Raw genomic sequence first — 56,837 nt, 5'->3', positions numbered from 1 at the left:
TGTAGAGCTGGCCCGAGGTCGGCCCGGTGGAGCCGATCATGGTGAAGGCCGAGCCGGCCACGCCGGCGATGCCGCAGCCGAGGCCGAACGTGTAACGGTCGACCTTCTCGGTATCGATGCCGACCGCGCCGGCCATGGGGCGGTTCTGCATCACCGCGCGGACCTGCTGGCCGAAGCGCGAGCGGTACATCAGCAGGCCGACGCCGACGGTAATGAGGGTGGTGATCGCCATCACGAACAGGCCGTTGATCGGCACCTCGATCGTGTCGGTGACCTGGACCGAGCCGATGAGCCAGGACGGCAGTTCGACGCCGACTTCGCGGGCCCCGAAGATGGTGCGGTAGGATTGCTGCAGGATCAGCGACAGCCCCCAGGTGGCGAGCAGCGTATCGAGCGGGCGCTTGTAGAGATGGCGGATGAGCGTCCATTCGACGATCATCCCGAGTGCTCCCGAAGCCAGGAAGGCCAGGACCATCGCCACGAAGAAGTAGATGCTGAACAGGCCGGGAAGATGGGCCTGGAAGAAGGTCGAGCACAGGTAGGTGACGTAGGCGCCGAGGATCATGAATTCCCCGTGCGCCATGTTGATCACGCCCATCTGGCCGAAGATGACCGCGAGGCCGAGCGCCATCAGCACGTAGACCGAGAACAGGATCAGGCCGGCGAAGCCCTGCATGGCGAAGATCGCGCCGAGATCGCCGAGGGAATAGTCTCCGAACATCCTGGACCTCCGGGCCGTCGCGCCAGTCAGCGAGCCATCGTTCTTGGGCGGCGTAGTCTGCCGCCCCAAGATTTCGGCGGCCCGGCAATCGGCCCGCCGCAGTGTTCAAAGCAAGGCGCGCGCCGCGCCCCGCCAATAGACACGGAGGATTACTGGTAACCCTTGGGGAAGGGGTTGGGCTCGATCAGCGCGGGGCTCTCGTAGACGATCTCGAACTGGCCGCTCGGCAGAGCCTTGGCGACGCGGGTCTTCGACCAGAGATGGTGGTTCGGGTGGATCTTGACGTAGCCCTCGGGCGCTTCCTTGAACTCGATGTCGGGGGAGGCCGCGACGACCTTGTCCACATCGAAGGAGCCCGCCTTCTCCACCGCCATCTTCCACAGGAACGGTCCGAGATAGGCCGCCTGGGTGACGTCGCCGATCACGGTCTTCTCGCCCCACATCTTGTGGAAGGCGCCGACGAACTTCTCGTTGTTCGCGTTCTTGAGCGACTGGAAGTATTTCATGCAGGAATAGGCGCCCGCGATGTTGTCGCCGCCGATGCCGTCGATCTCGTCTTCCGTCACCGAGATGGTCAGCAGGGTCTGCTTCGAGAGGTCGATGCCGGCCGCCTTGAGCTGCTTGTAGAACGCCACGTTCGAGCCGCCGACGACGTCGGTGAAGATCACGTCCGGCTTGGTGAGCTTGATCTTGTTGATCACCGAATTGAACTGCGTGTGGCCGAGCGGGAAATATTCCTCGCCGACGACCTTGGTCTTGAGCACGTTCTCGATGTGCTTGCGGGCGATCTTGTTCGACGTGCGCGGCCAGATGTAATCCGAGCCGATGAAGAAGAACGTCTTGGCGCTCTTCTCCTTGGTCACCCAATTCAGCGATTCGAGGATCTGCTGGGTGGCCTCCTGGCCGGTGTAGATGACGTTCTTGGACTGCTCCAGGCCCTCGTAGAAGGTCGGATAGTACAGCAGGCCGTTATACTGTTCGAACACGGGCAGCGCGGCCTTGCGCGAGGCCGAGGTCCAGCATCCCATCACGGCCGCGCAATGGTCGTTGACGAGAAGCTTCTTGGCCTTCTCGGCGAAGGTCGGCCAGTCGGAGGCACCGTCTTCCTGGATCACCTTGATCTTGCGGCCGAGGACGCCGCCCATCTCGTTGATCTGCGCGATGGCGAGTTTCTCCGCCTGGATCGAACCGGTCTCGGAGATCGCCATCGTGCCGGTGGCCGAGTGGAGGATGCCGACGGTGACCTCGGTATCGGTCACGGCGAGCCCGGTGGTGTTCACCGCCGAGGTCGGAGGAGCCGCGGCGAAAGCGCTGCGCGGCAGCATCGCCATCGCGGGGATGCTCGCCAGACCCATTAAAAGCTTGCGACGCAGGGCCGAGTGCTGTCCGTGCTCGTTGTCGGCTGCCATCGTGCGTGAACCCCTTCCACGAGATACCCCGCCGGCACCTGCATAAGGCGGGCCGTTGCGGACGGCGGAAGCTAGGCGTGATGACGCGGCGCAGCATATACGCTGTTTTGCGTAGGGCGGAGGCCGGGCCCGCCGCGTCCCGGACGTGTCGGCGATTCTTCTTCCCTGTGCGGGGCGCACCTCCCGAACCGCGCCGGGCCTCGACGCGGCCGCCCGCGTGGCTCAATGTCGGGCGGCCTCGCGGCATGGGGATTGCTGACGCAGGCTCGCCTCTCCGGGGAGGGCATGCAGGCTGGAGGCCGGTTCCGGGCCGGCTTTTTTCGCGACGCTGACCGGGCAGACCCACGATTCCATGAGCGGCCGCCAGCAGATTCCCCCGATCAGGCGGGCCTATAACCGCTTCGTCGCGGATGAGACGCTCGAGGATTACGCCCTGCGCTTCACCGCCAAGAAAGCGCGGCGCTGGTCGAGCCTGCGGGTGGCGCAGACGGCGCTGGGCTCGCTCTCGTTCCTGGCGCTCGAGGCGATCGGCGGCACCCTGGTTCTCGCCACGGGGTTCACCAACACGGTGACGGCGGTTCTGTTCGTGGGTGCGGTGATCTTCGCCACCGCCGTGCCGATCAGCCTCTATGCCGCGCGCTACGGCGTCGACATCGATCTCCTCACCCGCGGGGCCGGCTTCGGCTATCTCGGCTCGACCATCACCTCGCTGATCTATGCGAGCTTCACCTTCCTGTTCTTCGCCATCGAGGCGTCGATCATGGCGCTGGCGCTGCAGCTCTGTCTCGGTCTGCCGCTGTGGATCGGCTACGTCGTCAGCGCGATCGTGGTGATCCCCCTCGTCGTCTACGGGATCAGCCTGATCAGCCGGTTCCAGATCTGGACCCAGCCGCTCTGGATCGGGCTCAACCTCCTGCCCCTCGGTTTCATCGCCTGGAAGTCGAGCGCGGGCCTGACCGATCTCCTCGCCTATCCGGGCGCGTCCGAGGCCGTCGGCTCGACCTTCACGGTGGCGGGCTACGTGCTCTCGGGCTTCGATCTCGCCCAGTTCGGGCTCGCCTCCGGCATCCTCCTCGCGCTGCTGGCCCAGATCGGCGAACAGGTGGATTTTCTCCGCTTCGTGCCGCCGGCCAAGGGCTCCGAATCGGGCAGGTCGGGGGGCGATCCGCGCTGGTGGCTCGCCGTGCTCGGCGCCGGTGCGGGCTGGATCCTGCCCGGCATGTTCAAGATCCTGCTCGGCGCCTTCCTGGCGGTGGTGGCTCTGGGGCAGGGCGTGCCTCACGATCAGGCGGCCGAGCCGACGCAGATGTACGTGATCGCCTTCGGCTACGTCATGCCGTCGCGGGAGGGGGCGATCCTCCTCACCGGGCTGTTCGTGGTGATCTCCCAGCTCAAGATCAACGTCACCAACGCCTATGCCGGCTCCATCGCCTGGTCGAACTTCTTCTCGCGGCTGACCCACAGCCATCCCGGCCGCGTGGTCTGGCTCGTCTTCAACGTCGCCATCGCGCTGCTGCTGATGGAACTCGGCATCGACAAGACCCTCGCCAGCACGCTCTCGCTCTATGCCGTGGTGGTGGCGGCCTGGGTCGGCGCGCTCTCGGCGGATCTCGCCATCAACAAGCCGCTCGGATTGTCGCCACCGGGTATCGAGTTCAAGCGGGCGCACCTCTACGCGGTGAACCCGGTCGGCACCGGTGCCTCCGGTCTTGCGCTGATGGCGGGTTTCCTCGCCCATGCCGGCTTGCTCGGGGCCGGGCTCCAGAATTTCGCTCCGCTGCTGGCCCTGGTCACCGCCTTCGCCGCCGCCCCGGCGATCGCCTTCGCCACCGGCGGCCGCTACTACTTGGCGAGGCCCGCCATCGCCGAGTGGGGCGGGCGCGCGGAGATCCAGTGCACCGTCTGCGATCATCCGTTCGAGGGCGAGGACATGGCCCATTGCCCGGCCTATGCCGGGCCGATCTGCTCGCTCTGCTGCTCCCTCGACGCCCGCTGCGGCGACCTGTGCAAGCCGCACGGACGCCTGGAGGCGCAGGCGCAGAGCGCTCTGACCCGGATCATGCCGGCCAAGACCGCGAGCTGGATCGGGGCGCCGCTCGGCCGCTACCTCGCGCTCATGCTCACCCTGGTCTCAGTGATCGGGCTGATCCTCGGCATCGTTCATGCCGGGGTCTCGACGACCCAGCCGGAGCATCGCGAGACCCTGCGCGCCGCGCTCACCAGCGTGTTCTTCATCCTCGTGGTCATCCTCGGCATCGTCGCCTGGCTGTTCGTGCTCGCCCAGGAAAGCCGCCGGGTGGCGCAGGAGGAGACCACCCGCCAGACCGCCCTCTACGAGGCCGAGATCGAAGCCCACAAGATCACCGATGCCAAGCTGCAGCAGGCCAAGGAGACGGCGGAGGCCGCCAACCTCGCCAAGAGTCGCTACGTGGTGGGCATGAGCCACGAATTGCGCACGCCGCTCAACGCCGTGCTCGGCTACGCGCAGCTGCTGGAGGGCGACGACGACATTCCCGCGTCGCGCCGCAACGGCATCCGCGTCATCCGGCGCAGCGCCCAGCACCTGTCGGGACTGATCGACGGCCTCCTCGACATTTCCCGCATGGAGGCGGGGCGCCTCCAGATCCATCGCAACGAGTTCCGCCTCGCCGATTTCCTCGACCAGATCGTCGACATGGTCCGGCTTCAGGCCAATGCGGCCGGCCTCGAATTCAGGTTCTCGCGTCCGCCGGTTCTGCCCGTCATCGTGGCGGCGGATGAGAAGCGGCTTCGCCAGATTCTGCTCAACCTGCTCTCCAACGCCATCAAGTTCACGGAAACGGGCTGGATCTCCCTGGAGATGACCTACCGCAGCCAGGTGGCGATGTTCTCGATCCGCGACAGCGGCCTCGGCATCCCCGAGGGCGACCTGCAGCGGATCTTCGGGCCATTCGAGCGCGGCTCGCTGCCGGCCGCCCGCAACACGCCGGGTACGGGGCTCGGGCTCACCATCGCTCATCTCCTCGCCCAGGTGATGGGCGGCGAGATCACCGTGGAGAGCGAGGTCGGCCGCGGCACCTGTTTCAGCCTCAGGCTCATGCTGGCCTCGGTGCACCGGCCGGCCGGCCCCAAGCCCGTGGAGGCGCCCGAGCGCGCCGCCGGCCCTCGGCGGGAGAGGGCGGCGTATGACGGGTCGGCGCGCGTGGTGCTGGTGGCGGACGACGATTCCTCGCATCGTGCGCTGATGCGCGAGGTGCTCGAACCACTCGGCCTCGTCGTGCTGGAATCCCCCGACGGCCCGCATTGCCTGGCGCTGGGGATGGAGCGCCGGCCCGATCTCATCCTTCTCGACATCGCCATGCCGGGGATGAGCGGATGGGCCGTGGCCAAGGCCCTGCGCGATGACGGGCTCACCTCCAAGATCGCCATCATGTCCGCCAACGTCCATGAGATCAGCCCGATCCGGGGCGACGACGCCCCGCATGACGAGATCATCCCCAAACCCTTCGACCTGCGCGATTTCCTGGAGCGGATCGAGCGGCTGCTGGCGCTCGGCCAACCCGCTCCGCCTCAGCCTCCCGTGCCGGAGGCCTTGCCGAGGAGCGGGAACGGTCGGGAATCCCTGCGCCAGGACCACATCGCCGAGCTGATCCGGCTCGGCCGCATCGGCCATGTCCGCGGCATCGAAGCCAAGCTGTCGGAGCTCGAAGGCCAGTCGGCCATGCCGGCCGAGATCGCCGCGCAGATGCGCGGGCTCGTCGCCTCCTACGACCTCCGGCGCTACGTGCGCATCCTCGAAGGGATGCGCGATGGCTGAGATGCAGCGCGACATCGTTCTCGTCGTCGACGATTCCCCCGAGACGCTGAGCTTCCTCACCGAGGCGATCGAGCGCTCCGGCGCCACCGTGCTCGTGGCCGTGGCCGGCGATCTCGCCCTGGCACTGGTGGAGGAGATCACACCCGACATCATCCTGCTCGATGCGGTGATGCCGGGCATGGACGGGTTCGAGACCTGCCGTCGCCTGAAGGCGCGCAGCGACCTCGCCCTCGTGCCGGTGATCTTCATGACCGGCCTGTCCGAGACCGAGCACATCGTGAAGGGCCTGGAAGCAGGCGGCAGCGACTACGTGACGAAGCCGATCGCCCCCGACGAGATCCTCGCCCGCATCCGCGTGCATCTGGCGAGCGCCCGTGCCGCGCAGAGCGCGCGGGCCGCCCTCGACACCACCGGCCGCACGCTCTTCGCCGTGGATCGCCAGGGTACCGTCCTGTGGAGCACGCCGCAGGCCGCGCGCGTGCTGGCCAAGCTCGGCGATGGGCGCTCGCGCCTGCCCGAGGCCGGCCGTTCCTGGCTCGCCGAGCAGCTCAAGGGCGCCCATGCCGCCGCCGTCGTCCTGCTGGATACGGAGGGTGCCGCCCACAGTCTCAGCCTCATCGGCACCACCGGCGACGAGGTGCTGCTTCGCCTCTCGCGCGATGCTTCCGCCACCGGCATCGAGCGCCTGCGCCGCAACCTGCCGATCACCGCCCGCGAGGCCGACGTGCTGTTCTGGCTGTCGCGGGGCAAGGCGAGCCGCGATATCGGTGACATCCTCGGCCTGTCGCCACGCACGGTGACGAAACACCTGGAGAGCATCTACGCCAAGCTCGGTGTCGAGAACCGCACCGCCGCCTCGATGATCGCCACCCGCTACATCGACGATCAGGTCTGATTCAGCCCGCCGTCGCCGCCCGGGCCGCATGCGGCCGCCTCTCCGCGACGAGGTGGAACGCCGCCGGGCGACGGAACAGGAAGACGAGGGGCGTGTGGCGCACCACCCGCTCGATGACGAGGGGGACGACCACCGCGACGATCGTCACGACGAGGCTGGCGAGGCCGATATCGGTGATCGCTCCGGTCTTCACGATGAGCGTCCGCGTGGCGGCCATGGGCAGGAAGAAGGCGAGGTAGATGACGATCGAGCGCTCGCCGCAGGCTCTGAGCGCCACCGTCACCGGCCCTCCGGCGATGGTGAGCAGGGCACCGGTGGCGACGATGGCGAGCGCCCCGGCGCCCCCGAGGACGAGGCTGACGACGGGCAAGCTCGCCAGTGTCGGGAAGGTCTCGCTGCCGGTGGCCGTGAAGGCGAAGAGGCCGTTCGCCAGGGCCCAGGCCGCGAGGCCGCCGATTGCCGCGCGGGGATGGCCTTGCACCAGATCGGCGAACCGGAAGATCCGGGCCGCGAACAGGTATCCGGCGACGAACCAGACGTAGCGGCCGCAGAATTCGGTGACGAGTTCGGACTGCCCCTCCAGCGGGATGCTCTGGAGCAGGGCGGCCCCGCCGAGGAGGAGCGCCGGATGCAACCCGCGCAGGAGCTTCGTCAGGACCGAGAAGACGGCCAGCAGGTAGATGAACCACAGGGTGGAATAGGGCTCCACCAGGGCATGGGCGAGATGGGCGAGAAAGGCCCCCGGTCCGGCCCCGTCGACGATCTGGCCGTATTTCACCGCCGACTGGATGAGGACCCAGAGCCCGTAGAAGTAAGCGAAATGGATCACGCGCCGGTCGGCGAAGAGACGCCAGTCCCGGTCGATCACGCGGCCGACGAACAGGCCCGACAGCAGGAAGAAATCGGGGATGCGGAACGGCTTGGCGAAGGTGACGACGGTGTGGAGGAAGCCCTCGCCGCCCATCTCGTGGCCGGTACCGAGGGTCGAATGCATCATCACCACGAGGACGATGCAGAGGCCCTTGGCGACGTCGACCCAGGCCAGTCTCAGCGCCTCTTCGGGGCCGGGGCTTCGGTTATGTGCCGCTGACGCCACCTGGGAACTCCGTCGAAATCCGGGCTCCAGCATCGCAGGCCGAGGGTTAAGGAGGCGGCTGCCGACGCCGCCTTCCGTGACCGATGCCGAATGCGCGGTAAACGGAGACGCTCGGATTGGCGCGTCCGGCTACGAGACCTTGCGGCGCGAGAGCTTGCGGGCCCGTGTCATCCGCGTCGCGGCATGGAAATCGTCCGGCTTGGTCCGGACCCAGGCGAGGAAGCCGCCGATCTCCGGGTCGCTCCGCAGGATGTCGATCTCGGCGAGGCGCCGGGCGATCTCGGCCTCGCTGTAGCGGGCATGGATCGCGGAATGGCAGATCTGGTGCAGGCGGACGGTGCCGGCCTTGGCGCCACCCTTCAGCTTGGGCGTGAGGTGATGCAGGCTCGATCTGGCGCGCGGCGGGATCGGCCGCTCGCAGAGCGGGCAGATCACGGGACCGGCCGACCTCTCCTCGCTCTCCTCGTCCTGCCGCCATCGCCGGGCGCGTCGTCCCAAATCCCCGCCTCCCATGGTTCCGGTATCAACGCGGTACCGCCAGGATGGGCTCAGCGCTCCGGACGGGACGGAACGTCGCTTCCGCCTCCTCGTCGCGCTGGCCGAGGATCGAGACGTGATCGCCGGGAAGCGCGACGAGTTTCGCCCTGTCCCCGGCGATGGCGCCGAGTTCGCGGGCATGCGCCACGGGGATGACGGGATCGTCGGTGCCGTGGACGATGAGGATCCGGCCCGAGGCCTCGCCGATGCGCCGGTCCGAGCGCCAGCGATCCAAGAGGATTGCACCCGGAAGGAGAGGGAAGCGTTCGCCGACGAGCTGGGCCATGGAGGCGAACGGCGCTTCGAGATAGAGGCCGAGATGAGGCTCGCGCGCAGCCAGCGCCACCGCGACGGCCGCCCCCATGGAATGGCCGTGGAGCAGGATCGGCGCCTCGGGCGCGAGTTTGGTCGCGAGGCGGTAAGCCGCCAGCCCGTCCTCGATCAGGCCCGCCTCGCTCGGCGACCCGGTCGAGCCCGGATAGCCGCGATAGGCGATGGCGAGAACACCCCAGCCAGCGGCGCGCCAGACCCCCGTGGAGAACCGGGCCGCATGCGGCTCGGGCAGCGAGCCGTTGCCGTGAAAGGTGAGAACCACGCCGCGTCCCGGCTCCGGCGCCCGCCACAGGCCGTAGAGCCTGTGGCCGTCGGCCGTCGTCACCGAGACGGCGTCCGTCCCGGCCGGCACGATGCGGTCGGTTTGCCGTAGTCCCGCGCCGAAGGCGCCGGGATAGAGGAGATGGCGCTGGAACAGGAACAGGGCGCCGAGGATCGAGGCGTAGAGGCCGACGGCGACGGGCAGGATCACGCGGATCAGGATCATTCTCGGGCGGGATCGTTCTCGGGCAGATTGTTCGCGGGAGTCGGGGGCATGGACCGTCCGATGTGGACGTGCTGTTGAGGGCACCACCATATCGTGGCATGCGCATGAAACACCCGCGATGCGACCGTGGGGCGCGTCGGGTTCCCGCGTCCCCTCCATGCCGCAGATGTCCGCTCATTCGGACCGAACTCCACCGAGGGTCGAGATGTCGTCAGAGCTTCCGCCGAGCCAGCGCCCAGCGCCGGCCGGCCCTAGCGCGAACTTCCTGCTGATCACCCTGATCTTCCTCGGGACCGGCGCCGCCATCGGCAGCGGCGCGGTCGATGGCTCGGGCGCGGCGTTCGTCTTCGTGATGGCGGGGTGGCTGCTCAGCCTGTGCCTGCACGAATTCGCGCATGCCCTCGTCGCCTGGAAGGGGGGCGATGCGGAGATTCCACAGAGCGGCTATCTCACCCTGGATCCGCGCCTCTATGCCGACGCGCTCTCGTCCATCGTCCTGCCCCTGTTGTTCACGATTCTCGGCGGGATCGGATTTCCCGGCGGGCGCGTGTTGGTGAACACCCATCTGCTGCGCGGCAAGGCCTGGATCTCCGCCGTGGCGGCGGCAGGCCCTGCGATGAACGGCATCGTCCTCCTGGTTCTCGCCCTGCTCTACGCCCTCGCGGGCGAGGAATCCGACACGCTCCGAGCGGTCCTCGCCGTCTCCGCCCTGTTCCAGGGTACGGCGATCATCCTCAACCTGATTCCGCTTCCGGGGCTCGACGGCTACGGAATTCTCCAACCCTGGCTGCCCGAACCGTTGCGGCGGTTCGCCGACCCGGTGGCCCGGCACGTCAACCTGATCCTGGCGGGCCTCTTCCTGTTCTCCAGCGCCTTTGGCCCGGCGGTGTTTCGCGCGAGCCTCTCGATCATCGGCACCCTCGGTATCGCGGTGGTGGATGCGCGCGTCGGCTACGGCCTGATCCGTCTCTGGTAAGGCGTCACGACCCGGCCTATGTGGCAGGGAGGGCGGCACGGCCCACGGAGACCGCAATGGCCCTGAAGACGACGTTCGTGGTCCAGACCTTCGTGATCAAGCGCAAGCGCCTCGTTCCCGGCGACCGCGAGGTCGCGCCCACCGAGAGCGGCGCCCTGAAGAAGGCGGAGGCCATGTCCGGCCGCCTGCCGGGCACCGCCGCGCTGAAGGTGGTGGCCGATGACGAGACCGGCGAACTCGAGAGCGCGACGATCCTCGGCCAGTTCGGCGAGGTCCCCGACGATTTCGCCGAAAGCCTCACCGGAGGCTGAGCGAGGGCCTTTGGCAATGGCGCGGGAGTGACGCGACGCTCCCTCATCCTGCGGGTCGGCCAGTCCTGTGTCCCGCTTCCGACGGCGGACCAGTGTCCCGCTCCCCGGCGGTCGGCATCCCTCCGTCGATACCGGTCAGGAACGGTGCGGCGGCCTTGGCCGCCGCCTGCTCGATGGCGCGGTAATGCTGGACCAGATCCGCGCCGAAGGTCGTCAGCCTGGCGCCGCCGCCGCTCCTGCCACCGATATGTGCCTCGACCACCGGCCTGCCGAAGCCCGTATTCAACGCCTCGATCAGCATCCAGGCGCGCCTGTAGGACATGCCGATGGCCCGGCCCGCCGCGGAGATCGAGCCGTGCTCGGCGATCATTTCGAGGAGTTGGATCTTGCCGGGGCCGACGCGGTTCTCGGGCCCGAGGTCGATCCGGATGCTCAACGTCGCCATCTGTCCGCCTCTCGCACGGCGTGCATCCTGGAACCCTTCCGATGAAGCCCGACGATAGGCCAGGAGCCCGCGTCATTCGACAGCTTTCCCTGGGCAATCGATATGTCCGAGGGTATATAGCGTTCCGCCGAGCCTGTCGTCGGAGACGGGGTTGGGCGAGGATGGGACGGGTGCCATGGGCTCCCCCATGCAGCACATCGCGGAGAATCGAGCATGTTCACCTGCACCGGCTATGCCTCCACCAGCGCCGAAGCACCGCTCGCGCCGTTCACCTTCCAGCGCCGCGATCCCGGCCCGTCCGACATCGAGATCGAGATCCTGTATTGCGGCGTCTGCCATTCGGACCTGCACACCGCCCGCGACGAGTGGGGCGGCACGCTCTATCCCTGCGTTCCCGGCCACGAGATCGTCGGCAAGGTGACGCGGGTCGGCGCCGAGGTGTCGACCTTCAAGCCGGGAGACCTCGCCGGCGTCGGCTGCATGGTCGCGTCCTGCCGGGAATGCGACAGTTGCAAGGAGGGTCTCGAGCAATATTGCGTGCCCGGCTTCACCGGCACCTATAACGGCCCCGAGCCGCAGACCGGCGGGCACACGTTCGGCGGCTATTCGAGCCACGTGGTGGTGGACAGCCACTTCGTCCTGCGCATCCCGGAGGGGCTCGATCTCGCCGCGGTCGCCCCGCTCCTCTGCGCCGGCATCACCACCTATTCGCCCCTGCGCCATTGGGGCGTGAAAGCCGGCCAGAAGGTCGGCGTGGTGGGGCTCGGCGGCCTCGGCCATATGGGCGTGAAGCTCGCCCATGCCATGGGCGCGCATGTGGTGCTGTTCACGACCTCGCCCGGCAAGGAGGCCGATGCCCGGCGGCTCGGCGCCGCCGAGGTGGTGATCTCGAAGGATCCCGACGCCATGGCGGCACAGGGCGAAACCTTCGACTTCATCCTCGACACGGTGGCGGCCGAGCACGACATCAACGCCTATCTCGGCCTGCTCAAGCGCGAGGGCACGCTGGTGCAGGTGGGCGCACCCGAGAAGCCGCTCTCGGTCAACGTGTTCAGCGTGATCTGGCGGCGCCGCAACTTCGCCGGCTCGCTCATCGGCGGGATCGTCGAGACGCAGGAGATGCTCGATTTCTGCGCGACGCACGGCATCACCTCGGACATCGAGTTGATCCCCATCGATCAGATCGAGACGGCCTATAGCCGGATGCTCAAGAGCGACGTGAAGTACCGCTTCGTCATCGACATGGCGTCCTTGCACAAGACGTCCCTGCCCGAGGCCGCCTGAACCTCATGCGCGCGATCGTCGATGACGCCACGCGTCATGCGCTCCACCGACCCGTCGCCGTGTTCGACGCCGGGATCGGCAGCTATGCCGCGGTCACGCTGATCCGGCGCCTTCTCCCGAAGCAGGACATCGTCTACTTCGCCGATCGGGCCAGCTTTCCCTATGGCGAGAAAAGCCGTCCCGAACTCCTCGGCATCCTGCAGCGGACCTTGCGATTCCTGGACGGATTCTCGCCCGCCGCCGTGCTCGTGGCCTCGAACGCGCCCTCGGTCACGGTCCTCGACGACCTCGCCGGTGTGATCGGGCCTCCCGTATTCGGCGTCAGGCCGCCGATCCGGAATGCCCTCGCGCTCGCCGGCGAGCGGGACGTCGCGGTGCTGGGCGTGCGCTCCATGGTGGAGAGCGAAGCCTTGCGTGCCTACGCAGATGCCGAGGCGCAAGGGCGCGGCGCTCAGGTCCACCTCGTCGATGCCTCGTCCCTCGTCGCCCTGGTCGAGAGCGGAGATTTCCTGTTCTCGGCCGAAAAGACCCGCGACATCGTCGACGGCTTCATGCGCGACCTCGATGCGCGCCATCCCGAGGTCGGCGTCCTGACCCTGTCCAGCACGCACCTTCCCTGGCTGCGGAGCTATCTCGACACGGCCTGCGGTCATCGTCCGCTGCTCGATCCGCTGGAGGACGCGGTCGCCGCGATCGCGCCTCACGCGGTGCCGGGGAGCGGGATGATCCTCGGTCTCGTGACCGAGGACGAGCGCTACGGGATCGAGGATTTCCGCCGCATGCTCGGCCGCCTCGACATCATCTTGCCCCTCCACGCCGTTCTGGCCTGACCGGTCGGGTCGGCGCCTCCGAAGACTGTGCTTCACTTCGATTCCTCCAGCGACCGATCCGGAAAGACCTGCCGCATGCTGACCTCACTCCGTGCCCTCCTCCTCGCCGGCCTCGTCGTTCTGGCCCCCGCCGCCCAGGCTGCCGAGACGGCGACGGTGTTCGCGGCCGCAAGCCTGAAGAACGCCCTCGACAATGCCAGCAAGGCCTTCGCCGCCAAGAGCGGTGTCGAGGTGAAGGCGAGCTACGCCGCATCCTCGGCCCTGGCGCGGCAGATCGAATCCGGCGCACCGGCCGACCTGTTCGCCTCGGCCGATCTCGAATGGATGGAGTACCTCGCCAAGAAGAACCTCATCCGCCCCGAGACCCGGGTGAACCTGCTGGGCAACCGCATCGTGGTCGTCGCCCCGAAGGATGCCAAGACCGCCGACGTGCCGTTCACGGCGGAGGGATTCGCCGCAGCCCTTGGCGCCGACGGGCGTCTCGCCACCGGCGAGGTCAATTCCGTGCCGATCGGCAAATATGCCAAGGCCGCCTTCGAGAAGCTCGGCCTGTGGGGAGGCTTGCAGCCGCGCCTCGCCCAGGCCGACAACGTGCGGGCGGCCCTGCTCCTGGTCTCGCGCGGCGAGGCGCCCCTCGGCGTGGTCTACGAGAGCGATGCCAAATCCGATCCGGGGGTGAAGGTCGTCGGCGTCTTTCCGGCGGACAGCCATCCTCCGGTGGTGTACCCGTTCGCCGTCACGGCCGAGGCCAAAGGTAATGGAGCGGCACGCTTCCTCGATTTCCTGAAGGGAGACGAAGGCAAACCCTTCTTCGAAGCTCAGGGTTTCACGGTCCTCGGCAACACGCCAGCACAGTAAAAGGACATGCCATGAAGATCAGCGCTCGCAATACCCTCAAGGGCAAGGTCGTCTCCGTCGAGAAGGGCGCCACGACCGCTCATGTGAAGATCGAAGTTGCCAACGGCACGGTCATCACCTCGTCGATCACCAACGAAGCGGTGGACAGCCTGGGGCTCACCGTCGGCGGCGAGGCCTATGCCGTCGTCAAGGCGTCCGACGTGATGATCGCCGTCGACTGAAGGCAACCCAAGAGGCACCGTGGCCGCTCGGCGCGGTGCCTCCCGGACGATCCAAGACCGTCACCGCCGCCGACCTGGAAACGCGCTCTCCCATGAAGAGCCGGCATCCACAGCGTCGCGAAGCGCTCCGAGAGGGGTTTTACCCCGCGAGCATCGCCCGCCCGATCGCGGCAAGGCCCATAAGAGCCTGTACCTGCAAAGCCAGCGAAGGTCCCGCTCGCCCTGCGGCGCTCCCGCCGAAGATCCAGGCAATTCCGGCCGGGCCACCGAGCAGGATGGAAGTTTGCTTTCTCCGATGCTCTCGTCGCCAAATACTTTACGCCGATCTGCGCCGAAAATCGAAAATGCATTCCGTTGACAGAGACGGCAAGTGCCTCATGATGTGAGGGTAGTCTTGAATAGTGTCTGTGTGCGATCGGCATAAAGCCGTAATACGTGCCGGATATTGCCGAACTAAACCTTTGACAGAATTAGTCTTGGCTAATTCCGTATTGGTCGAGTCTGCGCCGTCTCGTCGAGGCGGCGGTCGATCCGCCATGGTCTGTCCAGATCACACGCCGACCCGACGTTCAACGGAGCTGTTCCATGTCGAAGCCGAGCACGTCGAATTCCAGCATCTCGAGCCCGAGCCCCGCGGCCTCGCTCCACCCCGAGACCCTCGCTTTGCATGCGGGATGGCGGGCCGATCCGACCACCGGCTCGGTGGCGGTGCCGATCCACCAGACCACCTCGTTCCAGTTCCGGGACACGACCCATGCCGAGAACCTGTTTGCCTTGAAGGAACTCGGCCACCTCTACACCCGCGTGACGAACCCCACCGTCGACGTGCTGGAGCAGCGCCTCGCCGCCCTCGAAGGCGGTGCGGCCGCCCTCGCCCTGGCCTCGGGCCAGGCGGCGTCCGCCCTGTCGGTGCAGAACCTCGCACGGGTGGGCGACAACATCGTCGCCTCCACCGATCTCTATGGCGGCACCTGGAACCTCTTCGCCAATACGCTCGCCGAGCAGGGGATCGAGGTCCGCTTCGTCGACCCATCCGATCCCGAGAATTTCCGCCGCGCCACCGACGATCGCACGCGCGCCTATTACGGCGAGACCCTCGCCAATCCGAAACTCGCCGTCTTCCCCATCGCCGAGGTGGCCGAGATCGGCCGTGGCTTCGGCATCCCGCTCATCGTCGACAACACCGCCGCGCCGCTCCTGGCGCGCCCGTTCGACCATGGCGCGGCGATCGTGGTCTATTCCACCACCAAGTATCTCGGCGGTCACGGCATCGCCATCGGCGGCGCGATCATCGATGGTGGGCGGTTCGACTGGTCGGCCCATCCCGAGCGCCAGCCCGCCCTCAACACGCCGGATCCGAGCTATCACGGCGCGGTCTGGACGGAGGCCGCCAAGCCCCTCGGCCCGATCGCCTACATCCTGCGTGCCCGGGTCCGGCTGCTGCGCGACCTCGGCCCCGCCGTATCGCCCATCAACGCCTTCCTGACCCTGCAGGGGTTGGAGACCGTGGCCCTGCGCATCGAACGCCACAGCCGAAATGCGCAGGCGGTGGTCGATTACCTGGCCGGTCGGCCCGAAATCGAGCGGGTGATCCATCCCTCGCACCTCACCGGCAAGGCACGCGAACGGGCTGAAAAATACCTCACGGGAGGTTATGGCGGCCTCGTCGGGTTCGAACTCGTCGCCGGTCGCGAGGCCGGGCGCCGCTTCATCGAGGCCCTGTCGCTGTTCTATCACGTGGCCAATATCGGCGATGCGCGCAGCCTCGCCATCCATCCGGCCACCACTACCCATTCGCAGCTCTCGGCCGACGACCGGCGCGCCACCGGCGTGTCCGACGGCTATGTCCGCCTCTCCATCGGCCTCGAACATATCGACGACATCCTGGCCGATCTCGACCAGGCCCTGGCTTCGGTCGGCGCCTTCGCGAAGGCGGCCTGACCATGGCGGCCTCCTCCGTGGCGCGCCGGGAACCGCCTGAATCCTGTCGTCACACCTCTGCAATCCCGCATCTCGACCTGCGCCGGCTCGATGCAGGACCGGCCGAACGGGCGGTCTTCCTCGCCGAATTGCGCGACGCTGCGCGCGATGTCGGCTTCTTCCACCTCACCGGGCACGGCATCGCCTTGGCGGAGATCGCGCAGGTCCAGGCCCTGGCGCGGCGTTTCTTCGCCCTGTCACTCCCGGAGAAACAGGCCGTGGCGATGGTGCGCTCGCCCCATTTCCGCGGCTACACGGCGGCCGGCCGCGAGATCACGCGCGGCGCACCGGATTGGCGCGAACAGTTCGATATCGGCGCCGAGCGCGTAACCCTGTCCCCATCCGCCGCCTCGCCCCCCTGGGCCCGGTTGCAGGGGCCCAACCAATGGCCCGTCGGCCTCCCCGAACTCCGCATCGGCCTGCTGCGCTGGCAGGAGGCCGTGACGCAACTCGGGCTTCGCCTGCTGCGCGCCTTCGCCCTCGCCCTGGGACAGCCGGAAGACGTGTTCGCGCCGATCTATGCGGGCGCGCCGAACCAGCACATCAAGATCATCCGCTATCCCGGCCGCGAGGCGACGCAGGGAGAGCAGGGCGTCGGCGCCCACAAGGATAGCGGCTTCCTGACCCTGCTGGTCCAAGACGAGCAGAGCGGTCTCGAAGTCGAGGGGCCGGACGGGTGGATCGCGGCCGAGCCGGTCGAGGGTAGCTTCGTCGTCAATATCGGCGAGCTGCTCGAACTCGCCTCCAACGGCTATCTGCGCGCGACGATCCACCGGGTCGTGACCCCTCCGGCGGGCCTCGACCGCCTCTCCGTCGCATTCTTCCTCGGCGCCCGCCACGACGCCACCGTGCCCCTGCTCGAGCTGCCGGCGGATCTCGCCGCCGAGGCGCGCGGCCCGGCGAGCGACCCCGACAACCCGCTGTTCCACGAAGTCGGGCGCAACTACCTCAAGGGCCGCCTGCGCTCCCATCCCGATGTCGCGGCGCGGTTCTATGGCGATCTCGCCGAAACGGGGGCCGCATGAGCGGCGGCTTCCGGCAGGCCGTTTCCGATTTCCTGCGCGCGCCGCCCTGGCATGGCGGAGTTCGGAACGGCGAAGTTCGGCACGGGATCTCCGACGCCGCCCATCTCGGCGGCGTCGCCGCCATGTTCAGCCACGCCATCGTCCGCATCGAGGTTTGCCATCCATGTCCGCCGACATCGCCGCCGAGCCCGAAGCCTATCGAGACATTCGCACGGCCAATGACCGCTATGCGGAGGCCTTCGACAAGGGCGGCCTCGCCCTTCCGCCGCGCCGCCGCTTCGCCATCCTGACCTGCATGGATGCCCGGCTCGATCCGGCGAAATATGCCGGCCTCAGCGAGGGCGACGCGCACGTGATCCGCAATGCCGGCGGACGCGCCAGCGACGATGCGATCCGCTCGCTGGTGATCTCGCACAAGCTCCTCGGCACCGAGGCGTTCTTCGTGATCCACCACACGAATTGCGGCATGGAGCTGTTCACCGATGCCACCATCGGCGATCTCCTCGCCGACAATCTCGACACCGCCACCTTCGACGGCACGGTATGGTCGAATCCGCAGCATGGCGGCGGTTCACCGGCCGGCCGCGACATCGACTGGCTGACCATCCCCGAGCAGAGCCACGCCGTCACGTCGGATGTCCGGCGCATCCGCGCGCATCCCCTCGTGCCGACCCGCATCCCGATCTTCGGCTTCGTCTACGACGTCGCCACGGGACGCCTGAACGAGAACGCCGCGGCCAGCGAAGCCGGCCGGCCCACGCCGCCGCTTCATCTCGGATAGATCGGCTCCGATAGGGCGCGCCGCGTCGCCGACCCGGTCCCGCCGGATTCCCAAACGGAGGCTGCGAGGGGCGAGGACGTCTCACCCGGCCCTGCCTGGCGGGAGACCCAGCCTCACTGTCATTGCATCGGCGTAAGGAGCCATATCGGAATCAGGGGGCTCGGCTCATCCGGGCCCACCTGCGGCTGGGATGGCGGCGATGCCGGCTGAGGCGGCCCAGGCCGTGAGGTCCGCTTTCCGGATCGCCGCCGCCATCATGTCGGGGAACAGGTCCGGCGTGCAGGCGAAGGCGGGCACGCCCAGGGCGGCGAGACGGCCGGCCAGCGCCCGGTCGTAGGACGGCGCGCCCTCGTCCGATAAAGCCAGCAGCGCCACCACCTGCACGCCCGACGCCACCATCCGCTGGGCGCGCGACAGGAGGCCGGCCTCGACGCCGCCCTCGTAGAGGTCCGAGATCAGGACTAGGATCGTGTCCTCGGGTCGGGTGATCCGGGATTCGCAATAGCCCAGCGCCCGGTTGATGTCGGTGCCGCCGCCGAGCTGGACCGAGAACAGCACCTCCACCGGATCCTCCAACGCGTCGGAGAGGTCGACCACTTCGGTGTCGAACACCACGAGCCGGGTGGACACCGCCGGCAGCGACGCCATCACCGCGCCGAAGATGCTCGAATAGACGACCGAACTCGCCATCGAGCCGGATTGGTCGATGCACAGGATCACGTCCTTGAGGCTGGCGCTCTGGCGTCGTCCGTGGCCGAACCGGGTCTCGGGGATGATGGTGCGGTACTCGGCCTGGTAATGGCGCAGGTTGGCCCGGATGGTGCGGTTCCAGTCGATCTCCGCGTGGCGCGGCCGCCGGTTCACGCTCGCACGGTCGATGGCACCGGTCACCGCCTGGCGCAGGGGCTCTTCGAGCTTCCGCATCAGGGCCTCCACCACCTTGCGCACCACGAGCCGGGCGGTCTCCTTGGTCTTGCCGCCCAGCAGCCCGCGCATGGAGATCAGCGTCGAGACCAGGGCGACATCGGGGATCACCGCCTCCAGCATCTCGGGCTCGGTGAGCATGCGCTTGAGATCGAGCCGGTCGAAGGCGTCGCGCTGCATCACCTGCACGACGGAGGTCGGGAAATAGTCGCGGATGTCGCCGAGCCAGCGCGGCACGGACGGGGACGAGGCACCGAGGCTGCCCTTCCGGTCGGAATCGTAGAGGGCGCCCAGCGCCCGGTCCATGCCGGCATCGCGGCCGGAAAGTCCGTGCCCGGTGCCGTCCGCCGCGCCTCCGCCGAGAACGAGGCGCCAGCGGCGCAGACGTTCGGTCTCGCTCATGATGCATCCTCCGTGGTCGCGGGGAGCGATTCGGGGCCGAGGAGAAGCCGCAGGATCGGGAGCACCCTGGCGGCGCGTTCGGCATCGAAATAGCGACCCGTCCCCTCACCGTCGGTGACGCTCTCACCGGGACGCACGAGTGCCTCGCCGATGGCCCGCCGCTCGCCCTGCGGGATCGTCGCGAAGGTGCGGCGCAGGAGAGGCAGCAGCTCGGTGAAGATGGTCGCGTCGAGGCCGGAGAGCCAATCGTCCAGAACGGCGAGCAAGGTGCCGCCATGGATCAGCGCCATGCCGCTCTCCTCCATGAACCCGTCGATCCAGGCGGCGGCCGCGGCCGCGCCGGACGCGCGGGACAGGGCGAGGCGGAGCCGGTCGCCGGCCTGTGCTGCGGTGAGGAGGCCACCGTCGAACAGGAGCCGCACGGCGCGGCCGACGACGCGGCCATGCACGTGCGCTTGGTCGGCGAGGCCGCGAAGGGCCTCGTTCCAGGTCGTTGACAGGTCGGGCTCCTCGAGGAGCGCGATCGCGGCGGAGACACCGACGATCCGTGCCATGGCCGACGCTGCGGCCTCGTCGTCGAGGCTCTGGCAGGCGGCGTTAAGTCCCGCTGCGGCGCGCGGCACCAGCCCGCGCACCACGCCCAGCACCGGCCCGGTATCGGCGGACCGCACGGAGCCGTAGCGCGCGAGTTCGGCGAGCGGCGGCAGCGCCTCCATCAGGTCGAACACGTCCGCCGAGACGGCGGCGCGGTCGTTGAGGGCGTGGATCAGGTCATCCGCTGCCCCGGCGAGATCGGCGTCGAGGAGCGTGCCGATGAGGCTCGACAGCTCCGCGACGCGGGTCGCCTCACGGGCCCGCAGCCGCACCCGGCTGGCGGCGGCCTCCGCCACCGTGCCGCCATCGGCCGAGGCGGCGACGAGGTCGACCACCCATTCGGGCTGCCAGGAGAGGAACCACGCCTCCTTGAAGGTGCCTCGCCCGCGCGCCTGCCGGCGCTGCCCCCAGGGGATGCCGATGAGGCGGAGCCGGTTGAGGAAGTGGCTGCGGGCGAGGTCGATATCCTTGCGCAGGTCGAGGACGAGATCGCCCGCGACCGCCTCCGGTTTGAGGCGCAGGCTCTTGCAGGTCGCCGTGAAATCCGCCTCCACCGGCGTGCCCGGGCTGTCCGGCGGGGTGGTGCCGAGGCGCTCGCCGATGACGAGCTTGCGCCGGATCAGCGCCATCGGTGCCGGGTCGGCAAAGCACAGGGTCGCCTGCGCCGCCTCGTGCAGGTCGTCGAGGGAGGGGCGCGCCCGTCCGCGAAATCCGGCCAGGGCGTCGGCGAGGCGGACAGCCTCGATCACCGAGGCCGGCGAAGCATCGAGATCCTCGGCGCGGAGGAGAGACGCCGCACGGGCGAGCCAGCGCGCGGCGACGCGATCCTCGTGGTTCCACAGCGTATCGTACCATTCGGGCGACAACACCCCGGCCCGGTAGCCGCTGGCGGTGGCGAGGCGCTCATAGGACCAGGGCGCCCAGGCGCAGGCCACCTTGGTCCGGGCCAGCCCCTTCAGGGTCGCGGCATCGAGGCCGACCTGTCCCTTGGCATCGTGTCGCGCGAGAGCCGGCGCGTGCCACGCACCGCAGACGACGGCGATGCGCGCGAAACCCTCCCGTGCCGCCTTGCGGATCGAGGTTCGCATATGCGCCTCGCGGGCCTCCTCGCGAAACGCCTCCTCATCGGCGCTTCGCGCCGAGTCGGTGTCCGCTCCCTCGCGCAGGGCCGCCATGGCTTCGTGGATCGCCGCGAACACGTCGCCGTCCTCGCCCGCACGGCTCTCGATGAACGCGTCCCACCATCGCTCGCCATCTGCAAAGCCAGCGGCCTCGGCCAGTTCGCCGAGGGGATCGCGCCGGATGGCGAGGGGCGTTCCGGCCGTCGCCTCGTCGGCCGCCGGAACTGCGGGGACCGCATCGCTTTCGGCCGGCGCAGCCTCTCTCGATCCGAACCCGTCGACGAGCCGGATCGCGTGCGGCAGGTCGATGAACCGCAGAGCCGCCCCCTGGGCGAGGCCATGCCGCATCGCCACCCATTCGGGCGAGAAGGCCGCGAACGGGAAGAAGGCGCAAGTCTGCGGCCGGTCCGCCCGGTAGACGAGCAGGGCGACCGGCGGCACCATCGCCGGGTCGGCGACGAGGGGGATCAGGGCGTCGGCATCCGGCGGCCCCTCGATGAGGAGACAATCGGGCCGGAAGGCATCGAGCGCGGACCGCAGCGAGCGAGCCGAGCCCGGCCCGTGATGGCGGATGCCGAAGATGCGGATGTCGGACGGGGTGCCGGACATGGGAGGCGGATCAGGCGCTCTCGCGGGCGGCGCGGTAGAAATCCTTCCACTCCGATCGTTCCTTGACCACGGTCTCGAGATATTCGCGCCAGACGATGGAATCCTGGACCGGATCCTTGATCACCGCGCCGGCGATGCCGGAGACGAGGTCGTGGGCCGAGAGGCGGCCATCGCCGAAATGAGCGGCCAGGGCCAACCCGCTGCCGACGACGCTGATCGCCTCGGCCGTGGACAGCGTGCCGGAGGGCTGCTTGACCTTGTTCTTGCCGTCGGCCGTCACGCCCTGTCGCAGCTCGCGGAAGATGGTAACGACGCGGCGGATCTGGTCCGCGCCGGGCGGCTCCGCCGGGATTTCGAAGGCGCGCCCGAGGGCCGCCACCCGGCTCTCGACGATGGCGATCTCGGCCTCGATGGTGGCCGGCGGGGGCAGTACCACGGTGTTGAAGCGCCGCTTCAGGGCGCTCGACAATTCGTTGACGCCACGGTCGCGGTTATTGGCGGTGGCGATGAGGTTGAAGCCCCTGGCGGCGGCGATCTCCTCGTTGAGTTCGGGAATCGGCAGGGTCTTCTCGGAGAGGATCGTGATGAAGCTGTCCTGCGTCTCGGACGGGATGCGGGTCAGCTCCTCGACGCGGGCGATCCTGCCCTCTTCCATGGCGCGCACGATCGGGCTCGCCACCACGGCCTCGCGGCTCGGCCCCTTGGCGAGGAGCAGGGCATAGTTCCAGCCATAGCGGATCGATTCCTCGCTGGTGCCGGCGGTGCCCTGCACGATAAGGCGCGAGGTGCCGCAGATCGCCGCCGCCAGATGCTCGCTGACCCAGCTCTTGGCGGTGCCGGGGGTTCCGAGGAGGAGGAGCGCCCGGTCGGTGGCCAGGGTCGCCACCGCCACTTCCATCAGGCGCCGGTCGCCGATGTATTTCGGCGTGACCTCGAAGCCGGATCCGAGCCGTCCGCCCATCAGGTAAGTGACGACGGCCTGGGGCGAGAGCAGCCAGTTCGGCGGGCGTGGTCTTTCGTCGGCGCTGCGCAGCGCCTCCAATTCCTCCGCGAAGGCATCCTCGGCGGCCCGGCGCAGCTGCGCGGGCTTGGTCCCGTTGCTCTGACTCATGCCTTAAGCGAACTCCCGTCGGATCGTGGCGCGCATCGCAAGGGTCTCTGCGAATTCGGAGACCTGGTGGCGCAGGTGGTCATCGGACTCGTCCGGCAGCCGGGCGAGGATGGCGGCGGCGGAGGCTGCGGTCTCGTCGTCGGGCCAAGCCCATTCACCGAGGCGGTGGAGCATATGAGCGGCTGCGAGATCGCGGCGACCGGAGGCCGAGCCCCGCGTCACCGAGGCGAGCCAGTCGAGGAGGGGGGCCGTGAAGGCTTTCGACAAGGCCGGGGGGGCCTGCCGCAGCATGACGAGGATCGTCGCGGCCTCGCCCGTCCGAAGCACCTTCGCCACCGTCGCCTCCCATTCCGGATCGGGCAGCAGCCGCGCGGCGCGGGACCAGATCTCGCGAAGGGAATCGTTCGGCCTGATGCCGGAGATGCGGCCGGCTGAACCCTCGCCCATCACCGAGACCGATGCCCGTGCCCAGTCGAGATCGCGCTCGCGGCGCATGGCGTCGAGGAAGCCCTCGACGATGGGTATCGGCCACTCGCTGCGCAGCGCCCCTTCGATCCAGAGCCCTGGCGGATGCTCGGAAAAGGCGTGGAGCGGTGCTGCGGCGACGATATCGCGAAGCAGGCCGGATTTCGTGCCGCCGCCATGCCGTTCGTAGGCTTTCGGCTCGACCCCGTCGCGGGCGAGCGTCGGCGACTCCTCCGGCAAGGTGACCACCAACTGGTGTTTCGTCCCGCCGAAGAACTTTCGACTGCTCTCGATCACGAGGGCCGTCCTGGCCCTCGCCGCCATGCGCGAGGCGAACAGCGAACGGGTCAGGCGCGGCAGCAGGGCCTGCGCCGCCGAGCGCACGCCGCTTGCGCGATCGTCCAGGCAGGTTTCGAGGAAGGGCGCGTCGGCCTCCGACAGGCCGATTTCGAGGGCCGAGACGAGGCTTTGGCGCATCTCCGCCTTCTCGGCGCGCAAGCCTGCCTCCAGTTCGAGGCGGGCTCCCTCCGGATCGCGCAGGCGGAAGGCGACGAAACCCGCCCGTCGCTCGGCCGGCCTCTCGTCCGTTCCCTCCGAGATTGACGATTCCGCCCCTGCGCCTCCGCCGGTACAGGCCTTGTCGAGCCAGTCCAGTTCCTCGCCCGCGATCGCGTCGATCGCCTGCTTCCAGTCTCTGCGATGGGATGCCAGGGCGGGAAGCAGCCAGGGCGGCGCCCGCACGCCCGCCGCTGCGGCCAGGTCGCACCATTCCTTCAGGCGATCCCGCGCCGCATGGCCGCCGGCGAGGAGCAGGCCGAGCCGCGCTGCGGCAGCTTGCGGGCAGGGACGGCCTTCCGGCTCGCGCGGCGGCACCGGCGTGAAGGCCTCGGGCGCAAGGCCGGCACCGGCAAGATGATGGATGCCCGATACCGCGACCCGCGCCAGCAGGGCGACGCCCGGCTCACCGCGCGGCAGGGCGCCGGCGACCGTCTCGATCTCGGCGGAAGCGGGCGCGCGGTCGGCCCCCAGCAGGGCGGTCACGAGGGCCGTCTCCCAATCGTCGATGCCGGACGCGCCGATGCTCATCAGGCCGCCCTCATCAGGATCGGGCGAGGATCCCGGGCGGGGATTGCATAGAGGTGTCCATCGGCCACCAGGGCCAGAGGAGCGAGCCCGAACCCGTCATAGAGCCCGAAGAGATCGACCGGACCGCCGGCCGCGACCGCCATCAGGGCGGGCAGGTGCGGTGAGGGGCGGAGCACAACGCGCCCGGTCGCGTCGCCGGCCGCGAATGCGCCATCCGCCACATGGCCGAGCCGCAGACCGGACAGCCGAACCGGCCAGCGTTCGATCCAGGGCGCCCGAGCCAGAACGTCGGCAAATCCGTCGAGGGCGACGGCGACGCTGGTGGCGCCGGGCAAGACGTCGGCAGGCACGGGGAGGGCGCCGGCAGGCATGGGCAGCGTGCGTCCCTCGCGAAAAACCGCCCTCAGCGGCGGATCGCCGGGATGGAAGGCGAGCGCGCCGGAGAATTCCTGCCCCACAGCCGGGACCGGAGGCAGCGGCGAGCCCGACGTACCGTAATCGATGACCTGAGCCAGGGCACCCTCCTTCCGCCCGACGAGCCAGACGGTCCGGGCGGTGAGCTTGTCCTCCTCCTCGACCACGTGGGCGAGGATCCGCCAATCGTCGATCCGATTGGGACGGCCGGCCATCTCGTCGGCGGTCACGGGGTAGCCGATCGCGGCGCGCACGCCCGCCGCCTGTTCGGGCGCCAGCGCGTCCAGCCGTCGTGCTGCCCGCACCAGCAGGGAGAGGCGACCGAGGGCGAGAGCGAGGGCCGCTTCCGGTCGTGCCGCGCCCGCTTCGGGCGGGGCCGCGACGAGGCCCGGCATGGCTCGGACCCTGCGGGCGAGACCGGAGGCCTGCCCGTCGACGAGCCGGCCCGCCATCCGGTCCCAGAATGCGTAAGGCTCGCGGCGCACCGTCGCGAGACCGCGACGCATGAGATCGCCGAGCCAGAGATCGAGTTCGTCGAGGGCGCCCGTGACCTTGCCCTCACGGGCCCGGCGACGCTTGGCCTGCCCTTTGTCGTCGATCGGCGGCGCGGTCTCCCGGGACCGGCCTTCGGTGGATGCGGCACGGCTCTCCCGCGCCTGAATCCACGCGGCAACCCAATCGGGCGGCGCGGCCTCGACCAGCGGCGCGGCGGAGTTCGCCAGCATCAGGCCAAGGGCGTGCTTGCAGGGAAACTTCCGGCTCGGGCAGGTGCATTTCGATGACGGTCCCGAGACGTCGGCGACCGTGCGATAGGGGGTCGCTCCGCTGCCCTTGATCTCCCCCCACACGACGTCGCCCGCCCGGCCGAGCCCACTCCATCCGGCGGCCTTTGCCTGATCCTGACCGGCCTTGCGGCTCGACGCATCGGGAGCGAGGTCGAGGATCTGCGACGACGTCAGGCTCATGCGACCATAGGATTGCGGTCCCGGAATAGGCTTGCACGCCGGAGCTTAGCCGCTCAAGATCACAATGCAACCATGGATTTATACTGTCTGAGCCTTTGATAAGTGCATCGTCGTGCATTTATATAGCCAAATCAATGGCGCGGCATGGTTGCAGACATGCGGCTCTCGCGCGTCTGGACCGGGCCGGTTTACAGGATCGGATCGTCGCGTTCCTTCGCGGCATTCCGCTCCCGATCGGCCAACGGCGCGATATTGAACCTTCGTCTCACCCTCGCGTTCCCAATCCTTGGCTTGGCTAAGGAATGGCGATGCTCATTGAGGACTACCGCGAGCCCACACGGCCGAAGCCCCGCACGACGGCTCTCAACGGCACGCTGAATGAGACGACCCGGCGGCGCCTCGGAGCAGAACTCCAAGCCCTGTACGAGCCGGTGATCGATGAGCCACTAGACCCACGGCTCGCAGAACTCATGAGACAATTAGAGTCGGACCGGGGGCAATAAGCTCGTCGGACTCGAGCACGCTTCAGTACGTGTCGCTTAACGAAGCGCTATCCCTGTCCCGGTAGGATCGCGGCACCAGCCGGCCTTCGGGCCATCGGTCCCGCACCGGAGGCCACGCATGCTCCCTTTGATGTTCGCAGCGATCGGCGGCGGTCTCCTCACCGCGACCATGATGGCGCCATTCGGTGTGAGTGCCTCCGTCCTCTTGGCGCCGTTCGGGGGCAGCCTGTGCACAGTGATGGTGGCCTTTTTCATCGCGCGTCGGCGCAGCTCCGAGTGGCAAGAGATGCCGACCCTCGACGCTCAGGCGGATGCCATGGTGGCCACCCTGCGCGGTCTCGCTGAACAGGCCAAGCAAGGGACTGTCGAAGGCGTCGACAAGGCGGAGGATGACCGACGGTCGCGGGTTGCCTGAGGCGCAATTGAACTGAGGCGCGAGTGGGCTGAGGCATGACGTTGGTGCTTGGTGCGGCGCACGCCATTGCGATCCGTCAAAGGCAGCTTGAGCGTGCGAGGATTGCACGCGAAGATTGCGCTCCCTTCCCCTGGAGGAGTGCGGCATGTCCAAAAGCCCAGCCTGGTTCTCGTGGTTCAGCTTCCCGTTCTATGCCCCGCTGAGCGGGGCGGTCAGCCAGGAGATTTCTCCGTATCCGTATCAGGGTGTGCCGGAGATCGAGGCGGAGGTCACCCAGGACGTGGCAAGCTTCGGGCGGCAGCTCGGGATCATCTCGGAGGCCGTTCTGGAACTCGCGAAACGAGTGGGTCCTCCTGCCGAGGGGGCTGGCGTCGAGACGGCGGCCCCTCATGGCTCCGACACCGGCTCATCGGCGCTCGCCACGCTGCAGGCCATCGTGGACGAGATCGACTGCATCAAAGCCCGCCACGGGGAGGCGGTCACGCGGGACGCCGAGCGGGCCATGGCGCGGTTGCAGAAGCTGGATGCGTCGAAGGCCGCAGGTGTCGCCGCCCGGTTTGGAGCCCGATAGCGGCCGAGAGCAGGCACTCGGCACTGAAACCGTCCTCGCTGCCTCGTCGCCTCCCCGAGCCTTGGGGCGGGGTCCGTGCGGGCTGGTGGATGACTACAGCGCGGTCGCGCGGGGAGACTTCGGTGGATCGAACTCAAAGGGGCTGACGCAAGGTCGAGAGCCGCCGCAGCTACCTCTGTGGCGCCTCCCTCACTTCGGGTCACGGGTCCTCGAAAGGAACCGATCGTTCCTATCCTCGGGGGAATGGTGATGTGTTGAGCCCGACCGTACCAACAGGGTACGGCCCATTGCCCGCGTCCTCACGTCGATGAAAATGTGGTGCTTGACCTGAGCGCGGCTGGGCCTGACCGCATCGTCGGACGGGCAACCTGAGGAGCATGCGGAACCCCGTCATGGCACGGTCCGCCGTTCACAACTGCCTCTGGTGGCTCAGTATTCTGAAGGCAAAGGCCGTATCAGAAAAATGGTGCCCAGGGACGGAGTCGAACCGCCGACACTGCGATTTTCAGTCGCATGCTCTACCAACTGAGCTACCTGGGCATCCGCCGAAGCGCTCGGCGCCGTCGACTGGAGCGGGGGTATAGTGAGGTGATGGGGACCTGTCCAGCCTCCTTCTCACGCATCCTGCAATCAGATCGATTCAGGGTGAACGTTGCGGCGTGTCGTCTTCGATCTCGTCCTCATCGGTGGGGATCGCGTAGCGGTCGGTCAGCCAGCGGCCGAGGTCGATATCGGCGCAGCGCGCCGAGCAGAAGGGCTGGAACTCCGGCTGAGCCGGCTTGCGACAGATCGGACACGGTTCGGCCTTGGGCTTGGGCTTGGCCTTGGAGGGCACGATGCCGCTCATGCGATCGCTCCCCAGGCCTGACGCACGGGAAACCCCTCGCCTTCGAGGAGACTGATCGTCTCATACAGCGGCAGGCCGATCACGGCGCTGTGCGAGCCGACGAGCTTGACCACGAACGCTCCGGCAAGGCCCTGGATGGCGTAGCCGCCGGCTTTGCCCCGCCACTCGTCCGAGGCGATGTAGCTCTCTATGTCTCGGCCGGAGAGGCGCTTGAACCGCACGCGCGTTTCCACCACCCGCTCGCGGCGGTTGCCCTTGGGGGAGAGCACGCATACCGCCGTGTAGACGCGGTGCTGGCGGCCGGAGAGCAGGCGCAGGCAATCCGTGGCCTCATCGGGCAGTTCGGCCTTGGGAAGGACGCGCCGGCCCACGGCCACGACCGTATCCGCCGAGACGATGTAGCTGTCCCGCATGTCGTCGCGGCGACGGGCGGCATCGCCCGCCACGTCGAGCTTGGCGCGGGCGAGGCGCCGGGCGAGTTCGCGCGGTGCTTCGGATTTGTGCGGCGTCTCGTCGACATCGGCCGGCAGCAGGGCGTCGGGTTCGATACCCGCCTGCTGCAGCAGCGCCAGCCGACGCGGCGACGCCGAAGCGAGGACGAGGCGTGGGCCGCGGCGCGGCGTCTCGCCGGACGCGTCAATCATCGTGGCGTGCGTGCCGCCCTGGGCGGAGGAAATGTCCATCGGTGTACTTCAAAGATCCGCATGTTTGGAGGTGGGCGCCGTGCCGAGCGGACCAACCGCTCCGGCCGCGCGCTCGTCCGGATCCATGTGCCGAACCCGGCGGCACGCTATCGGAAAGCCTCGCCGTTGGGAACGTGGACCGTTCGCTGAACGGCACGACCGAGCCTTGTACGACCGAGTCTTGGACGACCAAACCTTGGACGACCGGGCCTCGGAGGAGGCCGTGGACAATGCCGGCCGCTCTGGTATGGTCCGCCTCGTCGGGATATCGGAATGCGCCTCTTCAGGCCTTACGGCGGCCGGCATGCGGGCGTAGTTCAGTGGTAGAACGTCAGCTTCCCAAGCTGAATATGCGGGTTCGATTCCCGCCGCCCGCTCCAAGCAACGCGTCGAAGCACCGGCCTTTCCCATCTTCTGAAGCCGACCTCGCATTTTCCGGGGCCTGACACGGCCCCTTCAGCCGGCCGAATGCCGGCCGATCGGATTAGCCTTCCGTAAGATTCTCGGTACTATGATCGGCGAGAGACGTCACGTCGCGGATCAGCGCGCGTTTTCCGAGTGTCGGACTGGTGCCGGCGGAGACCATCCGATGCTGATATTGTCGACATGCCTGATCGCGGCGGGGGCGCTCCTCAGCTTTCTGGCACGGGTCTCAGGATTGGTCGTCATCCTCATCGGCTTCTGCGTGATCGTCGCGGCCGCAACCTTACTTGGACCGGCGCTGGGGAATACGTTCGGCCTTCCGGTCACCTTGGTGATCGCCATCGTGGCTCTGCAGATCGGTTACGGCGCTGCCATCGTCCTGCGCAGCGTCATTGCCCAGCGCACGGAGCAAGCCCGAGCAAAAATCGACCGGAGCGTCGAGGGCAATGCGCCCGAGATCATTCCGCAGCGGTGGTCGCGCTCTCAGGATGGCGGGCCGATGAGCCAGCCTTGAAGCATCGCGTATTGCACGATCTTCGCGCGGCTGCGGATATCCAGTTTCTCGCTTGCGCGGTTCTTGTAGGTCTCGATCGATTTCGCGGTCACACCCAGTTTGCCGGCGACCTCTTTGTTGGTGAAGCCCAGCGCGATCAGTCTGAATACCTCACGCTCGCGCTCTGTCAGCGGCATGGCACCGCGTGTGCCGATCCTTCTCTTGTCGGTGACGAAATGCGACGCAATCGTCGGATCGATATAAAGGCCGCCGCTTCGCACGGCGTTGAGGGCCTGTAGCAAGTGTTCGGGCGCGGAACGTTTGAGAACGTAACCACACGCCCCTTCGGCCAAAGTTTCGCGCACGAGGCTCGCGTCCTCGAAGCTGCTGAAGATGATGACACGCGTGTCCGGAGCCTCGGCCTTGATGCGCCGCAGGACAGTAAAGCCTTGCATGCCGGACATGGCCATGTCCAAGATTGCGATATCGGGTTGCTGCGCGATGATGAGGCGCAGTGCTTCCGCACCGGACGATGCTTCGTGAATGATTTCATAGCTATCGCCATCCCGCACCATCGCACGGACGCCGCACAAACACAGAGGGTAGCCGTCTGCTATTAGAAGCTTCAGCAACCCGCCCACAGCATCAGCCATGACAGAAACCCTCCAATACGTGACTGTTAATATATCGCGGTAGATTTTTTCATAAAATTAGATCTCGACACAAAACTAGAGCTCAGACAATAAGAATAAATCGAAAGCTATTCGACAATTACCAAGATTAAATAATCATGTTGATTTCGATTAATTAAAACAACAAATGTATAATCTCACAAAATTTTGTTCAATATCAATCATGAATTCTATCATTGATCACGATCTCAGCATCCACTTCCGCAGAAGTGGAATAAAAGCAGATCACTGATGGCTTTCATGCCTCTCAGCACTCACGATGCTTCACGCGACTGTCGCCAAGACTCCAGCGCCTGCCGCACAGCATCGGGGATGTGCCGATTGGTGCATCGCAAATTTGGTGCCAGTTCTCGCGGCATTGCAGCGTAGCGGGGTTATGAATCCGCAATGCGCGGCCAACGGATTGATTGTCGGCATCTACATGCTCTAATTGCAGGTACGAATGGCAGTTCTCGAACGAATAGTATTACTGGTTGTCGACCATAAACTACGTAGCGTTATACGTATTGTTGGCATTCCTATCTTGCGAATTCGAGGAGCGTAGTGCATCCGCCAATGCGCCGGCACGACGCTCGTACGGCTAGGCCGACCGTCCTGATCGGAGGGAATTCCTAGGCACTTCCGCGAAACCAGTTCGGCGCGCCGCATCCATCGCAGCCGGCTGACGGTCGAAAAGTCGTCGATCAGCGTGGCCCGGCCTCCGCCGAGGGCCCGCACATCGTGAGGCGCGGCCGCGACCTAGCCTTCGATCCGGCACCGATTATTGAACGATGACTTACGACAGATCCGGCGGGACAGGGCGATATGGTTTCAACCGGGGAGATACGCACACGCTCCTGGCCTTCATGACCGCCTCTTCGTCGTCGCGCGTTCGGTTCGACCGCAGAGGAGATCACGGCTTCACGTACCAGGCATCCCATTGGGAGAATTCCGGAAACCGCCGAACGTAGCCGTTCGCCCGCATCAACGAATCGATTCCGTTTTCGCTCGCGGTATTGTTGTGCTCGATTGAGAGCAGGCGAACATCGTAGCGCTCGAAGTCGAAAGCTTTCAGGATGTCGAGTTCGCTGCCCTCGGTATCCACCGACATGTAATCGATCCGTCGTGGAGCATCGTGCCGGATCAGGAGATCGATGAGTGACAGCGTTTGCACCTCGATCTGCGGCGCCGTCTTGCGCACCGAAGCGAAGTGATCCTTATCCGCGAAGGTCACCAGCGAGCTGAGTTCGGGATTGTCCGTGGCCAGGAACGCGACGCGTTCGCCGCTTCGGGCACTGATACAGCAATGTTCGATGATGCAATCCCGGTTGCGCGAGAGGTCGTCGTGCCAGACCGGGTTGGGTTCGGCCAAGATTCCGGTCCAGCCATACTCGGATTCCAAGAGGTAGGTGTTGCTGTTCGTGCGTCCGTTGGTGGCTCCGAACTCGACAAAGTAACCGTCGCGTTGGCCGCCCGTCTCGAAGACCACCCATAGATCTTGAAGAATCTGCGCGTTGGCCTTGGGCAGTGCCGCGAAGGCGTGGCCGAGAAATCGAACTTCGTCGATCTCCTGAAGACGGGCGACGCCGCCGGTGCGCTTCGCCATCGTATTGAAGAGGATCTGGCGCAGGCGCTTACGGTGCGCGACCGTGTGCGAGGCGCGGCCCAGCATCTGCTGGATGTAGGGGCTGAGTGAGTTGAGCATGAAGCATCGCGGTCCTGGCTCGCTCCGATGACAGCATCGGAACTCTTTGAAATCTCGCCGTTACGAATATATCCTCCAACCGCTCCTCGATGGCCGCAGGGTGGAAGTGTTGAAAATCGTGGCGCATCCGAATGGCATCACGTGCATCTCGAACGTGTCGGAAAAGACTGCTTCCCTTCCATCGGTTGGGTCAGGCACGCCTCATGGCGAGCGCTTCGTGTTTGAGGCTTCGGCCGAGATGAGCCAGTTCGATCATCATGAGGCCGAGGTAACCCATGCGGGGAAACCCACGCATTACCGCTCCTTCTCGCCACAGGCTGTTGCGGATCTGCTGGAGACTGCTCGCGGCCGGAGCGGCGAATTGCGCGACCTGATCGAGGCGGCCGAAATCACGTGAGCGATCTTCGAGAGCGAGGCTCGTGACCGCCTGCCTGTCGGGCCAGACGACGCGGCGCTTGAACAATCGCCAGCCCCGCGCGGCCTCATCGGGAAGCCGGCGCAGGTCGGCGGCGGTGAGATCGTCGATATAGGAGAGCGCGGCGTCGAAGAGCCCTGCTTCCCGCGGCGCGACGCGACTTTGCCAATCCGCCACCTGAAGGTTCGACTTCGGTGGCTCTCCCTCGCGCGCGGCCGCAAAGACCCGCACGCTCGGCAGATCGGGCTCGAGCACGGCCTCGATCAGTTGCCAGAACCGAAGCGCCGAAGTCCGCACCTCCCACGGTTTATACACGTCGCTCTCGACGCTCACGCCCAGTGTGCAATCGAAATGCGGTGCCGCGAAGCGCTTATAGTTGCTGCGCGCGAATTGCAGGCCCGACCAGCGCATTTCCGGCACGCCTTCGCGCAACATGCGCACCGTGCTGCCGTACAACCCGGTATCGACCAGGATACCGTGGCGCCGGCCCGCCATGCAGGCGGCGAGATGAGCCCGGAAGCGGCTATCCTGGAGCGCCACCGCCTGCCGCAGCGCACTCGCTCCGGGCTCCTGCGCGCAGATCAGGGTCGCGAAGGAGCTGGCGCGAAACGGCGCCTGCCAGGATGGCGGCAGGTCGAGGTCATCGCATTGGGCGAGCGCCGATGCGGCCTCGCCCATCGGACGCCCTGCGAATTCGCGTCCCAACTCGGCCAGCACGCCATCCCGGGGCGGCGCCACCGCGGTTCGGGCCGCGACGAGGCGAGAGACCATCAGGGCCTCCGCGGGAAGCCGTGCAGGCAGGCCGGTGCGCGCGAGGAAGCGCTCGTAGACCAGTTTCAGGCGCAGACCACCGCGCGCGCAGAAGAGCAGGGCGGCATCGCCGGGCTCGGGGAGGAAGCGCTCGAACAGCCAGAGCCGTTGGCAGAACTCGGCCAGGATGGGGCCGAGCGCCGCGCGTCCGAACTGCTCAGCATCCATCGTGGCGAGGTCGGTCGTCGCTCTCATGCCAGGCCGCTCCTCGTCCTGGCGGAGCGCTGGAGCGCCGTCTGCAGAGCCTGGACCAGACGTGACTGAACGGCGTCGGTTCGACGTCGGAAGATCAGGTGGCGCGGCCGTGCGACCTGCAACGTCCGCAGGCCGGCGGCCCGTGCCATCGTGATATCGGCCCGCTCATCGTCGCCGATATGAAGGATATCGGCCGGCGCGACGCCCTCGGCGCGCAGGACCGCCCCGAACAACGCACCGGTGCGCTTGGTTGCGTTGTGGTCCGCGCTGGTGTGGATCTGCTCGACCGGATGCCGTGGCGCGAGCGCGGCCAGAAGCTGCGCGATCGTACTCGCCTCATGATAGGTGTCGCTGACGGCGATGATCCGGCACCCGACCCGCGCCTGCGCCGTGAGCCAAGTGAAGAGTGCCTTGTTCGGTGTCAGCTGCGCCTGTTCCACCGCGATCTCGGCATCGTGCAGGATTGCCGCGGCATCGGTGTCGAGATCGAGGATCCGCGCCATCGCGTCGATCATGTCGGCGAAGCGGACGTCTCCGGTGGGGCGGGCGAGATCGAGGGCCCGATAGGCATGTCGCTGAACCTCGATCCGCGCGTGCAGGATCGCGGCCGACGAAAGCGCGATTCCCTTCTCGACGGCGAGCCGCCGCGAGGCCAGATCCGCGATGTCGCGGAAGCGGCGGCGCTCGGATCGATGGTCGCGGTGGAGCAACGTGTCGAACACGTCGCAGGACACCACCCGTGCCGCAGCTCTCTCGGGCAGAACCATAGCGCCTCTCATCACGAAGGGTCACCGCGCGCCCGGCCGTGACGGCTCCGCCTCGATGTCCCCAGGCATAGGCCGAGGGCCGATCCAGGCTGAGCCCAAACTGCTCAGGCACCCCAACGTAGAGTCATCGCGCAGCCCGACAGGTAAATCCGGTAAATTCCTGGCCGATGTCGGGAATAGTCTGACAGACCGGCGAGAGACGGAGGCCCTAGCGTCGCCACATACAGAAATCGTTAACCCTGAGGCCTTCGATGCAAACGGCCATCGTCCATTACTGGCTTGTCGGCATGCGTGGCGGCGAGAAGGTGGTGGAGTCCCTCTGCCGCCTCTACCCGGACGCCGACCTCTTCGTCCATGTCTACAGACCCGAAGCGGTCAGTCCACTGATCCGCGCGCGACAGATAACACAGACCTTCATCGGCCGATTACCGTTCGCGGCAAAACTCTACAAGAACTACCTGCCGCTGATGCCGATGGCATTGGAGCAACTCGACCTCCGCAAGTACGATCTCATCATCAGCAGCGAGTCGGGACCTGCGAAAGGCATCGTTCCCCCTCCCGGCTCGGTCCATATCTGCTATTGCCATTCGCCGATGCGCTATGTCTGGAACATGTTCCATGAGTATCGGCGCACCAGCGGACGCCTGAAGCGGCTCCTGATGCTGCCGGCAGCCCATTACATCCGCTCCTGGGACGCATTGTCCGCGCAACGGGTCGATCATTTCGTCGCGAATTCCCACACGGTGGCGGAGCGCATCACCCGCTACTATCGGCGCGACTCGCAGGTGATCCCTCCGCCCGTCGCGGTGGAGGATTTCTACATCGATCCCGAAGCGGGCAAGGACGGGACCTGGCTGATGGCGGGGGAGCTCGTTCCCTACAAGCGGCCCGACCTCGCCGTGCGTGCCTTCAACCGGATGGGCCGACGCCTCATCGTCGTCGGCGGCGGGGAGATGCTAGACGAACTGCGCCGGCTAGCCGGTCCGACCGTCACCGTGCTGGGACCACAGCCCTTCGCTACCTTGCGGCAGCTCTACGCTGAATCCTTCGCGCTCGTTTTCCCCGGTGAGGAAGATTTCGGCATCGTGCCGGTGGAATCGATGGCGAGCGGGCGGCCGGTCCTGGCCTTCGGCCGTGGTGGTGCCACCGAGACCGTCGTCGAAGGGGTGACGGGCTTGTTCTTCCATACGCAGAGCGTCGAAGCGATCATCGACGGGGTCGAGCGGATGCAGACTCTCAAGGTAAATCCGCAGGCGATCCGCATCCACGCCGAGCGTTTTGCCACCGCCGTGTTCGAGCGGCGCATGCGCAACTTCATCGACTCGGTCACGTCACGGGCAGGAACAGTGCCGGTCCCGCATCAGAACCTCGTCTTGGTCAAACCTGAACGAGCCTGAGAGTGGCGGGCCATCCCGGCCATGCGGCACTGCAGCAAAAGGCGATCGGCCAATCCCTATGGCGTCGAATCCTATCGGCTCCGTCCATAAGCCATGTCGACCTGTGGGGACCCTCTCGTCGCGAGAAAGCCTGACAATGCCGCTGTGAATCCTGACGCAGGCGCCAGACGACGATACTCGCTTCGCGGAAAAATTATTGATATCGAATAGTTAACAAGAAGTTAATAACAAATTCAGATCGGACTACGCCTCGCACATTTGACGTCGGTGAATGTCGATGACCTGCGATTGCCAAGTACAAAAGCAGTGTCGCAGCTATTCGATCAAGCCGAATCTATCAGGATCGTGATCATTTCATTTCTCTTGAGGAGGTTTTCGTGCTGATTGGAAACCCGATTGAAGCCTCGCTCAGCGCTTCTCCTGTTCCGGAGCTCCAGCACCCTGTCGCGCATGCTGCATCGAGCCGTACCAAGCGCATCATGGATATTACCTTGGCGGCGACGGCGCTGATCTTACTCAGTACAATTTTGGTCATTATCGCCGCGGCCGTGTTTTTCTCAGATCGCGGCCCGGTCCTGATCCGTCATCGTCGAATTGGCAAGAGCGGCACGCCGTTCGGATGCCTGAAGTTCCGCACCATGGTGGTCGACGCGGATGCCGCCCTGGTTCGGCATCTCGCACTGCACCCGGACGCGATGCTCGAGTGGCAGGCGACGCGCAAGCTTCGCAACGACCCGCGCATCACGCCACTCGGCAAGCTTTTGCGCGATACGAGCCTCGATGAGCTGCCTCAACTGATGAACATTATTCGTGGCGACATGAGTCTGGTGGGGCCGCGTCCGATCGTTGCTGAAGAAATGGCGCGCTACGGGGCCGCCATCGCCGACTACAAGGCGGTTCGTCCGGGCCTCACAGGCTTGTGGCAGTGTAGCGGTCGCAATGACGTTTCCTATGAGGGACGTGTCATGCTGGACCGCGAATACGTCCGGACTTGGTCGCTTCTGCGAGACGTGACGATCATGCTCAAGACCGTTCCGGCGGTCGTCGCTTCCAGAGGCGTCTATTGAACGATTAGGCATTCGGTTCGTAGCAAGACAACTTCCGCTGTCGCCACGCAGCGGAAGTTGTCTTGGATTGTCTCCCCGATCGACTCTGCGTCCTGTGCTCCAATTGGCTCAGAACTCAGTCCGAACCTTCGCTCTGGATGGCTCGATGGGGCTTTGTGACGTCGCATCCCGCTGAGCCGATGCCGGCTCCTGCTTCTGAACCCGCGCCGGTGCGACGCGCGGTTTCGGCTTAGGCCGCATCGGGTGAACCAGTACTGCTTTCGGTTTTTGCAAAGGGAAACGCTGCGTTGCTGCCATATCCGGGAAGGCCGCACCGACGAACGGCAGAGATCCGGTGGGCATCTGCTGCGCACAATTGCTCACCACCGCACGGTAGGTCGCCCCCTCGATGTCCACTCCCACGACGCAGGTGACGGGATGGTAGATCTCTTCGAAGGAGAACTTTCCGGCCTCGTCCGACGTCGAGTGAAACCGCATGTCCAGCGTCACCGATGTGTGCGGTTTATCTGTCGTTCCGACGACATATAGCCGTCCGATCGCCAGGGCGGCCATCGAGACATTCGATGCCGATCGGGATTCGGTGACCGACAGGAGCAGCGCCGTTCCGATCATGCCAACATTGACCACTGATCGTCGAATGCCGGAACCACAATTGCAGGCCAAGTTGTCATTTTTCATGTCCAAGCCCTGCCTAGATGCGGAATTCCATATAATCGCTTTGGAAATTTTAGCCGTGATCCACATTGAATCAATACACCGGAAGAGTTAAGCATAGATTTCTGGACAATCGCGTCGAGATGCCTGCCATGATTACAGATAGAACGTGTCAGGAAAATCATGACATCGCTATATCGGAAGTGATGTTGAGAATGTGTGCGCCGAAATGGACAAATGAAATCGGGATGCCACGCTGTCAGCCGTGAATCGGCGGTCGTTCGCGTCATCCCATTCTTCAAGGCAGCTCGCGTGGCGGCGGATTGCTTGGTGCAGGGTGTCGCGTCGCTTCACGCGGATCTGGCCGTGCGCCAAACCTGTCGCTCCTCGACCCGGATGGATTGCTCGATCGTGTATTGAACAGAAGCGGGGATCACGATGCTGGAGTTGTACCAAACCACTGCCTACGCCGAGCAGAATCCGAGCTGGCACGAGGAGGATGCACCCTGGAAGGCTTCGAAGATCGCCGCGATTCTCAAGAAGAATCACGTCTCCATCGACTCCCTCTGCGAGATCGGCTGCGGGACCGGGGACATCCTGCTGAACCTGGAAAAGGCATTCTCGTTTTCGACGGCGTCAGGCTTCGAGATTTCCTCGCATGCTTACTTGCGCGCTAAGTCGAAGGAGACGAGACGGACGAAGTTCTTTCTCGACAGCCCGCTCGAACGGACCGACCTCAACTTCGATGTCCTCCTCGCTATCGACGTAATCGAGCATGTCGAGGATTATATCAGTTTCCTGAAGCAGATCCGCCCGATGGCGAAGCGTAAGGTCTTCCACATCCCGCTCGACTTGTCGGTGCAGTCGCTGCTTCGGCAATGGCCGATTCTCAAGCTTCGAGCCGATGTCGGGCACCTGCATTACTTCTTCAAGGAATCGGCGTTGGCGTCGCTTCGCGACTGCGGCTACCGCATTATCGACTATCAATACACCGCGAGCCGCCTCGAATTACCAAATCAGGCGTTGTCCAGCCGGATCATGCGGCTGCCGCGTCGCGCCCTGTTCAATCTGAGCCCGGATCTCGTCGTAAGACTGCTGGGCGGATATTCCTTGCTTGTCCTCGCCGAATGACTCGCGCCGCCATGACTCGCACCGCGATGTCGCCAATCGATCCATCTCAGGTCATCGGTAAGGCAGGAACCGGCACGGTGAGCACGCTCGGCCATTATGGCATCAACGGCCGGTTCCTCACTCAACCCGTCACGGGCGTGCAGCGCTACGCATGGAACGTCACGCGCGCGATCGGCGCGGCTCTGGCTCCGCAGAGTATGTCCGTGCCGCTTCTGGTTCCACGCATGGCGGCCGATCCCGGCTTGGCCGGGATCACGCCTGCGCCCGTCGGGCGGATCGGAGGGCATGTCTGGGAGCAAGTCGCGCTGCCGCAGGCATGGCCGGGACGGCTCCTGAATCTCTGCAACACGGCGCCGGCCGTAAAGGCCGATCAGGTCGTCTGCATTCACGACGCCAACGTCTTCCTCGCACCCGAAAGCTACGGTCTCGGCTTTCGGACCTATTATCGGGCACTCCAGCCATTACTGGTTCGCCGCAAGGCCCGGATCGCCACCGTCTCGGCGTTCTCGGCCAAGCAGATCGCCCAACATCTCGGTCTGCGCGTCGAGGATATCGCTGTCCTTCCCAACGGCCACGAGCACGCGCTGACCTGGAACCCGGCACGGGCGCGGATCGCGCCGGAAGCGTTGGGATCCGGGATGGGCCGGGCACGTCCCTTCGTTCTCGCCCTTGGCTCTCGAGCCCGCCACAAGAACCTGCGCCTCCTGCTCGAGATTGCCCCCGCGCTCGACGCCCTCGGCCTCGACCTGCTCGTCGCGGGTGGCCAGGCCGGCATCTTCGTCGCCGAGACGCTCCAGGCGGCCGCGAATGTCAGGCACCTCGGCGTCGTGACCGATGACGACCTGGCCTTCCTGATGGAGCGTGCGCTCTGCCTCGCCTTCCCGTCGATGACCGAAGGCTTCGGCCTGCCCGTGCTGGAGGCCATGGCGCGCGGCTGTCCCGTCGTCTCGTCCGACCGGGCGAGCCTGCCGGAGATCTGCGGCGATGCCGCCCTGATGGCGCCCCCCGACGATCCCGCCCGGTGGATCGCGCAGATCCGGGCGGTGCTCATGTCGCCCGGCCTGCGGGAGGATCTGTCCGGACGCGGGCGTAACCGCGCTGAAGCGTATTCCTGGGCCGGAACCGCCGATGGCTATGCCGAGATGATGACGAGCCCCTGGATTCGCGGAACCGCCCGGAAGAACGGCGCTGCCGCGCTGCCGCGCGTCGCCGTCGTCATCGCGACGTTGGGGCGGCCGCAGGTGGTGAACGAGACTCTGCGGCGATTGCTCGACCATCAGAGTATGAAGCCGGCGGCAATCGTGGTGTCGTGCGTCTCGCCCGAAGACGTGGGCGATGTCGCCGGCCGACCGGGCGTGACGGTCGTCACCGGCCGTCGCGGGCTGGCGGCGCAGCGCAACGCAGCCCTCGCGGCCCTGCCGGAGGGAATCGACGTGGTCGCGTTCTTCGACGACGACTTCGTCGCCCATGAGGATTGGCTCGCGATCGCGGCACGGGTGTTTGCGGGCGAACCCGACATCGTCGGCTTCACCGGCGACGTGCTGGCGGATGGCATCAAGGGACCCGGCCTCAGCTTCGCCGAGGTGGATCGCCTGCTCATGTCCGCGTCCCCGGTGCGCGGACCGCTGATCGAACCTTTCAGCCCCTATGGTTGCAACATGGCCTTCCGGCGCTCGGCCATCGGAGACCTGCGTTTCGACGAACGCCTCGTTCTGTATGGCTGGCTCGAGGATCGCGATTTCGGAGCGGCGCTGGCGCAGAAGGGCGGTCGGCTGGTGAAATGCGTCGACGCGCGCGGGGTCCATATGGGGGTGAAGGGCGGCCGCATCGCAGGCGACCGGCTCGGATACTCCCAGGTCGTCAACCCGCTCTACATGCTGCGTAAAGGCACCATGACCTCGAAGCAGGTCATCGATCACCTCTTCCGGAACATCACCAGCAATCTGGCCCTCGCCGTGCGGCCGGAACCCTTCATCGATCGGCGCGGGCGCCTTCGCGGCAATGTGCGGGGGCTGATCGACGTGCTCCTCGGACGTCTCGAGCCGGAACGCGCCGCGCAGATCCGCACTTTGGCGGGGAGATAATCATGTACAGCAAGCTTCCGTTTACCGGTGAGCGGGGATCGGCCCTCTGGCCCCTCGTCGAGACGACGGCGCCGGCGGTGTCGGATGGTCCTCTCGCCGTCATCTCGGCGGTGCTGTTGGCGGCGCGTCGCCACAAACTGAAATTCGCGCTCTGGATGCTGGCCTGTATCGGCGTGGCCGCCGCCTACGCCTACACCGCCACGCCGTCCTACACCGCGACCGCGACGCTGCTTCTCGAACCACGCCGGCAAGCGCCACAGGCCTCGCAGGATTCGCCGCTGTCATCGGGCTTCGATGTGAGCCGCGCCGAGAGCGAATTGCAGGTCCTGCGCTCCGAGCGGCTGCTGACCCACGTCTTCGGCAGCCTCAACCTCGCCAATCACCCCGAGTTCAAGGCGCAGCCGCCCGGCCTGCTGGGGATGCTGCGCGATGCCGTCGGCAGCATCTTGGGCCACCTCTTCGGGAGCGGACCCGCCGAGCCCCAAAGCCCGCAGGACGCACAGCAGCAGATGTTCGAGAATTTCGTCCAGCACATGACTGTGCGGCGCGTCGGCCAATCCTACGTGGCCGAGATTTCCTACACCGCCAACGATCCGACCCTGGCGCGTCGCGTGGCCAATGCCGCGGCCTCCGCCTATCTCCTGCAATCCATCGCCGCCAAGGCGGACGCGGCCAAGAACGGAGCCGAGTTCCTGCAGGGACGGCTCAACGCGCTCTCGGCCCAAGCACGCTCAGCCTCGGCCGCCGTCGCTGCCGGATCGCTGCCCGAGGCTCCGACACCCGACGCGGATGCACGCGTGATCGGCGCGGCGCTTCAGCCGCTCAAGCCGTCCGCTCCCCGCAAGGCGCTGATCCTGTCGCTCGGCGCCATGATCGGCCTCGTCGGCGGCTTCCTGGGCGTTGCGATTGGGCAGGCACTCGACCGCAAGATCCGCACGCCGCAAGACATCGCCCAACATCTGGGCCTGTCCTGCCTGACGACCCTTCCGGAGATCGGGGTCAGGAGCGGATCGCTTTGGCGCCGCAGGGCCGGGCCGGGGACGCTCGCCGCATCGGTACCGGGCGCTGCGTTCGCCAAGGGCATCCGCAAGCTGCGCGCCTCCATGCAACTCGCCGTCAGCGGCAGGACGGGGGATGTGACGGTCGCTCTGGTCGGCTGTGCCCCCGGTGTCGGCACTTCGTTGATCGGCTTCCACCTCGCCTGCCTGATCCGCGACAGCGGCCGGCCGGTCACGCTCATCGACGGCGACGTGCACGGAACGGCGATGTGGCCTCCGGCCGGGCGGAATCCGCAACCGGCGAACAGCCTCGCCGAGCTGCTCCACGACAGTAGAACTCTCGACGAGGCGAACTTCCTGGATCGTGGCGGGATCTCGATGATCCCGGCGAGGTCGACCAATGCGGCGCTCAACAAGCGCGCGTATCTCGGCGCGCCGGCCTTGCAGCAGGTGATGGAGCACCTGCGCCGCACCGGCGTCGTCATCCTCGACCTTCCGCCCCTGACGGTCGCGATGGAAGCCTGCGCGGCCGCCAAACATGCGGATGCCGTCGTGGTCGTGGCCGAGGCCGGCCACACGACGGTGGATCAACTCGCCGATGTGGTGACCAGCCTGAAAGGCGTCGGCGCGAACGTCATCGGAGTCGCTCTGAACCGGAGCTACATCTGAGACCTGCCCGCGCGACCACGCGGCTGCGGTCGTCCGCCGGACCTCAGTGAGCCTGACCGATCGGTCGGGCTCACTGAGGCTTGGTAAGAGTTGGCCCCGGCATCTGTTTCATCGAAACCGAACGAAAGCTCTGACGTCGTGAGACGTCAGAGCTTTCCGTCGTGACGACTCACGCTCTGCCAAGGCATGTCGATGACGAAAGCTCTGATTCCATGGGGCCCGACGCGGTTGCCCGATCACCGTACCTGAAGAGAGCTTTTACTTCCTGGCCGGCGGCCCGGGCGGACATCCCTCGGGAGGTCCAGCCTCGCGCCCGTAGACATGAACGTAATCGACGAGCAGAACCGAGGGATTGGGGGTTCGATCGATCGGCCAGCCGCTGCCGAGGGCGAGGTTGACCAGCGGATACATCGGGCCGTCCAGTTCGGGCGGCGTAGGCTGCGACCACACTGCCTTCCCATCCCGGAAAAACACGATGTTCTGTGGCGATATGTCGACCCCGAACGTATGATAGTCGCTCGTCAAGGAGTCCGCTTCGACGGTGATGACTTGGTTTTTGCCGCGTTTCTTCGAAACATCCTTATACCATACGTGAACGACGGCCTGGTACGCAGTGGTGAATTGTCCGTAATACTCGATCACGTCGATTTCGACGTTTCCATCCGAGGTTCCGACCGGCTTGAGCGCGGCCAACCAGAAGGCCGGCCAGGTTCCAGGGCCTGGAGGCATCTTCATGCGCGCTTCGAAATAGCCGTATCGCGTCCCCGATCCTGCCCCGGTCGCATCGGCAGCCGCGATGAGCCCTGACGTCCATCGACCGGCGGAATTCTTGGCCGCAGTGATCGACAGGATTCCATCCTTCACCTTGAATGGACCGTTCGGGTGCGGATCGATGAAGACGGCATCTCCAAAATCGCCGCTCCACGGCGTGTGCGCCGTCCAGCGCGCCGGGCCGATCTTGGCCGCGGAGATGCTGTCCGTATCGAAATTCTCGATCAAGACGGGCTTGAGCTCGCATGACGCCGATGGCGTTGCGGCCTCTGCGGCGAGCAGATGCGTCGCCGAAACCGGGAGTGCAAGCAAACACGCGACACCGATGACGCATCGACGATGGAATCCCGGCCGCCGCGCTAAGTGATGCAAAGCTTCACCTGTCTATGGATGAGATGATTGGTTTCTCGCGCGCAGATCGTCTTCGGTCACGGCATCATGCGGCTGCCGGAACGCGCGCCAGGGCCGCCTCGGCCTCGATCGTCGAGACGCGGGCGGTCGGCTGGTAGTTGAAGGCGCCCTGCCGGCCGAAAGACTCGACGCCGAACTGGCGCAGGGCCGACATCATGATGGCGACGCGCTCGCTCGCCCGATCGACGAAGATCGGATAGGCGTTCGGCACGATACGATGCCCTTCGAGGGTGAGATCGCCCACGAACAGGCCGTTACTCGCGACGTGGCGTCGGAATTCCGCCTCCGCCGCCACGGCGGAATTGCCGAGGGGGGCCCCGATCACCTCGACCCCGAAATACTCTCGTCCCCCCGTACGGCCGTAGAAGTCCGAATAGACGGTCAGGCGCTTCCACGCGCTTCCATGCGTAAAGTTGTAGAGGATCGAATGCGGGAAACCGCGCTTGCCTGCGAAGCTGAAGAACAAGCTGATCAGGGTGACGGTCGAAAGCTTCTGGTCGACGCCGAGACCGCAGAGGTCGACCGCCCGATCGATGGGAATTGTCGAGACGAGCCGGCTCGCAACGTAGGGGCGACCGCCGACGGTGACGGTGAAGTCGGCGCCTGACTTGGCGATGCCATCGATCGAGCCGCCGAGGCGAAACGTGGTGCCTGCCGCGCGCAGCCGCTCGGCTGCTTTCGCGTAGAGTTCGGCAAAGCCCGATTTCGGTCGAGCGAGTTGCCGGTTCGTCGGCGCCGCCGCGGGATGGGGCCTGAGGTATCGAAGGAAGGCCTTCGAATTGGCGTGCTCCTTGATCCAGAGCATGCGCTTCTCGGCGAAGTCGAGATCGACGCGCTCGGCCGGCACCCCGAAGAAGCGGGTCATGTAGCTTTCCAAGCCGGAACGCGTCAGCAGATAATCCCCGATCCAGTGGCGCGCGAAATCTCGCGCATTCCCGATGTGCCGATTCCTGAGACGCGAGGCGACGAGGGAGAGGCCGATTCTCAAACAGCCGAGGATGCCCGATTTCAGGACGTCGTCCTTCAGGCTGATCGGGTAGGACGTCACGATACCCTGCGGACTGATTTTGCCCCAGCTCGGATCGATTGGGACGTAAAGAGGAAGCAACTCCGGAAAATGCGCCAGCAACGGCGAATCATCCTGGAAGATAAAACTCCCAACGTCGAAGGTGTAGCCGGCGCACGAATGGTCGATGTGATTGCCGCCGAGATGGTCGAACTCATCGATCACGAGGATGCGGCGATATCCCTGCCGCGCCAGGACCGAGGCGGATACCAGGCCGCTGATTCCGGCGCCGAGCACGATGACGTCGAATTCGGTGTCGATCGTGATCGGGTCCACGGGCGAAGCCTCGGTGTTGAGCATCGGTCCAGAACTCCTCCAGCGCGTCGCGACGAGAACTCAGAGATCAGCCGGGGCGGTAGCGGCTCCGGGGGCATGGGCGCTCCAACCCGGAGAGGTGCTCCGCCCCCGCTTCCCGTGGCTTCGATCGTGGAATCGCATCGCTCTCCGGCATCATCGCGCTTCGAACCGGCAAGAGCTGACAGGGCACGGAATGTTAGTTTCACCAGCGCGTGCGATGTCTGTCAGGATTTTGCCGGGTAATGTCGGAATTTTCGGAGCTAGACGACAGAGTATCAATTGGGAATGTTCGAGATATCGATGACTGCATGCTTCGTATCAGGGCGCACCGGCGATTGCGAATAGGCAAACACAGATGACGGGCGGACATGTTTTCGAGAGCCCTCATCGCTTGGTCAGTCCCATGATCGCGGTCGTGATCACGTGTTACAATTACGAGCGTTACGTCGAAGGCGCGATCCGAAGCGTGCTGGACCAGAACTGCGACGCCTGCGAATTGGTCGTCATCGATGACGGTTCGACCGATGCATCGTGGGACATCATTGGTCGCACGGGGGTCAGGGCATTCAGGACGGAGAACCGTGGCCAGCGTGCCGCGTGCCTCTACGGTCTGGAGAGAACGTCAGCGCCGTTCATCCTGTTTCTCGATGCGGACGACGAGTGCAAACCGGGCGCGCTCAAGACGATCCTGAAGGCGCTCGATCCGAGCGTTGCCAAACTACAGTTTTCACTGACCTGCATCGACGACGCCGACCGCGTCATTCGGCCGAGACACCCTGTGCTGCGGGCGTTCCGCGAGCGGGACAACCTCGCGAAGCAGGTGCTGCGCAGCGCGGTCTACCAGACGCCGCCGACCTCCGGGAACGTGTTTCGACGCGATGTCTGCGAACTCCTGAGCGAATGCGATTACGATCGCGCGGTCGATGGCGTGATCCTGTTCGCGGCCCCCTTCATGGGGGATGTCATCAGCCTGCCGGAGGATCTCGGGATCTATCGCATCCATGACCGGAATGATTCCGGCCTTGGGCGATTGCCGGATGCCTCGACCTTCGAGCGTGATCTGCGCCGGTTCCTGCTCAGGGCTGCTCATCTGAAGGAGATCATACGGCGGTATCGCCCCGAGGCCCGGCTCATCGACGCGCGCGAGACCTACTATTTCCACAGCACGCTCTTCTGCGCGGCAATCTGCGCCGGGCGACGGCTCAGTCCCAGGGACTTCCTGAAGCTGTTGTGGGTTCTCGCGTCGGAGCCGCACCCCATCAGGCAGAAGGCCATGAACGCGGCCTTCTGCCTCGTTACATACCTCGCACCCTTGAAGCGCGCGAAAGCGCTGCTGGCGTGCCGCCTCTCCGTCGGCGAACGCTCCGCGCGCAGTCTCCTTCGCGCGGCGATGGCAAGCGGGTGATGGCAAGCGGGTGGGCAAGGGCGGTGGGCAACCGGCCGCCTTCGCCTGCCCGGCCAATCAACACGCGACCGGAGCCTCACCGGCTCTTATCGCAGGACGACACGACGACGGACAGGACATTGGTTTTCAGGGACCCGTTCACGGGCCGCACAGGGTCGATCAGCGGAGCGACGCGTGAGGCGAACAGCAGGATTGCACATTGCGCGTACTGCATCTTCTCAACCACACACGCCGCCTGAACGGGCACGTTCACGCCGCCATCGACCTCGCCTGCGCACAGTCGGCGTTGGGGCACACGGTCGCCATGGCGAGCCAGGGCGGCGATTTCGATGGGCTCCTTCGCGCCAACGCCATCGAGACCTTCGCGGTCAGTCATGAGCGTCGGATCGGCCAGATCATCCGATCGCTGTTCCAGCTCCGCGCCCTCATCCGGTCCTGGCAGCCCGATATCATCCACGCTCACATGATGACGAGCGCGGTCCTTGCCTGGCCGATCTGCAAGCTCGCGGGCGTTCCGCTGATCACGACGGTTCACAACGAATTCGAGAAAAGCGCGATCCTGATGGGCCTGGGCGACCGGGTGATCACGGTCAGTGCCGCTGTCGGGCGATCCATCGAGAAGCGCGGTATTGCACGCTCGCGCATTCACGTCGTGCTGAACGGGACGATCGGAACCGTGCGCGCGCGCGGTCGCGATGAACATCCGCGGATGCTCGCGCAGCCGGCGATCGTCTTCGTCGGCGGCCTGCACCCACGCAAGGGATTGCCGGACCTGCTTCAGGCCTTCGAGCGTGTCCACCGCCGGAACGGCAAGGCGCATCTCTACATCGTCGGCGGAGGTCCCTTCCAGGAGACCTACTCTACCCTGGCGTCCGGTCTGTCATGCGCGAGCGCGATCACCTTCGCCGGCGCCCAGGGCGACCCCTATCCGTGGATGCTGGGGGCGGACATCTTCGCCCTGCCTTCGCATGCGGACCCGGCTCCCCTCGTGTTGTCCGAGGCGCGCGAGGCGGGATGCGCCATCGTCGCCACGTCGGTCGACGGAATCCCTGAACTCCTGGAGCAGGGCCGCGCCGGCATCCTCGTGCCACCGCACGATCCCGAGGCGATGGCCGACGCGCTTCTCTCGTTGATCGATCAGCCCGAGACGCTCCGCGCCTGGAAGGAGAAGAGCCAGGTCAACATCGATCACATGCGCATCGATCGCGTGGCCCAGGAAACCCTCGCGGTCTACGCGCTGGCGAGGCAGCGCCGGTCCAGTCCCGTCGCGATGTCGGATCGGAGCAGAGCATGAGCCACGCTAAAAGTAATCGACGTGGCGCGGAGCCACTTCGCGAGCATCTCCCTCGTTCCATTCGGCAGAGCGGTAACACTTGATGCTCGGTTCCAAGACGCTACTGGGCGCGGGCTGGAGCGTACTGGCGCGGCTTGCCAGCCGCATCGTCGATTTCGTGACCCTGCTCGTCCTGGCAAGGATGCTCGGCCCTGCGGATTTCGGCCTGACGGCGATTGCCGTGTCGATCATCTCCATCGTCGACATGGTTCTCGAAGTTCCACTCGTTCAAGCCCTGACGCGCCTGCGAGACCTCGGCAAAGCGCATCTCGATACGGCCTTCACCCTCGGTCTGGCGCGGGGCGGCGCCGTGGCGATCCTGCTGGTCGGGGCGGCTTGGCCGATCGCGATGATCTATCAGGATGAACGGCTCTTCTGGCTGATCATCGTCCTGGCGCTCGGGCCGATCGCGCGGACCCTCTACAGCCCGGCGATGGTGTATTTCTATCGAGAGCTCGATTTCCGGACCGCTTTCATCGCGGATTTTTCAGGAAAGCTGGTTGCCTCCGCCATGTCCGTCGGAGTGCTCGCGGCAGGGGGCGGCTATTGGGCCATCGTCGTCAATATCGTCGCATCGTCGGTGATCCCCACGATCCTGTCCTACGTCTTCGCTCCCTATCGGCCCGCGACGTCCCTCGAGAGACTGTCGGATTTCGCGAGTTTCACCGGCTGGTTCACGTCCTCGCAGATCGTGGCGGCCCTGAACTGGCAATATGACCGGGTATTCCTCGGCTATCATCTCGATAAGGCGAGTCTCGGACGCTATACGGTCGCCAGCGATTTCTCCGTGCTGCCCACTCAAACCATCATCGGGCCGGCCATGAGGCCGGTCATGGCGGCATTCTCCAAGATCTCGCACGATCCGGTGCGGCTGAGAACCGCTTTCCTCAAGGCCTCGCGCCTGACGATGTTCATCGCGGCGCCGGCCGGGATCGGGATCGCGCTGACCTCGGACCTGATCGTCACGATCATTCTCGGAACGCAGTGGATCGAGGCCGCCGGCTACCTGAAATGGCTCGCCCTATCCGTCGTCCTGTCGGCTTACTATCAACCCTTCTATGCCCTCTGCTTGGCCACCGACCGAACGAAGCTCATATTTACGGTCAATGCTCTCGATTTCATCGTGAAGGTCGGGTTGACGACGGTCGCCTTCTACGTGGGAGGCCTCTACGGGATGCTCTATGCTCGTGCGCTGGCTTCCGTATTTCTCTTTCTCGTCAGTGCCTTCTACGCCCGGCGCCTCTTGGGAGTGACGCTGTTCTCGCAGATCGGTAACTTGTGGCAGGTGGCGCTTTCCTGCGCGATCATGAGCATCCTCGTGAGCATGCTTCACCAGGCCTTGCCTCTGATCGATTTCGGCGTCGTCGGAGGATTGCTCACGATGTCTGTCGCAGGCGGGTTGATCTATGTCGGGTGCATGTTGGCGTTCGGCTTCCGCATGCGCGCGCTGATCTAAGGTCACCGACCCGCCGAATCACGTCGTCAGAAGAAACCGTTCGGATCGGGCTGGAGCGATGTCGGGAGCCAGAGTGGGGCAGTCTTCGCCGACTGTGGAAATGGTTTGGCTATGCGATGTTCTTCAGAAATCCTGAGATTTGTTTCGATGTCGAAGTGGCATATACATTGCAAAAGAACTTGGACGCAGTCACGATCCGGTTCTGAATCGCTCGGATCGACAGCAAGCACTGTCGCCGGCAATTCACCCTCAGGGCGTTGATTGGGCCAGGCCAGATGTCGGGGTCGACTTATGTTTCATTGGCAGCTTCTGGTATCTTCCGTACTACTTGTTGCCAACGTGGCTTTTGCCAGTGCGGAAACGTCCGGCCGCTATCTCCTGGGTCCTCAGGACCGCGTGATGATACGCGTCTACGATCTACGACGTAACACCGGCGAGGCCTATTCCTGGGCCGCGCTCAACGGCGAATTCAGCGTCGGCGCCGACGGCTCCGTGTCCCTTCCGCTGATCGGACGAATCCAGGCCTCGGGCGGCACGCCGAACGACCTTGCCGACATGATCGGGAAATCTGTGAAGGAGACGGCCGATCTCGCCGAGACTCCGGCTGCGTCCGTCGAGGTCGCCAAGTATAGGCCCTTCTACGTGACCGGTGCGGTCCAGCAACCCGGCAAGTACGAGTATCAGCCCAATCTCTCGGTTCTGCAGGCCATCAGTACCGCGCAGGGGCTCGTGCGGGCCGCCGATCTGCGCTTGGTCCAGCGCGAGGTGGTGACCGCTGGGGGCGATCTGCGCACGCTCGCGACGGAGCGTATTTCCCTGGAGGCGAAGCAGTCGCGACTCGAGGCGGAAATCTCGTCTCGGGACGGTGTCACGTTCAGCGACAGTCTTCGCGCCCAGTCCGGCAATTCCAAAGCCGATCAGGCCATGCGCGGCGAACGCCTGATCTTCGAGGCTCGGCGCAACGGCCTCAAGGCGGAGATCGCGGCGCTCGAACAACTCAAGGCGAACTACCGGCAGGAGCTCGTTGCTCTCGACGCCAAGGCGAAGTCCCTCGATCGGCAGATCGACCTGATCCGCCGCGAACTCGAGGTGGTCAATGATCTCGTGGCCAAAGGTCTGACGATCACGCCGCGAAAGCTCGCCGCGGAGCAGAGTCAGGCCTCGTATGAGACCAACCGGCTCGATGTTCAGGTGGCGAACCTGCGGGCGCAGCAGAGCCTCTCGCAGGCCGAGCGCGACATCATCGAACTCCAGGCGCGCTTTCGCAAGGAAGCGTTGAGCGACGCGGCGGAAACGCGACTCAAGCTGGATCAGAACGAGGAGCGCGCCCGCACCGCTGAGAGCCTCGTGTCGAATGCCGAAGCGCAGATGCTCGGCGCGGATGGCCTCAGCGAGATGCTGACCCCCAATTACGAGATCTTGCGCTTTACCGGAGCGGGATCGGCGACGTGGCGCGCCCAGGAAGAGGATCTGGTCGAGCCGGGTGACGTCGTGCGGGTCACGATCTCGCGCCAGAAGAACGGCGTGCGAGGCGAGGCGGAAATCCCCGTCCGGACGCGACGTGTCTCCGAGAGAAACCAGATCGACCCGTCGGTGTCGTCGTCAGCCAACGATTCCGGAAGCGCTCTGAGAGCATCGCAGGAGAAGGCCGCACAAAAGCGCCCGTGAGTGCGGCGGGTCGAATGCGTGCGGGGACCGGATCGTATCGGTCGTGAGGACGTCGAATACTATTGAATTCTTGTCGGCAACAGTCAACGCTCTTGAAGGATGCTTAGACGCATGACGCTCAAGGTTCTCTACGTTCTGCCGCCGACCAAGACATTCGCCGGCATCGAACGGGTGGTCGATGAGATCGGCGATCACATGTCCAAAAGTATGGGGCATCGCATCGACGTGGATGTTCTCTTTACTTGGAACTACGAAACGAACAAAGTCGAGAACAGAAGCTACAGGAAGATCCAGCGGCAGGTCAAAGGCCGGTGGGAGCTGATCCGTACGTTGCGTGAGGTCGCCGGGCGCGCGGAATACGACCTCGTCGTCGTACCGCAGGTCGAGGCGACCGTGATCGCGTGGCTTTCCTGCCTGGGTCGGCGAAAGAACTTCGTCCTCTATCTGCACGGCAATCCCAAGCTCGAGATGCGATCGTGGAAAGCGAAGGTTCTTTTCTACCTGATGGACAAGGTCGTGCTCCGTCGGCTGGCGGGTGTGTTCGGTGTCTCGAAAACCCAATTGGAGGCATTTCGTGTGCTCTATCCGAGCAACGTCCCGCATGTCTGGGTGCCCAACCCCGTCAGGCGGTTCGAACAGCCGCTCGAGCGCGCGACCGTTCCCGGGCAGCCCGTGACTTACGTCAATGTCGGGCGGTTCTCCTATCAGAAGGGGCACGACATCCTCGTGACCGCCTTCGCGAAAGCCTATCGGACGCGAAAGAACATCCGTCTTGTCCTCGTCGGATACGGCCCGATGGACGACCTCGTCCGGCTGATCAAGTCGTTGGATCTCGAATCCGTCGTGCGGATTGCCTATCACCCCGACAATCCGCAGGAGCCCCTGGCGGCGAGCGACGTCTATGTCTCGACATCCCGATGGGAGGGCTGGTCGCTGGCGATCTGCGAAGCTCTCCGGGTCGGCCTTCCCGTCATCGCGACCGATTGCGAATTCGGGCCGAGCGACATCCTGACGGACCGCCGCCTCGGCCTGCTCGTCCCGCTCGATGACGACGCGATCGCGGCCGCCATGGTCGAGTTTCACGACAATCTCCAGCGGGAGGCCCGTCATCGACAGTTCCGGATGGACTACATCGATACGTTCAGCGTCGAGACGGTCGTCCACGACCATGCTGCCGCTCTCGAGCATGTCTCGCAAACTTCTCGGAAGCCCGAGGCCTTGATGAGCCACGCTTCTGCGCGGGCATCCTGAGGGGACGAAAAGCCGAGCCTCCTGCCGCGATGACCTGCGGCATCGGTTCGGCACCGAGCAGCCAGGCCCTCAGCGCCTTGCGCTGCAGCACGCCGGCATCGGCCGCGCTGCAATGGGGCGACAGGGGAGGGTGGCAGGATGAGCATTGAGCCGATCGGTCTGATCACCCTCATCCTCGGGCTGATCTGCCTGATGCTCGGCTATCGTGCGACGACGATCGCGTTCGTCATCATGACCGTGATGGGATCGGCGGCCGCCATTCTGGTCGGTGGTGCCAGTATTCAGCCGGCCCATCTGTTCATCATCTTCCTCGCCCTGTCGACGATGCTATGGCGCCGAATGGCCGCGGATGCCCTCGGATGCCTGCGCGTTTCGGAGCCGGGCTTCTGGCTTCTCTGTCTCACTCTCTATGGAGTGGCGAGCGGCTTCGTGCTGCCGCGACTCCTGGCCGACACGACTCAGATCATCCCGCTCGGCGCGTCGGAGCACCTCGGCAGCGGCGATGGCCTGGTTCCCTTGGGGCCCGTCTCCAGCAACATGACGCAGTCGATCTACCTGATCGGCGACCTGCTGTGCTTCGTCATGGTGGCCGGGATCGCATCGCATCGGCGTGGTTTCATGACGTTGACCAATGCGTTGTTCGCCTATGCGGCGGCAAACATCTTCTTTGCCGTGATCGACATGGCGACGAGCGCGACGGGGACGCAGGACCTTCTGCAGTTCATGCGCAATGCTCAGTACACGTTCCACGACGAAGAATCGGTCGGCGATATGAGGCGCATCGTGGGGTCATGGCCCGAGGCATCGGCTTTCGCCGGCATGTCGCTTGGCGCCCTCGGCTTTACCGGCACGATGTGGCTATGCGGGCGCCGGACCGTCCTCGCCGGGACTCTCGCCTTTCTCACGCTGGCCTTCGTCGTCCTCTCCACCTCCTCGACGGGATTGGTCGGGGCGGCGTTCGTCCTGGCCATCCTCTATCTGACGGCCCTGCGACGCTGCGGTCTCGGCCAAGCCGAGCGCACCAGCGCCGTCACGGTCGTGCTCGGACCATTGGTGCTCATCGTCGCCGTGTTGATGATCCTGGTCGATAGCCGAACCGCCACCCGTGTGTACGATCATGTGGATACGCTCGTGCTGAGCAAAGCCACCACGAATTCCGGTCTGCAACGCTCTGGTTGGAACGCGTATGCTTGGCAGAACTTTCTCGATTCCCGCGGCCTTGGCGTCGGCTTGGGTACGAACCGCACATCCAGCTTCCCACTGGCGGTCCTGTCCAATGTCGGCTTGCCCGGCGCGATCTTCTACCTCCTCTTTGCCGCGTCCGCCCTGGGGCTTCAGCGCGGCGTTCCCCGCAGCCTCCCCTTCGATGTGAGATTGTCGGCACGCAATGGCTGTCTCGGGCTTCTCGTAGCCGGCCTGATCGCCGGCCCGACCGTCGATCAAGGCCTGCTTTTCTACGTCCTCGCCGCCTTGGCCTGCGCGGATTACGAGCGGTCGCCGATGTCCCGTCCCGCCCAGCAGGCCCTCTCCCGCCGAATGGAAGTCTCCGTCGGCTGAACCCGCATGGGCTCGGTTGGGGCGCCATCGCAGCGGCTTCGATCTGCGTCGGGATGTGAGCAATCTCGGTCGATCACCCGATGATGAAGTCGAGGTGATCCAGCTTCACATGCGTATCGATGACGGCAAACCGCGTTGCCGCCTGAGAACCATTGCCGTCCGGATCGTAGGACAGGACGCCGGTGTCATGGTTGTAGAGCACACGGTCATCGGCATCGACCCTCGCGCCATCGACGGCCAGATCCTTGAACGCGCTGTCGGAAAGCGTTCCGGCGGCCAATGCGGCGAAGATGCCCTTGCTCAATTTGATCGTATCGACGCTATCCCGCATGTCCGTGACGTGATCGACGTTCCCGCTTCCGAGGCTGGTCGAGAAGACGAACGTATCCGAGCCTTCTCCGCCCGTCAGGACATCGGCGCCGGCGCCGCCATTCAGGGCATTGTCGGCGGAATTGCCGATGAGGCGATTCGAAAGCTCGTTGCCGGTGAGGTTCAGAGCCAGCGAGTCGGTCGAGGACGTGAATGTCAGCACTTCGACCGATTGCCCGGCTTCGAGCTTGTAACTGACCGACGCGACGATCTTGTCGATACCCTGCCCGGGCGCCTCGATGACCCGATCACGAAACGTGTCGACCAGATAGACATCGTTGCCGTCACCGCCCTTGAGGAGATCGCCGCCGCCCTTGCCGTCCAGGACGTTCCTCCCCGAATTGCCGATCAGGGTGTTGCCAAACTCGTTGCCGCTCAGGTTCAGCGCCTCGGTTCCGGCATCCAGTTTCAGGATCTCGACGGGTTCACCTTGCGCGAGCTTGTAGGAGACCGTGGTCAGGACTTTATCGGTGCCTTCACCGGCGAGTTCGTGGACTTGGTCTTTTGCATTGTCGACGTAGTAGATATCGTTGCCGGTGCCGCCGTACATCTTGTCGATACCTGAAAGGCCGTTGAGTCTGTCGTTACCGGCCAGTCCATGCAGGATGTTGCTTCCACCATTGCCAGTCAGTTTGTCGGCGAACCGACTGCCTTCCAGGTTTTCGATCGCAATCAGCTTGTCCCGGCCGTAGCCCGTATCCTGCCAGCCGGCATAGTTGAGCGTTACGATGACGCCGTTCTGCGCCGAGGCGTAACTGACGGTATCGTTGCCCGTGCCGCCATCGATCAAGTCGTTGCCCGTGCCGTCGATGATGATGTCGTCGCCGCCATTGCCGTAGAGCTTGTCGTCGCCGTCGCCGCCTTCGATCGTATCGTCGCCGGGGCGTCCTTCGACCGTGAGGCGCGGCGTGGCGCTCGTCGCGCCGTAGAGGCCCGGATCCTTGCCGTCGGGCGCCGACACGACGTCCTGCGGTACGGCGACGGCATCGGACGCATTCGAATACGCCCGGATGTAGTCGATCTTCATCGAGATCGGTACGCCGGCGAGGTCGACATTGTTGATGCCTGCCCCTTGAGTGGCCAGATTCGCGACGAGATGCATCGGGCCATGCATGTCGGACGGCGTCGCCTGCGATCCGACGAACTTGCCGTCGACATAGAAGCTGATCCTGTCCTTCTGCCAATCCATACCATAGGTATGATATCCGGCCGGAGCAGTGAGCTCGCTGTAGACTTGAAGATTGTCCTGCCAGGGGATGTCGGGCGTCTGATCGGTCGTGTGGATCGTGCTGTAGACTCCCTGGTCGTAGACGCCGTAATGCTCGACGATATCGAGTTCCTGCCACCCCGGAAGGGCCTTGGGATTGGGGGCCGGCTTGTCGGGCAAGAGCCAGAACGCATCCCAGCCGCCCACGGCATCGGACAGATCCGCGCGCATCTCGAAATACCCGTAGGTCTGCGAGAAGTCGCCCTGCGTCGTGATCAGCCCGGATTCCCAGCTGCCCGGATACCCGGAGGGCGTCCTGTCGGGAACGGCGGTGATGGTGAGTGCCCCTCCTTTGACGGAGAAGGGATCGTAGCCCGAAGCGGGATCGACGAAGGAGGAGTTCCCGAACCCGATATCCGAATTCGCATCCAGGCGCCATTGCGAGCGGATATCCGCCCACGTCGTTCCGGTCCCCGTCTGCGAGATGCTACGAGTGTTGAACTCGTCATCGAACGTCAATTTGTAAGATGTCAAATCAAGCATATGCAGATCTCGGTTGGGACATCGAAATCAGAGGTGAGATTTCGGTACAATTCGTTAATCGATCCTGCCGCAACTCATCTGCGATCCGCCGGTGTCTTCCTCGGCGCTCGGCGTGACTCTAGGTTATGAGTCGAGGGGCGCGATTTCGGGATGGATGCTGCGCTTGATTCGGTTTCTTCGGGGACGGAGGAGCTGATGGGACGCCGGCAACGTGCGCTGATGTCGGCATGCGGATACCGCCGAAGGACGATCCGCCGCTGACGCCCGAGCCGAAGCGCCATCGCGGGCATCTGCTTCTGCTCCGCGGCAGCCGCCCGGAATCCGGTCTCCCTTTACACTGTCCGGCGATAACGGCAGAGCTTGCTCGTCACGAACGCCGTCCTGTCCCGAGGAACCGATGAACCAGGCTTCCTTCCGCCCGCGCTCGCGGCCGTCGCTGCTGCGCGCTTTCGCGCTGGCCGTCCTCGTCGGTGCACCATGCCTGTCCGGCTTTGCTTCACCCGCGCTGGCGCAGGGGCCGGGACGGGCCGCGCCCGAGTTTCGCGAACCGGTGACGCTGGCCACCAAGGATGGCGTCCTCGAAGTCCGGCTTACGGCGCGCCAGGGACGCGCTGCTCTGGATACGGCCTCCAAGCCTGTCGAGAACTTCCTGCTGTTCGACTACGAACTCATCCGCGGCACCGCCTCGAACGGCGTGAGCGATGGCAAGGGACTGTTTCCGGCGCCGACGCTGCAGGTGTTCCCGGGCGAGCGCCTGATCGTCCATCTCGACAATGCGCTGAGCGGCCTGACCATCGCCGACTATTTCAGCCCGCAATACACGGCCAAAGGCGGCGAGGTTCCGCTCTACCCGATCCAGCTCAAGAACTCGCCCGTGAACCTGCATGTCCACGGCGTTCACATCTCGCCGAAGGGCAATTCCGACAACGTCATGCTCTATATTCCAGCGGGCATGTCGAACACCTACACCTATGACGTGCCGCGGGACATGCCGCAGGGCGCCTACTGGTACCACAGCCACCTGCACAGCCTGACCTCGCCGCAGACCTATATGGGTCTCGCCGGCCTGCTCGCGATCGGACGCACCGACGGGAACCTGCCGGCGGTGACGCGAGACCGGATTCCGATCCGCAACATGCTGCTGCAATACAATTTCGTCTTCGACCGGAACGGCGCCGCGCCGCAGCTCAACAATGCCAACTGGCCACAATACGTCAGCACCATGGTACCGCCCAAGGGCACGGAACTCGCCGATGGGACGTATCGCCCGTCCCTGGCGCCGGTGAACTTCGCCGGTTCCCCATCCGGTACGAAGTTCCCCACGGGCTG

At 65.5% G+C, this 56,837-nt stretch carries 47 protein-coding genes, 2 tRNA genes and 2 pseudogenes (2 of these 51 running past the window's edge); 28 read left to right on the top strand and 23 right to left on the bottom strand.

The features are described from left to right. Positions 1 to 721 carry the 5' portion of an urea ABC transporter permease subunit UrtB gene (urtB, locus tag A3OK_RS0116630; protein ID WP_019906018.1) on the bottom strand. Its footprint begins 206 nt before the window's first position, so only the first 721 of its 927 coding nucleotides appear in the window; it begins with the start codon at positions 719 to 721; its stop codon lies beyond the left edge, outside the window. A gap of 149 nt (positions 722 to 870) precedes the next feature. Further along, positions 871 to 2,130 (bottom strand): urea ABC transporter substrate-binding protein, encoded by a 1,260-nt coding sequence (urtA, locus tag A3OK_RS0116625; protein WP_026597342.1) that lies wholly within the window; start codon positions 2,128 to 2,130, stop codon positions 871 to 873. A gap of 352 nt (positions 2,131 to 2,482) precedes the next feature. Between urtA and A3OK_RS0116620 the strand changes: the two genes are divergently transcribed. Together A3OK_RS0116620 and A3OK_RS0116615 are read left to right on the top strand one after the other, a co-directional pair. After that, positions 2,483 to 5,926 (top strand): ATP-binding protein, encoded by a 3,444-nt coding sequence (locus A3OK_RS0116620; protein ID WP_019906016.1) that lies wholly within the window; start codon positions 2,483 to 2,485, stop codon positions 5,924 to 5,926. Beyond that, entirely contained in the window at positions 5,919 to 6,821 is a 903-nt protein-coding gene (locus tag A3OK_RS0116615; protein WP_019906015.1) for a DNA-binding response regulator, read from the top strand. The genes A3OK_RS0116620 and A3OK_RS0116615 overlap by 8 nt, the downstream gene beginning before the upstream one ends. Position 6,822: 1 nt before the next feature. On the opposite strand, the gene A3OK_RS0116610 is transcribed toward A3OK_RS0116615, so the two are convergent. From A3OK_RS0116610 to A3OK_RS0116600, 3 genes are all read right to left on the bottom strand, one after another. After that, complete coding sequence (locus tag A3OK_RS0116610; RefSeq protein WP_019906014.1) at positions 6,823 to 7,917, bottom strand: acyltransferase family protein; 1,095 nt, start codon at positions 7,915 to 7,917, stop codon at positions 6,823 to 6,825. Between the two features lie 129 nt (positions 7,918 to 8,046). Continuing rightward, on the bottom strand, positions 8,047 to 8,430 hold the full coding sequence (locus tag A3OK_RS0116605) for a hypothetical protein (protein ID WP_019906013.1): 384 nt from the start codon (positions 8,428 to 8,430) through the stop codon (positions 8,047 to 8,049). Positions 8,431 to 8,440: 10 nt separating this feature from the next. Further along, positions 8,441 to 9,274 carry an alpha/beta hydrolase gene (locus A3OK_RS0116600; protein WP_019906012.1) on the bottom strand — a complete coding sequence of 278 codons (834 nt, stop codon included), beginning with the start codon at positions 9,272 to 9,274 and terminating at the stop codon, positions 8,441 to 8,443. A 205-nt stretch (positions 9,275 to 9,479) separates the two neighbouring features. Between A3OK_RS0116600 and A3OK_RS0116595 the strand changes: the two genes are divergently transcribed. Next, the gene (locus tag A3OK_RS0116595; RefSeq protein ID WP_019906011.1) at positions 9,480 to 10,250 is read left to right on the top strand and encodes a site-2 protease family protein; all 771 of its coding nucleotides are present in this window, start codon (positions 9,480 to 9,482) and stop codon (positions 10,248 to 10,250) included. 56 nt (positions 10,251 to 10,306) lie between these two features. Then, positions 10,307 to 10,561 carry a hypothetical protein gene (locus A3OK_RS0116590; protein WP_018041714.1) on the top strand — a complete coding sequence of 85 codons (255 nt, stop codon included), beginning with the start codon at positions 10,307 to 10,309 and terminating at the stop codon, positions 10,559 to 10,561. 43 nt (positions 10,562 to 10,604) lie between these two features. Here the strand turns inward: A3OK_RS0116590 and A3OK_RS22990 are convergent, their stop codons facing one another. Then, positions 10,605 to 11,006, bottom strand: a complete 402-nt coding sequence (locus A3OK_RS22990) for a winged helix-turn-helix domain-containing protein (protein ID WP_019906010.1) — start codon at positions 11,004 to 11,006, stop codon at positions 10,605 to 10,607. Between the two features lie 213 nt (positions 11,007 to 11,219). Here A3OK_RS22990 and A3OK_RS0116580 point away from each other — a divergent pair, with 213 nt between their 5' ends. The 7 genes from A3OK_RS0116580 (at position 11,220) to A3OK_RS0116545 (ending at position 17,985) form a co-directional block, all read left to right on the top strand. Further along, positions 11,220 to 12,290, top strand: coding sequence for an NAD(P)-dependent alcohol dehydrogenase (locus tag A3OK_RS0116580; protein ID WP_019906009.1), 1,071 nt, complete (start codon positions 11,220 to 11,222; stop codon positions 12,288 to 12,290). A 5-nt stretch (positions 12,291 to 12,295) separates the two neighbouring features. Then, a complete protein-coding gene (locus A3OK_RS0116575; protein ID WP_019906008.1) occupies positions 12,296 to 13,120 on the top strand; it encodes an aspartate/glutamate racemase family protein in 825 nt (274 codons plus the stop codon). Between the two features lie 75 nt (positions 13,121 to 13,195). Then, positions 13,196 to 13,978, top strand: coding sequence for a molybdate ABC transporter substrate-binding protein (gene modA / locus A3OK_RS0116570; protein ID WP_019906007.1), 783 nt, complete (start codon positions 13,196 to 13,198; stop codon positions 13,976 to 13,978). An 11-nt stretch (positions 13,979 to 13,989) separates the two neighbouring features. Continuing rightward, the gene (locus A3OK_RS0116565) at positions 13,990 to 14,199 is read left to right on the top strand and encodes a TOBE domain-containing protein (protein ID WP_019906006.1); all 210 of its coding nucleotides are present in this window, start codon (positions 13,990 to 13,992) and stop codon (positions 14,197 to 14,199) included. 585 nt (positions 14,200 to 14,784) lie between these two features. Continuing rightward, on the top strand, positions 14,785 to 16,140 hold the full coding sequence (locus tag A3OK_RS0116560) for a PLP-dependent transferase (protein WP_019906005.1): 1,356 nt from the start codon (positions 14,785 to 14,787) through the stop codon (positions 16,138 to 16,140). Positions 16,141 to 16,142: 2 nt separating this feature from the next. Further along, the gene (locus A3OK_RS0116555) at positions 16,143 to 17,204 is read left to right on the top strand and encodes an isopenicillin N synthase family oxygenase (protein ID WP_019906004.1); all 1,062 of its coding nucleotides are present in this window, start codon (positions 16,143 to 16,145) and stop codon (positions 17,202 to 17,204) included. 163 nt (positions 17,205 to 17,367) lie between these two features. After that, the gene (locus A3OK_RS0116545) at positions 17,368 to 17,985 is read left to right on the top strand and encodes a carbonic anhydrase (RefSeq protein ID WP_019906003.1); all 618 of its coding nucleotides are present in this window, start codon (positions 17,368 to 17,370) and stop codon (positions 17,983 to 17,985) included. 165 nt (positions 17,986 to 18,150) lie between these two features. On the opposite strand, the gene A3OK_RS0116540 is transcribed toward A3OK_RS0116545, so the two are convergent. Genes A3OK_RS0116540 through A3OK_RS0116520 form a run of 5 tightly spaced genes read right to left on the bottom strand, consistent with a single transcriptional unit; the run spans position 18,151 to position 25,676 of the window. Continuing rightward, positions 18,151 to 19,311 (bottom strand): VWA domain-containing protein, encoded by a 1,161-nt coding sequence (locus tag A3OK_RS0116540; RefSeq protein WP_019906002.1) that lies wholly within the window; start codon positions 19,309 to 19,311, stop codon positions 18,151 to 18,153. After that, positions 19,308 to 21,635 carry a DUF5682 family protein gene (locus A3OK_RS0116535; protein WP_019906001.1) on the bottom strand — a complete coding sequence of 776 codons (2,328 nt, stop codon included), beginning with the start codon at positions 21,633 to 21,635 and terminating at the stop codon, positions 19,308 to 19,310. The genes A3OK_RS0116540 and A3OK_RS0116535 overlap by 4 nt, the downstream gene beginning before the upstream one ends. Positions 21,636 to 21,645: 10 nt before the next feature. Continuing rightward, complete coding sequence (locus A3OK_RS0116530; RefSeq protein WP_019906000.1) at positions 21,646 to 22,746, bottom strand: AAA family ATPase; 1,101 nt, start codon at positions 22,744 to 22,746, stop codon at positions 21,646 to 21,648. Positions 22,747 to 22,749: 3 nt separating this feature from the next. Continuing rightward, complete coding sequence (locus A3OK_RS0116525; protein WP_019905999.1) at positions 22,750 to 24,297, bottom strand: DUF5691 domain-containing protein; 1,548 nt, start codon at positions 24,295 to 24,297, stop codon at positions 22,750 to 22,752. Next, a complete protein-coding gene (locus tag A3OK_RS0116520) occupies positions 24,297 to 25,676 on the bottom strand; it encodes an SWIM zinc finger family protein (protein WP_019905998.1) in 1,380 nt (459 codons plus the stop codon). The genes A3OK_RS0116525 and A3OK_RS0116520 overlap by 1 nt, the downstream gene beginning before the upstream one ends. Positions 25,677 to 26,297: 621 nt before the next feature. Here A3OK_RS0116520 and A3OK_RS22985 point away from each other — a divergent pair. After that, entirely contained in the window at positions 26,298 to 26,594 is a 297-nt protein-coding gene (locus tag A3OK_RS22985; protein WP_019905996.1) for a hypothetical protein, read from the top strand. A gap of 145 nt (positions 26,595 to 26,739) precedes the next feature. Further along, positions 26,740 to 27,165: a hypothetical protein gene (locus A3OK_RS0116505; protein WP_019905995.1), complete on the top strand. Its 426-nt coding sequence runs from the start codon at positions 26,740 to 26,742 to the stop codon at positions 27,163 to 27,165. Positions 27,166 to 27,629: 464 nt separating this feature from the next. Here the strand turns inward: A3OK_RS0116505 and A3OK_RS0116500 are convergent. The 3 genes from A3OK_RS0116500 to A3OK_RS0116490 form a co-directional block, all read right to left on the bottom strand. Further along, positions 27,630 to 27,705: transfer RNA gene (locus tag A3OK_RS0116500), tRNA-Phe, on the bottom strand. Between the two features lie 100 nt (positions 27,706 to 27,805). Then, on the bottom strand, positions 27,806 to 28,012 hold the full coding sequence (yacG, locus tag A3OK_RS0116495; protein ID WP_019905994.1) for a DNA gyrase inhibitor YacG: 207 nt from the start codon (positions 28,010 to 28,012) through the stop codon (positions 27,806 to 27,808). Beyond that, the gene (locus A3OK_RS0116490) at positions 28,009 to 28,656 is read right to left on the bottom strand and encodes a Maf-like protein (protein ID WP_036303051.1); all 648 of its coding nucleotides are present in this window, start codon (positions 28,654 to 28,656) and stop codon (positions 28,009 to 28,011) included. The genes yacG and A3OK_RS0116490 overlap by 4 nt, the downstream gene beginning before the upstream one ends. A 345-nt stretch (positions 28,657 to 29,001) precedes the next feature. Between A3OK_RS0116490 and A3OK_RS0116480 the strand changes: the two genes are divergently transcribed. Both A3OK_RS0116480 and A3OK_RS0116475 read left to right on the top strand, forming a co-directional pair. Next, positions 29,002 to 29,075 (top strand) — tRNA-Gly (locus A3OK_RS0116480). Between the two features lie 209 nt (positions 29,076 to 29,284). Next, the gene (locus A3OK_RS0116475) at positions 29,285 to 29,632 is read left to right on the top strand and encodes a hypothetical protein (RefSeq protein ID WP_019905992.1); all 348 of its coding nucleotides are present in this window, start codon (positions 29,285 to 29,287) and stop codon (positions 29,630 to 29,632) included. Here the strand turns inward: A3OK_RS0116475 and A3OK_RS0116470 are convergent. The 4 genes from A3OK_RS0116470 to A3OK_RS22980 form a co-directional block, all read right to left on the bottom strand. After that, the gene (locus tag A3OK_RS0116470) at positions 29,602 to 30,264 is read right to left on the bottom strand and encodes a response regulator transcription factor (protein WP_026597334.1); all 663 of its coding nucleotides are present in this window, start codon (positions 30,262 to 30,264) and stop codon (positions 29,602 to 29,604) included. The two genes, A3OK_RS0116475 and A3OK_RS0116470, sit on opposite strands and share 31 nt — an antisense overlap. A 931-nt stretch (positions 30,265 to 31,195) precedes the next feature. Further along, positions 31,196 to 31,954, bottom strand: coding sequence for an FkbM family methyltransferase (locus A3OK_RS0116465; protein WP_196805449.1), 759 nt, complete (start codon positions 31,952 to 31,954; stop codon positions 31,196 to 31,198). A gap of 223 nt (positions 31,955 to 32,177) precedes the next feature. Then, positions 32,178 to 33,407 carry a hypothetical protein gene (locus A3OK_RS0116460; RefSeq protein ID WP_026597333.1) on the bottom strand — a complete coding sequence of 410 codons (1,230 nt, stop codon included), beginning with the start codon at positions 33,405 to 33,407 and terminating at the stop codon, positions 32,178 to 32,180. Continuing rightward, on the bottom strand, positions 33,404 to 34,174 hold the full coding sequence (locus A3OK_RS22980) for an HAD family hydrolase (protein ID WP_051092932.1): 771 nt from the start codon (positions 34,172 to 34,174) through the stop codon (positions 33,404 to 33,406). The genes A3OK_RS0116460 and A3OK_RS22980 overlap by 4 nt, the downstream gene beginning before the upstream one ends. Before the next feature lie 251 nt (positions 34,175 to 34,425). Here A3OK_RS22980 and A3OK_RS0116450 point away from each other — a divergent pair, with 251 nt between their 5' ends. Continuing rightward, on the top strand, positions 34,426 to 35,571 hold the full coding sequence (locus A3OK_RS0116450) for a glycosyltransferase (protein WP_019905989.1): 1,146 nt from the start codon (positions 34,426 to 34,428) through the stop codon (positions 35,569 to 35,571). Between the two features lie 377 nt (positions 35,572 to 35,948). Next, positions 35,949 to 36,638, top strand: coding sequence for a sugar transferase (locus A3OK_RS0116445; RefSeq protein WP_026597332.1), 690 nt, complete (start codon positions 35,949 to 35,951; stop codon positions 36,636 to 36,638). Between the two features lie 108 nt (positions 36,639 to 36,746). On the opposite strand, the gene A3OK_RS0116440 is transcribed toward A3OK_RS0116445, so the two are convergent. Continuing rightward, complete coding sequence (locus tag A3OK_RS0116440; protein WP_155912058.1) at positions 36,747 to 37,316, bottom strand: hypothetical protein; 570 nt, start codon at positions 37,314 to 37,316, stop codon at positions 36,747 to 36,749. A 414-nt stretch (positions 37,317 to 37,730) separates the two neighbouring features. Here A3OK_RS0116440 and A3OK_RS0116430 point away from each other — a divergent pair, with 414 nt between their 5' ends. From A3OK_RS0116430 to A3OK_RS0116420, 3 genes are all read left to right on the top strand, one after another. Further along, on the top strand, positions 37,731 to 38,423 hold the full coding sequence (locus A3OK_RS0116430) for a class I SAM-dependent methyltransferase (protein ID WP_019905985.1): 693 nt from the start codon (positions 37,731 to 37,733) through the stop codon (positions 38,421 to 38,423). A 77-nt stretch (positions 38,424 to 38,500) separates the two neighbouring features. Beyond that, positions 38,501 to 40,507, top strand: a complete 2,007-nt coding sequence (locus A3OK_RS0116425; RefSeq protein ID WP_026597331.1) for a glycosyltransferase — start codon at positions 38,501 to 38,503, stop codon at positions 40,505 to 40,507. A 2-nt stretch (positions 40,508 to 40,509) separates the two neighbouring features. Then, the gene (locus A3OK_RS0116420) at positions 40,510 to 42,174 is read left to right on the top strand and encodes a Wzz/FepE/Etk N-terminal domain-containing protein (protein ID WP_019905983.1); all 1,665 of its coding nucleotides are present in this window, start codon (positions 40,510 to 40,512) and stop codon (positions 42,172 to 42,174) included. Between the two features lie 258 nt (positions 42,175 to 42,432). Here the strand turns inward: A3OK_RS0116420 and A3OK_RS22975 are convergent, their stop codons facing one another. Next, positions 42,433 to 43,173: a glycoside hydrolase family 16 protein gene (locus A3OK_RS22975; protein ID WP_019905982.1), complete on the bottom strand. Its 741-nt coding sequence runs from the start codon at positions 43,171 to 43,173 to the stop codon at positions 42,433 to 42,435. A gap of 208 nt (positions 43,174 to 43,381) precedes the next feature. Then, positions 43,382 to 44,722, bottom strand: coding sequence for an NAD(P)-binding protein (locus A3OK_RS0116410; RefSeq protein ID WP_019905981.1), 1,341 nt, complete (start codon positions 44,720 to 44,722; stop codon positions 43,382 to 43,384). A gap of 400 nt (positions 44,723 to 45,122) precedes the next feature. Here A3OK_RS0116410 and A3OK_RS0116405 point away from each other — a divergent pair, with 400 nt between their 5' ends. The 7 genes and pseudogenes from A3OK_RS0116405 (at position 45,123) to A3OK_RS0116380 (ending at position 53,389) form a co-directional block, all read left to right on the top strand. Beyond that, on the top strand, positions 45,123 to 46,124 hold the full coding sequence (locus A3OK_RS0116405) for a glycosyltransferase family 2 protein (RefSeq protein ID WP_019905980.1): 1,002 nt from the start codon (positions 45,123 to 45,125) through the stop codon (positions 46,122 to 46,124). A gap of 199 nt (positions 46,125 to 46,323) precedes the next feature. Continuing rightward, a pseudogene (locus A3OK_RS24825) lies at positions 46,324 to 46,728 on the top strand (glycosyltransferase); the annotation flags it as partial. Between the two features lie 105 nt (positions 46,729 to 46,833). Further along, positions 46,834 to 47,418, top strand: coding sequence for a glycosyltransferase family 4 protein (locus A3OK_RS24820; protein ID WP_348625433.1), 585 nt, complete (start codon positions 46,834 to 46,836; stop codon positions 47,416 to 47,418). A gap of 82 nt (positions 47,419 to 47,500) precedes the next feature. Further along, positions 47,501 to 48,913 carry a lipopolysaccharide biosynthesis protein gene (locus A3OK_RS0116395; RefSeq protein ID WP_019905978.1) on the top strand — a complete coding sequence of 471 codons (1,413 nt, stop codon included), beginning with the start codon at positions 47,501 to 47,503 and terminating at the stop codon, positions 48,911 to 48,913. Positions 48,914 to 49,174: 261 nt separating this feature from the next. Next, positions 49,175 to 50,581: a polysaccharide biosynthesis/export family protein gene (locus A3OK_RS0116390; RefSeq protein WP_245259372.1), complete on the top strand. Its 1,407-nt coding sequence runs from the start codon at positions 49,175 to 49,177 to the stop codon at positions 50,579 to 50,581. A gap of 111 nt (positions 50,582 to 50,692) precedes the next feature. Then, positions 50,693 to 51,832, top strand: a complete 1,140-nt coding sequence (locus tag A3OK_RS0116385) for a glycosyltransferase (protein WP_019905976.1) — start codon at positions 50,693 to 50,695, stop codon at positions 51,830 to 51,832. 138 nt (positions 51,833 to 51,970) lie between these two features. Beyond that, a complete protein-coding gene (locus A3OK_RS0116380; RefSeq protein ID WP_019905975.1) occupies positions 51,971 to 53,389 on the top strand; it encodes a hypothetical protein in 1,419 nt (472 codons plus the stop codon). A gap of 73 nt (positions 53,390 to 53,462) precedes the next feature. Here A3OK_RS0116380 and A3OK_RS23705 read toward each other — a convergent pair whose 3' ends face one another. Continuing rightward, the gene (locus A3OK_RS23705; protein WP_348625432.1) at positions 53,463 to 54,860 is read right to left on the bottom strand and encodes a calcium-binding protein; all 1,398 of its coding nucleotides are present in this window, start codon (positions 54,858 to 54,860) and stop codon (positions 53,463 to 53,465) included. A 15-nt stretch (positions 54,861 to 54,875) separates the two neighbouring features. Next, positions 54,876 to 55,508 (bottom strand): annotated as a pseudogene (locus A3OK_RS24815) (glycoside hydrolase family 16 protein); the annotation flags it as partial. A 397-nt stretch (positions 55,509 to 55,905) separates the two neighbouring features. Here A3OK_RS24815 and A3OK_RS0116365 point away from each other — a divergent pair. After that, on the top strand, positions 55,906 to 56,837 hold the beginning of the coding sequence (locus A3OK_RS0116365; RefSeq protein ID WP_019905973.1) for a multicopper oxidase domain-containing protein. It continues 2,251 nt past the right edge of the window; 932 of the gene's 3,183 nt are visible here — the first part of the coding sequence; its start codon is at positions 55,906 to 55,908; its stop codon lies beyond the right edge, outside the window.

The sequence above is a fragment of the Methylobacterium sp. 77 genome, assembly GCF_000372825.1.
GTDB lineage: Bacteria > Pseudomonadota > Alphaproteobacteria > Rhizobiales > Beijerinckiaceae > Methylobacterium.
Note: the sequence above shows the minus strand (reverse complement) of the source record. Positions and strands in the feature narration are given on the sequence as shown.

Bases quoted from the DNA above. Each gene is read 5' to 3' on its own strand.
- urtA (WP_026597342.1), bottom strand. From the start codon at position 2,130: ATGGCAGCCGACAACGAGCACGGACAGCACTCGGCCCTGCGTCGCAAG.
- A3OK_RS0116620 (WP_019906016.1), top strand. From the start codon at position 2,483: ATGAGCGGCCGCCAGCAGATTCCCCCGATCAGGCGGGCCTATAACCGC.
- A3OK_RS0116615 (WP_019906015.1), top strand. From the start codon at position 5,919: ATGGCTGAGATGCAGCGCGACATCGTTCTCGTCGTCGACGATTCCCCC.
- A3OK_RS0116605 (WP_019906013.1), bottom strand. From the start codon at position 8,430: ATGGGAGGCGGGGATTTGGGACGACGCGCCCGGCGATGGCGGCAGGAC.
- A3OK_RS0116600 (WP_019906012.1), bottom strand. From the start codon at position 9,274: ATGATCCTGATCCGCGTGATCCTGCCCGTCGCCGTCGGCCTCTACGCC.
- A3OK_RS0116595 (WP_019906011.1), top strand. From the start codon at position 9,480: ATGTCGTCAGAGCTTCCGCCGAGCCAGCGCCCAGCGCCGGCCGGCCCT.
- A3OK_RS0116590 (WP_018041714.1), top strand. From the start codon at position 10,307: ATGGCCCTGAAGACGACGTTCGTGGTCCAGACCTTCGTGATCAAGCGC.
- A3OK_RS22990 (WP_019906010.1), bottom strand. From the start codon at position 11,006: ATGGCGACGTTGAGCATCCGGATCGACCTCGGGCCCGAGAACCGCGTC.
- A3OK_RS0116580 (WP_019906009.1), top strand. From the start codon at position 11,220: ATGTTCACCTGCACCGGCTATGCCTCCACCAGCGCCGAAGCACCGCTC.
- A3OK_RS0116575 (WP_019906008.1), top strand. From the start codon at position 12,296: ATGCGCGCGATCGTCGATGACGCCACGCGTCATGCGCTCCACCGACCC.
- modA (WP_019906007.1), top strand. From the start codon at position 13,196: ATGCTGACCTCACTCCGTGCCCTCCTCCTCGCCGGCCTCGTCGTTCTG.
- A3OK_RS0116565 (WP_019906006.1), top strand. From the start codon at position 13,990: ATGAAGATCAGCGCTCGCAATACCCTCAAGGGCAAGGTCGTCTCCGTC.
- A3OK_RS0116560 (WP_019906005.1), top strand. From the start codon at position 14,785: ATGTCGAAGCCGAGCACGTCGAATTCCAGCATCTCGAGCCCGAGCCCC.
- A3OK_RS0116555 (WP_019906004.1), top strand. From the start codon at position 16,143: ATGGCGGCCTCCTCCGTGGCGCGCCGGGAACCGCCTGAATCCTGTCGT.
- A3OK_RS0116545 (WP_019906003.1), top strand. From the start codon at position 17,368: ATGTCCGCCGACATCGCCGCCGAGCCCGAAGCCTATCGAGACATTCGC.
- A3OK_RS0116540 (WP_019906002.1), bottom strand. From the start codon at position 19,311: ATGAGCGAGACCGAACGTCTGCGCCGCTGGCGCCTCGTTCTCGGCGGA.
- A3OK_RS0116535 (WP_019906001.1), bottom strand. From the start codon at position 21,635: ATGTCCGGCACCCCGTCCGACATCCGCATCTTCGGCATCCGCCATCAC.
- A3OK_RS0116530 (WP_019906000.1), bottom strand. From the start codon at position 22,746: ATGAGTCAGAGCAACGGGACCAAGCCCGCGCAGCTGCGCCGGGCCGCC.
- A3OK_RS0116525 (WP_019905999.1), bottom strand. From the start codon at position 24,297: ATGAGCATCGGCGCGTCCGGCATCGACGATTGGGAGACGGCCCTCGTG.
- A3OK_RS0116520 (WP_019905998.1), bottom strand. From the start codon at position 25,676: ATGAGCCTGACGTCGTCGCAGATCCTCGACCTCGCTCCCGATGCGTCG.
- A3OK_RS22985 (WP_019905996.1), top strand. From the start codon at position 26,298: ATGCTCCCTTTGATGTTCGCAGCGATCGGCGGCGGTCTCCTCACCGCG.
- A3OK_RS0116505 (WP_019905995.1), top strand. From the start codon at position 26,740: ATGTCCAAAAGCCCAGCCTGGTTCTCGTGGTTCAGCTTCCCGTTCTAT.
- yacG (WP_019905994.1), bottom strand. From the start codon at position 28,012: ATGAGCGGCATCGTGCCCTCCAAGGCCAAGCCCAAGCCCAAGGCCGAA.
- A3OK_RS0116490 (WP_036303051.1), bottom strand. From the start codon at position 28,656: ATGATTGACGCGTCCGGCGAGACGCCGCGCCGCGGCCCACGCCTCGTC.
- A3OK_RS0116475 (WP_019905992.1), top strand. From the start codon at position 29,285: ATGCTGATATTGTCGACATGCCTGATCGCGGCGGGGGCGCTCCTCAGC.
- A3OK_RS0116470 (WP_026597334.1), bottom strand. From the start codon at position 30,264: ATGGCTGATGCTGTGGGCGGGTTGCTGAAGCTTCTAATAGCAGACGGC.
- A3OK_RS0116465 (WP_196805449.1), bottom strand. From the start codon at position 31,954: ATGCTGGGCCGCGCCTCGCACACGGTCGCGCACCGTAAGCGCCTGCGC.
- A3OK_RS0116460 (WP_026597333.1), bottom strand. From the start codon at position 33,407: ATGAGAGCGACGACCGACCTCGCCACGATGGATGCTGAGCAGTTCGGA.
- A3OK_RS22980 (WP_051092932.1), bottom strand. From the start codon at position 34,174: ATGGTTCTGCCCGAGAGAGCTGCGGCACGGGTGGTGTCCTGCGACGTG.
- A3OK_RS0116450 (WP_019905989.1), top strand. From the start codon at position 34,426: ATGCAAACGGCCATCGTCCATTACTGGCTTGTCGGCATGCGTGGCGGC.
- A3OK_RS0116440 (WP_155912058.1), bottom strand. From the start codon at position 37,316: ATGAAAAATGACAACTTGGCCTGCAATTGTGGTTCCGGCATTCGACGA.
- A3OK_RS0116430 (WP_019905985.1), top strand. From the start codon at position 37,731: ATGCTGGAGTTGTACCAAACCACTGCCTACGCCGAGCAGAATCCGAGC.
- A3OK_RS0116420 (WP_019905983.1), top strand. From the start codon at position 40,510: ATGTACAGCAAGCTTCCGTTTACCGGTGAGCGGGGATCGGCCCTCTGG.
- A3OK_RS0116410 (WP_019905981.1), bottom strand. From the start codon at position 44,722: ATGCTCAACACCGAGGCTTCGCCCGTGGACCCGATCACGATCGACACC.
- A3OK_RS0116405 (WP_019905980.1), top strand. From the start codon at position 45,123: ATGATCGCGGTCGTGATCACGTGTTACAATTACGAGCGTTACGTCGAA.
- A3OK_RS24820 (WP_348625433.1), top strand. From the start codon at position 46,834: ATGCTCGCGCAGCCGGCGATCGTCTTCGTCGGCGGCCTGCACCCACGC.
- A3OK_RS0116395 (WP_019905978.1), top strand. From the start codon at position 47,501: ATGCTCGGTTCCAAGACGCTACTGGGCGCGGGCTGGAGCGTACTGGCG.
- A3OK_RS0116385 (WP_019905976.1), top strand. From the start codon at position 50,693: ATGACGCTCAAGGTTCTCTACGTTCTGCCGCCGACCAAGACATTCGCC.
- A3OK_RS0116380 (WP_019905975.1), top strand. From the start codon at position 51,971: ATGAGCATTGAGCCGATCGGTCTGATCACCCTCATCCTCGGGCTGATC.
- A3OK_RS23705 (WP_348625432.1), bottom strand. From the start codon at position 54,860: ATGCATCTCGTCGCGAATCTGGCCACTCAAGGGGCAGGCATCAACAAT.